The 57,671-nt window shown below is 44.3% G+C and carries 57 protein-coding genes and 2 tRNA genes (1 of these 59 only partly in view); 28 read left to right on the forward strand and 31 right to left on the reverse strand.

Features of this window, described 5'->3' with window-relative positions:
- Nucleotides 1–101: 101 nt before the first annotated feature.
- A complete protein-coding gene (locus MSG34_RS00255; RefSeq protein ID WP_017062624.1) occupies nt 102–566 on the forward strand; it encodes a hypothetical protein in 465 nt (154 codons plus the stop codon).
- Between the two features lie 49 nt (nt 567–615).
- Here MSG34_RS00255 and MSG34_RS00260 read toward each other — a convergent pair whose 3' ends face one another.
- From MSG34_RS00260 to MSG34_RS00285, 6 genes are all read right to left on the reverse strand, one after another.
- A complete protein-coding gene (locus MSG34_RS00260; protein ID WP_248335938.1) occupies nt 616–1,989 on the reverse strand; it encodes a HAMP domain-containing sensor histidine kinase in 1,374 nt (457 codons plus the stop codon).
- Nucleotides 1,990–2,055: 66 nt separating this feature from the next.
- Entirely contained in the window at nt 2,056–2,787 is a 732-nt protein-coding gene (locus tag MSG34_RS00265) for a response regulator transcription factor (protein WP_086775883.1), read from the reverse strand.
- A gap of 81 nt (nt 2,788–2,868) precedes the next feature.
- On the reverse strand, nt 2,869–3,549 hold the full coding sequence (locus tag MSG34_RS00270; RefSeq protein WP_248335939.1) for a spondin domain-containing protein: 681 nt from the start codon (nt 3,547–3,549) through the stop codon (nt 2,869–2,871).
- Nucleotides 3,550–3,558: 9 nt separating this feature from the next.
- Nucleotides 3,559–4,242 (reverse strand): spondin domain-containing protein, encoded by a 684-nt coding sequence (locus MSG34_RS00275; protein ID WP_248335940.1) that lies wholly within the window; start codon nt 4,240–4,242, stop codon nt 3,559–3,561.
- Nucleotides 4,235–4,375: a hypothetical protein gene (locus MSG34_RS00280; RefSeq protein WP_248335941.1), complete on the reverse strand. Its 141-nt coding sequence runs from the start codon at nt 4,373–4,375 to the stop codon at nt 4,235–4,237. The genes MSG34_RS00275 and MSG34_RS00280 overlap by 8 nt, the downstream gene beginning before the upstream one ends.
- Nucleotides 4,376–4,640: 265 nt before the next feature.
- Nucleotides 4,641–4,982 (reverse strand): YggL family protein, encoded by a 342-nt coding sequence (locus MSG34_RS00285; protein WP_048606344.1) that lies wholly within the window; start codon nt 4,980–4,982, stop codon nt 4,641–4,643.
- A gap of 254 nt (nt 4,983–5,236) precedes the next feature.
- Between MSG34_RS00285 and MSG34_RS00290 the strand changes: the two genes are divergently transcribed.
- The gene (locus MSG34_RS00290; protein WP_248335942.1) at nt 5,237–7,264 is read left to right on the forward strand and encodes a PhoX family phosphatase; all 2,028 of its coding nucleotides are present in this window, start codon (nt 5,237–5,239) and stop codon (nt 7,262–7,264) included.
- Nucleotides 7,265–7,519: 255 nt separating this feature from the next.
- Here MSG34_RS00290 and MSG34_RS00295 read toward each other — a convergent pair whose 3' ends face one another.
- From MSG34_RS00295 to MSG34_RS00305, 3 genes are all read right to left on the reverse strand, one after another.
- Entirely contained in the window at nt 7,520–8,140 is a 621-nt protein-coding gene (locus tag MSG34_RS00295) for a LysE family translocator (protein WP_017064486.1), read from the reverse strand.
- Between the two features lie 164 nt (nt 8,141–8,304).
- Entirely contained in the window at nt 8,305–9,591 is a 1,287-nt protein-coding gene (locus tag MSG34_RS00300; protein ID WP_019821956.1) for a DEAD/DEAH box helicase, read from the reverse strand.
- Between the two features lie 182 nt (nt 9,592–9,773).
- Nucleotides 9,774–10,757, reverse strand: a complete 984-nt coding sequence (locus MSG34_RS00305; protein ID WP_248335943.1) for a GTP-binding protein — start codon at nt 10,755–10,757, stop codon at nt 9,774–9,776.
- Nucleotides 10,758–11,309: 552 nt separating this feature from the next.
- Between MSG34_RS00305 and clcA the strand changes: the two genes are divergently transcribed.
- The gene (gene clcA, locus MSG34_RS00310; protein ID WP_017064484.1) at nt 11,310–12,716 is read left to right on the forward strand and encodes a H(+)/Cl(-) exchange transporter ClcA; all 1,407 of its coding nucleotides are present in this window, start codon (nt 11,310–11,312) and stop codon (nt 12,714–12,716) included.
- A gap of 239 nt (nt 12,717–12,955) precedes the next feature.
- Entirely contained in the window at nt 12,956–13,903 is a 948-nt protein-coding gene (locus MSG34_RS00315; protein WP_248335944.1) for a TDT family transporter, read from the forward strand.
- A gap of 155 nt (nt 13,904–14,058) precedes the next feature.
- Here the strand turns inward: MSG34_RS00315 and hmpA are convergent, their stop codons facing one another.
- Nucleotides 14,059–15,255 carry an NO-inducible flavohemoprotein gene (gene hmpA, locus MSG34_RS00320; RefSeq protein WP_050634252.1) on the reverse strand — a complete coding sequence of 399 codons (1,197 nt, stop codon included), beginning with the start codon at nt 15,253–15,255 and terminating at the stop codon, nt 14,059–14,061.
- A 368-nt stretch (nt 15,256–15,623) separates the two neighbouring features.
- On the opposite strand from hmpA, the gene norR reads away from it, so the two are divergent.
- The gene (gene norR / locus MSG34_RS00325) at nt 15,624–17,216 is read left to right on the forward strand and encodes a nitric oxide reductase transcriptional regulator NorR (RefSeq protein WP_017072223.1); all 1,593 of its coding nucleotides are present in this window, start codon (nt 15,624–15,626) and stop codon (nt 17,214–17,216) included.
- An 89-nt stretch (nt 17,217–17,305) separates the two neighbouring features.
- Entirely contained in the window at nt 17,306–17,665 is a 360-nt protein-coding gene (locus tag MSG34_RS00330) for a glutaredoxin (RefSeq protein WP_017062638.1), read from the forward strand.
- Between the two features lie 108 nt (nt 17,666–17,773).
- Here the strand turns inward: MSG34_RS00330 and MSG34_RS00335 are convergent, their stop codons facing one another.
- The gene (locus MSG34_RS00335) at nt 17,774–18,409 is read right to left on the reverse strand and encodes an OmpA family protein (protein ID WP_017631828.1); all 636 of its coding nucleotides are present in this window, start codon (nt 18,407–18,409) and stop codon (nt 17,774–17,776) included.
- A gap of 269 nt (nt 18,410–18,678) precedes the next feature.
- Here MSG34_RS00335 and MSG34_RS00340 point away from each other — a divergent pair, with 269 nt between their 5' ends.
- The 6 genes from MSG34_RS00340 to MSG34_RS00365 all read left to right on the forward strand — a co-directional run bounded on the left by MSG34_RS00340 (nt 18,679) and on the right by MSG34_RS00365 (nt 24,283).
- Nucleotides 18,679–19,305 (forward strand): thioredoxin domain-containing protein, encoded by a 627-nt coding sequence (locus tag MSG34_RS00340; RefSeq protein ID WP_004731367.1) that lies wholly within the window; start codon nt 18,679–18,681, stop codon nt 19,303–19,305.
- Nucleotides 19,306–19,381: 76 nt separating this feature from the next.
- Nucleotides 19,382–19,855, forward strand: coding sequence for an FKBP-type peptidyl-prolyl cis-trans isomerase (locus MSG34_RS00345; protein ID WP_050634254.1), 474 nt, complete (start codon nt 19,382–19,384; stop codon nt 19,853–19,855).
- 180 nt (nt 19,856–20,035) lie between these two features.
- A complete protein-coding gene (locus MSG34_RS00350) occupies nt 20,036–20,626 on the forward strand; it encodes a TetR/AcrR family transcriptional regulator (RefSeq protein WP_050654287.1) in 591 nt (196 codons plus the stop codon).
- Nucleotides 20,627–20,768: 142 nt separating this feature from the next.
- Nucleotides 20,769–21,800 (forward strand): NADP-dependent oxidoreductase, encoded by a 1,032-nt coding sequence (locus MSG34_RS00355; protein WP_248335945.1) that lies wholly within the window; start codon nt 20,769–20,771, stop codon nt 21,798–21,800.
- A 35-nt stretch (nt 21,801–21,835) separates the two neighbouring features.
- A complete protein-coding gene (locus MSG34_RS00360; protein ID WP_248335946.1) occupies nt 21,836–22,456 on the forward strand; it encodes a glutathione S-transferase in 621 nt (206 codons plus the stop codon).
- A 150-nt stretch (nt 22,457–22,606) separates the two neighbouring features.
- Nucleotides 22,607–24,283, forward strand: coding sequence for an RluA family pseudouridine synthase (locus MSG34_RS00365; protein ID WP_248335947.1), 1,677 nt, complete (start codon nt 22,607–22,609; stop codon nt 24,281–24,283).
- A gap of 79 nt (nt 24,284–24,362) precedes the next feature.
- Here MSG34_RS00365 and MSG34_RS00370 read toward each other — a convergent pair whose 3' ends face one another.
- Nucleotides 24,363–24,743, reverse strand: a complete 381-nt coding sequence (locus MSG34_RS00370) for a DoxX family protein (protein ID WP_248336495.1) — start codon at nt 24,741–24,743, stop codon at nt 24,363–24,365.
- Nucleotides 24,744–24,860: 117 nt separating this feature from the next.
- Between MSG34_RS00370 and MSG34_RS00375 the strand changes: the two genes are divergently transcribed.
- Nucleotides 24,861–25,757, forward strand: coding sequence for a LysR family transcriptional regulator (locus tag MSG34_RS00375; protein ID WP_050634260.1), 897 nt, complete (start codon nt 24,861–24,863; stop codon nt 25,755–25,757).
- 51 nt (nt 25,758–25,808) lie between these two features.
- Here the strand turns inward: MSG34_RS00375 and MSG34_RS00380 are convergent, their stop codons facing one another.
- From MSG34_RS00380 to MSG34_RS00390, 3 genes are all read right to left on the reverse strand, one after another.
- Complete coding sequence (locus tag MSG34_RS00380) at nt 25,809–26,102, reverse strand: YkgJ family cysteine cluster protein (RefSeq protein ID WP_081090056.1); 294 nt, start codon at nt 26,100–26,102, stop codon at nt 25,809–25,811.
- A gap of 175 nt (nt 26,103–26,277) precedes the next feature.
- Nucleotides 26,278–27,462 carry a D-alanyl-D-alanine carboxypeptidase family protein gene (locus MSG34_RS00385; protein ID WP_248335948.1) on the reverse strand — a complete coding sequence of 395 codons (1,185 nt, stop codon included), beginning with the start codon at nt 27,460–27,462 and terminating at the stop codon, nt 26,278–26,280.
- 178 nt (nt 27,463–27,640) lie between these two features.
- Nucleotides 27,641–28,228 carry a DUF4136 domain-containing protein gene (locus MSG34_RS00390; RefSeq protein ID WP_248335949.1) on the reverse strand — a complete coding sequence of 196 codons (588 nt, stop codon included), beginning with the start codon at nt 28,226–28,228 and terminating at the stop codon, nt 27,641–27,643.
- A gap of 268 nt (nt 28,229–28,496) precedes the next feature.
- Here MSG34_RS00390 and MSG34_RS00395 point away from each other — a divergent pair, with 268 nt between their 5' ends.
- On the forward strand, nt 28,497–28,751 hold the full coding sequence (locus tag MSG34_RS00395; protein ID WP_017068159.1) for a YgjV family protein: 255 nt from the start codon (nt 28,497–28,499) through the stop codon (nt 28,749–28,751).
- A 134-nt stretch (nt 28,752–28,885) separates the two neighbouring features.
- Here MSG34_RS00395 and MSG34_RS00400 read toward each other — a convergent pair whose 3' ends face one another.
- Together MSG34_RS00400 and MSG34_RS00405 are read right to left on the reverse strand one after the other, a co-directional pair.
- Nucleotides 28,886–30,349, reverse strand: a complete 1,464-nt coding sequence (locus MSG34_RS00400) for a sensor domain-containing diguanylate cyclase (RefSeq protein ID WP_248335950.1) — start codon at nt 30,347–30,349, stop codon at nt 28,886–28,888.
- Between the two features lie 295 nt (nt 30,350–30,644).
- Complete coding sequence (locus MSG34_RS00405) at nt 30,645–33,812, reverse strand: glycosyl hydrolase family 18 protein (protein WP_248335951.1); 3,168 nt, start codon at nt 33,810–33,812, stop codon at nt 30,645–30,647.
- Nucleotides 33,813–34,263: 451 nt separating this feature from the next.
- Between MSG34_RS00405 and MSG34_RS00410 the strand changes: the two genes are divergently transcribed.
- Nucleotides 34,264–35,850, forward strand: coding sequence for a BCCT family transporter (locus MSG34_RS00410; RefSeq protein ID WP_248335952.1), 1,587 nt, complete (start codon nt 34,264–34,266; stop codon nt 35,848–35,850).
- A 128-nt stretch (nt 35,851–35,978) separates the two neighbouring features.
- Here MSG34_RS00410 and MSG34_RS00415 read toward each other — a convergent pair whose 3' ends face one another.
- Nucleotides 35,979–36,341 carry a RidA family protein gene (locus MSG34_RS00415; protein WP_248335953.1) on the reverse strand — a complete coding sequence of 121 codons (363 nt, stop codon included), beginning with the start codon at nt 36,339–36,341 and terminating at the stop codon, nt 35,979–35,981.
- Between the two features lie 281 nt (nt 36,342–36,622).
- Here MSG34_RS00415 and MSG34_RS00420 point away from each other — a divergent pair, with 281 nt between their 5' ends.
- On the forward strand, nt 36,623–37,069 hold the full coding sequence (locus tag MSG34_RS00420; protein ID WP_248335954.1) for a DUF417 family protein: 447 nt from the start codon (nt 36,623–36,625) through the stop codon (nt 37,067–37,069).
- A 116-nt stretch (nt 37,070–37,185) separates the two neighbouring features.
- Here the strand turns inward: MSG34_RS00420 and MSG34_RS00425 are convergent, their stop codons facing one another.
- The 5 genes from MSG34_RS00425 to MSG34_RS00445 form a co-directional block, all read right to left on the reverse strand.
- Nucleotides 37,186–37,704 (reverse strand): GNAT family N-acetyltransferase, encoded by a 519-nt coding sequence (locus MSG34_RS00425; protein ID WP_248335955.1) that lies wholly within the window; start codon nt 37,702–37,704, stop codon nt 37,186–37,188.
- Between the two features lie 71 nt (nt 37,705–37,775).
- Nucleotides 37,776–38,240, reverse strand: coding sequence for an acyltransferase (locus MSG34_RS00430; protein WP_248335956.1), 465 nt, complete (start codon nt 38,238–38,240; stop codon nt 37,776–37,778).
- A gap of 119 nt (nt 38,241–38,359) precedes the next feature.
- Nucleotides 38,360–38,509 carry a hypothetical protein gene (locus MSG34_RS00435; RefSeq protein WP_248335957.1) on the reverse strand — a complete coding sequence of 50 codons (150 nt, stop codon included), beginning with the start codon at nt 38,507–38,509 and terminating at the stop codon, nt 38,360–38,362.
- A 94-nt stretch (nt 38,510–38,603) separates the two neighbouring features.
- Nucleotides 38,604–38,960, reverse strand: coding sequence for a hypothetical protein (locus MSG34_RS00440; RefSeq protein ID WP_048615368.1), 357 nt, complete (start codon nt 38,958–38,960; stop codon nt 38,604–38,606).
- 213 nt (nt 38,961–39,173) lie between these two features.
- On the reverse strand, nt 39,174–40,421 hold the full coding sequence (locus MSG34_RS00445; protein WP_248335958.1) for a RidA family protein: 1,248 nt from the start codon (nt 40,419–40,421) through the stop codon (nt 39,174–39,176).
- 780 nt (nt 40,422–41,201) lie between these two features.
- Between MSG34_RS00445 and MSG34_RS00450 the strand changes: the two genes are divergently transcribed.
- Together MSG34_RS00450 and MSG34_RS00455 are read left to right on the forward strand one after the other, a co-directional pair.
- On the forward strand, nt 41,202–41,636 hold the full coding sequence (locus tag MSG34_RS00450; protein WP_248335959.1) for a hypothetical protein: 435 nt from the start codon (nt 41,202–41,204) through the stop codon (nt 41,634–41,636).
- Nucleotides 41,637–41,648: 12 nt separating this feature from the next.
- Nucleotides 41,649–42,173 carry a hypothetical protein gene (locus tag MSG34_RS00455; protein WP_248335960.1) on the forward strand — a complete coding sequence of 175 codons (525 nt, stop codon included), beginning with the start codon at nt 41,649–41,651 and terminating at the stop codon, nt 42,171–42,173.
- A gap of 81 nt (nt 42,174–42,254) precedes the next feature.
- Here MSG34_RS00455 and MSG34_RS00460 read toward each other — a convergent pair whose 3' ends face one another.
- Nucleotides 42,255–43,139 (reverse strand): AraC family transcriptional regulator, encoded by an 885-nt coding sequence (locus MSG34_RS00460; RefSeq protein ID WP_017067592.1) that lies wholly within the window; start codon nt 43,137–43,139, stop codon nt 42,255–42,257.
- 193 nt (nt 43,140–43,332) lie between these two features.
- Here MSG34_RS00460 and MSG34_RS00465 point away from each other — a divergent pair, with 193 nt between their 5' ends.
- From MSG34_RS00465 to MSG34_RS00490, 6 genes are all read left to right on the forward strand, one after another.
- Nucleotides 43,333–44,481, forward strand: coding sequence for an iron-containing alcohol dehydrogenase (locus tag MSG34_RS00465; RefSeq protein WP_248335961.1), 1,149 nt, complete (start codon nt 43,333–43,335; stop codon nt 44,479–44,481).
- A 225-nt stretch (nt 44,482–44,706) separates the two neighbouring features.
- Nucleotides 44,707–45,453, forward strand: coding sequence for an amino acid ABC transporter ATP-binding protein (locus tag MSG34_RS00470; RefSeq protein ID WP_048606287.1), 747 nt, complete (start codon nt 44,707–44,709; stop codon nt 45,451–45,453).
- Complete coding sequence (locus MSG34_RS00475) at nt 45,453–46,250, forward strand: amino acid ABC transporter permease (RefSeq protein ID WP_248335962.1); 798 nt, start codon at nt 45,453–45,455, stop codon at nt 46,248–46,250. Before MSG34_RS00470 ends, MSG34_RS00475 begins: the two co-directional genes overlap by 1 nt.
- A gap of 12 nt (nt 46,251–46,262) precedes the next feature.
- Nucleotides 46,263–47,072 carry a transporter substrate-binding domain-containing protein gene (locus MSG34_RS00480; protein ID WP_248335963.1) on the forward strand — a complete coding sequence of 270 codons (810 nt, stop codon included), beginning with the start codon at nt 46,263–46,265 and terminating at the stop codon, nt 47,070–47,072.
- Nucleotides 47,073–47,200: 128 nt separating this feature from the next.
- Entirely contained in the window at nt 47,201–48,127 is a 927-nt protein-coding gene (locus MSG34_RS00485) for an amino acid ABC transporter permease (protein ID WP_050620648.1), read from the forward strand.
- Nucleotides 48,128–48,319: 192 nt separating this feature from the next.
- A complete protein-coding gene (locus MSG34_RS00490) occupies nt 48,320–49,264 on the forward strand; it encodes an ADP-ribosylglycohydrolase family protein (RefSeq protein ID WP_248335964.1) in 945 nt (314 codons plus the stop codon).
- Between the two features lie 66 nt (nt 49,265–49,330).
- Here the strand turns inward: MSG34_RS00490 and MSG34_RS00495 are convergent, their stop codons facing one another.
- The gene (locus tag MSG34_RS00495) at nt 49,331–50,215 is read right to left on the reverse strand and encodes a LysR family transcriptional regulator (RefSeq protein ID WP_248335965.1); all 885 of its coding nucleotides are present in this window, start codon (nt 50,213–50,215) and stop codon (nt 49,331–49,333) included.
- Between the two features lie 102 nt (nt 50,216–50,317).
- On the opposite strand from MSG34_RS00495, the gene MSG34_RS00500 reads away from it, so the two are divergent.
- Entirely contained in the window at nt 50,318–50,929 is a 612-nt protein-coding gene (locus MSG34_RS00500) for a LysE family translocator (RefSeq protein WP_248335966.1), read from the forward strand.
- A 68-nt stretch (nt 50,930–50,997) separates the two neighbouring features.
- On the opposite strand, the gene MSG34_RS00505 is transcribed toward MSG34_RS00500, so the two are convergent.
- From MSG34_RS00505 to MSG34_RS00530, 6 genes are all read right to left on the reverse strand, one after another.
- Nucleotides 50,998–52,185, reverse strand: coding sequence for a DUF1501 domain-containing protein (locus MSG34_RS00505; protein WP_248335967.1), 1,188 nt, complete (start codon nt 52,183–52,185; stop codon nt 50,998–51,000).
- Between the two features lie 8 nt (nt 52,186–52,193).
- Complete coding sequence (locus tag MSG34_RS00510) at nt 52,194–53,555, reverse strand: DUF1800 domain-containing protein (RefSeq protein WP_248335968.1); 1,362 nt, start codon at nt 53,553–53,555, stop codon at nt 52,194–52,196.
- A gap of 140 nt (nt 53,556–53,695) precedes the next feature.
- On the reverse strand, nt 53,696–54,127 hold the full coding sequence (locus MSG34_RS00515; protein WP_248335969.1) for a GNAT family N-acetyltransferase: 432 nt from the start codon (nt 54,125–54,127) through the stop codon (nt 53,696–53,698).
- 92 nt (nt 54,128–54,219) lie between these two features.
- Nucleotides 54,220–54,714, reverse strand: coding sequence for a GNAT family N-acetyltransferase (locus MSG34_RS00520; protein ID WP_248335970.1), 495 nt, complete (start codon nt 54,712–54,714; stop codon nt 54,220–54,222).
- Between the two features lie 72 nt (nt 54,715–54,786).
- Nucleotides 54,787–55,125: a zinc ribbon domain-containing protein YjdM gene (locus MSG34_RS00525; RefSeq protein ID WP_004731484.1), complete on the reverse strand. Its 339-nt coding sequence runs from the start codon at nt 55,123–55,125 to the stop codon at nt 54,787–54,789.
- 180 nt (nt 55,126–55,305) lie between these two features.
- Nucleotides 55,306–56,469 carry a threonine/serine exporter family protein gene (locus MSG34_RS00530; RefSeq protein ID WP_004731486.1) on the reverse strand — a complete coding sequence of 388 codons (1,164 nt, stop codon included), beginning with the start codon at nt 56,467–56,469 and terminating at the stop codon, nt 55,306–55,308.
- Nucleotides 56,470–56,994: 525 nt separating this feature from the next.
- Between MSG34_RS00530 and MSG34_RS00535 the strand changes: the two genes are divergently transcribed.
- The 3 genes from MSG34_RS00535 to MSG34_RS00545 all read left to right on the forward strand — a co-directional run.
- A tRNA-Gly gene (locus tag MSG34_RS00535) sits at nt 56,995–57,069 on the forward strand.
- Nucleotides 57,070–57,107: 38 nt separating this feature from the next.
- Nucleotides 57,108–57,182 (forward strand) — tRNA-Gly (locus tag MSG34_RS00540).
- 324 nt (nt 57,183–57,506) lie between these two features.
- Nucleotides 57,507–57,671: the 5' portion of a hypothetical protein gene (locus MSG34_RS00545; RefSeq protein ID WP_081230397.1), read on the forward strand. The gene runs 93 nt beyond the window's last position; the window shows 165 of its 258 coding nt (coding positions 1–165); it begins with the start codon at nt 57,507–57,509; the stop codon falls past the right edge of the window.

Below are 57,671 nucleotides of genomic sequence, written 5' to 3' on the forward strand. Positions count from 1 at the left end.
CACAGATAAGTCTACAAACGTAGGCTTATCCAAAATCTGCTTTTTCTAAACTCGCTTCTCCATTAAACTGTCCGACCTTTTTGCAGATCCAAGAGAACACCATGCAACGCGACTACACCTTAAATTGCTTAATCACCATGCCTCGCCATGAACTAGAAGAATTTAGTTTAAGAATGATTCATCGCCTTGTTCCTGAAGATGCAATGACGGAATTATTTACGTTCGAGCAAGAAGAAGTCACCAGCGAAGAACGCATGCAATCAGCAAAATTTGACGCAATGCTTCGAATGACCGCTATCGCACTTGGTGAAGTGAACCTAGCCTTCTCTGAGTCAGATAACTCGCAACAGAACATCGAGCGAATGACTCGCCTACTGCTTTGGCACTTCTACTCAATTTCTTTCAACCTTGAAGAAGCAATCGCAATCGAAGTGCACTGTGAGAAAGTAGAAAAGATCTTAAAGAACGCACCTAAAGATGCGTTTGGCTGGGTTAAAGAATTAACTGAGCTACTTCACTTTTACGCGAAAGTGAACGAAGGTAACGAAGACAGTAAAGACGCTTAACGTTACTTCTACGTAATTACGCATCAAGCTAAACCGAAGGCAGATAGAGCTATACCGAAGGCAAGTAAAAGCTTTGCTGAAAGGAGTTGTCTGCCTTTGTTGTTTCTAGCACGCTGTGATGTAACATCAGTATCGACTGCGCGATTTTGGTGCCAATACCTAACGAACCATTCGGCGCTTCTTGTTCAACCTCATTATGAATCACCACCTTCACCCGTTTTGAATCCGCCTCAAAATCAACATCTAACGACACCGCGGTACCACTTGGACTATGCCTCAATGCATTATCTAACAAGTTCAAAATCAATCTCTCAAGCAAATCACTGTCACCCACAGCCTTGATTCCATTAGGCATATGAACGTTCAACTCAACGTTTTTATAGTGATATTGGCTTTGTATCGTTTCTAAGCATTCGCTCATCAGCTCATTGAAATCGATTGAAGCGTATTGATATGTAGGTACCGGGTTATCATTCTTGGCGCTATCGAGCAGAGAATGGAGTTGTTCAGACAACTTGTTGCCATTACGGAAAGCAACGTCAATTAGCGGGTCTGATTGCGGATTTTGAATCTTCCACGTTTCTAGATAACCCAACACACTCGACAATGGCGTTTTCAAATCATGACTTAGCTGTAATAAGCTTTGTCTGCGGTGTGATGACTGATATTCAAGTTGCAAAAATTGCTGTTGAATGTGCTTCGCCATCAACTGATACGAGCGTGCAATCGGCACCAATTCTGGTACTTGATGAATGAAGTTCGGATCCAATCGAAAATCTTGCTCTGCTTGTTGTTGCAGCTTGTTGGTTACTGCTTCTATTGGGTTTAACAGGCTACGTTTGACCAACAGATAAGCCCCAACGGCAAAACCCAAGATAGAGATCAGCATGAGCCCTGCTAGCGCAATGTATGGCGTGTCGACCTGCGAATTGGCAATCACGGTGTGGCGATTACTGCCAATCAAAACATACAGATAGCCAACGGTCGAACCTAGCTCTTCAATCGCTGCTACGGAAAACACCTTACGAGCCCCGGGATTGATCGGATCTTCCCCCAGAATGGGATAAGGCTCGTCGTTTAAAAACTGTTGAATGGGTGCTAAGTCTATCTGGTTGGCTAACACAGTACCTTCTGGCGCAGCATGAGTCGTAATCTTGCCCTGACTGTCGAGGAAATAGATATCAAAATCTGGCCCTATCAACATCAAGGTGTGGAAAATGGATTTGAGCGCTTTAGGGTTGTAGTCGGTACCAATCATCAGAGGATTATCATCGCGCATATGAACCGCGAGCTCTTTGTGTAAGCTCTGCTTAGTTCTTTGTTCTATGGTCTCTTTTTGCCAATGATAGGTGTAAGCAATCACCACACTCACGAGCAGAAACCACAAACTGGTGAACAACACTAAACGCGATTTGAAACTCATGTTATCTCCTCGGTGGCGCTAGAGTCTTACTGGCCTTTAAGTAAGCTTGGGACGCTACACATAGGCTTAAGCTTTTGACTCAAACTTATAGCCAACACCCCAAACGGTTTTAATGAAATCATCATCACTATTCGGCATCGCAAGCTTGGTTCTTAGACGGTTGACTGTGCTACACACGGTATGGTGATAGCCAGAGTGATGAGTATTCCAAACATGATCGAGCAGCTCGTCTTTGCTATACACACGTCCCGGACGGGTTGCTAAGAAATGAAGTAAGGTAAACTCGGTAGCAGTCAGCGGTACGTCTTGGTTATTGAGTGACACCTGATGGCGTTCAGGTTGAATAGTGAGCCCACCAAAATTCATAATCGATTCTGCTGCCACAACCTCTTGAGTCGCTGATTCGACATGGCTTAAACGGCGAAGCACGTTCCTCACTCTTGCTTGAAACTCGAGAACGCTGAAAGGTTTCGTTATGTAGTCATCAACACCGGCTTCTAAGCCTGACACCTTATCTAACTCGGCGTCTCTTGCGGTTAGCATGAGTACTGGCGTCCAATCCTCTTGCTGACGCAACATTCGACAGAAATCGAGTCCGTCACCGTCTGGTAAGCCACGATCCAGTACGATCAAATCGAAATGACCCTCTTTATAGAGCGCCTGAGCCTTTTCAATCACATTAGCTCTGATTACGTTATGCCCTTGGAACTTAAGATGCATCTGCACCAGTTCAGCCAAGTCATCATCGTCTTCAACCAACAATATGTTTGCCATCAAATTTACCGCAGCACTATTCATGATCCCTGCTCTATTCTGAGTCTGCCCACCTTTCAATTGACCGGAACAGAGCAGGAATTCTTTCATCGTGCTTTCAACCTGTTACTCAGTTCGAGTAATGGTGATTCTTGCACCGGGGTTAAGGAAACGATGATTGGCACTTAAAGTAGAAGTCGTAAGGCCGTCATCTTGGCTAATTACGCCAGAGTGGAAACTCACCACATCGGTGTCGTCTCGTGTGGTATTAAAACCTTCACCACCGCCTGCTGGTCCCGGAACGGTTGCAGCAAGCTCATCGTTCAGTTCAGTTCCCGAATCCCAAACATTCATGTTCATGGTAAAGGTATCACCCACCGCTAATGACTTGAGCGATAATCCGGATTCGCCGACAAACGCATCATTAGTGTTCACCAACATGGAAGCAACTGAGATATACCCTTCTTGATTTGGGTCGACACGAATAGACACCGTGTCTTGCTCTCCTGAAAGAATCAGCCCATTGCCTGAGATGCCTTGATAAACATTGGCGTCACTGTCACTAAGCGCAAGCAATTGTGCATTACTGCCCCCTTCCGCTAAGTATTCAAGATCGACAGAGGCACTTTGACCAACTTCAAACAGGTCAAAATTCGTATTGTGAGTCAACACCGCGAGTGGTGACATTGGTTGATTAGGGGTGAGGTTAGTAACACTCACATCATAGCGATAGTAATCGTCGTCATCGTCCGGACAACCCGCCAAAACGGCTACTGATGCAGCGATAAATAGAATTCTAGCTTTCATACATCCCCCTTACTTCACAACAATGGTGATAGTTGCAACAGGGTTTAACCAACGATGGCTACTGCTATCGAGGTCACTGATGCCGCCCGCCGCATCACTATCACCAATGTTACCCGGATGAATATGAACCTTAGCGTTTGATACTGCCGTTTCTACACCTGTACCACCAGCGCCAAAGGTAATGAATGGAGGGTTCGGCATGCTGCCCGCCAGCTCATCATTGGCTTCTGTGCCTGCGTCATAACCATTTAGAGTCGCTTTGTAAGTGCCCGCTTGAGTTGGGATTTTCCAGCTATCTAGACCAACAAAACCGTCGTTTGTCGGCAGCAACATGGCACCCAATGATAGGTACTCTAAATCACCAGTACTGATATCAAACGTAGTTGCGACGCCCGGATTGAGGATTCCGGCGGCTGGATTCTCAACCACCACGCCTCCCGCGTTAGCAATGACACCAGATAAACCTGAAATATCGCCACCTTCGGCCATGGATTCTAGTTCCGCAGAAGCCGTTTCACCCGTTCTAAACATCAACAAGCTTGAGTCATGAGCCGCCGCTAAGATAGGCGTAAAGTAGATCCCTTTCGTTGCATTAGTGACAGTGATTTCAAGCTCAGCAGCCTGAACTTGAGCCGCTCCGAAGGCCAGCATAGCCGAGCTGATCACTAAGCTGATTTGAGTACGTTTATTCATTTTGATTCCATCCTTTATCGAGTCCTATCGTTACCGACAACACGAATAACAGCGATATACCGTTACCTTTGCCAGAACGAACTGTGGTGTTGTTGACTCTAAGAATGGCGATCAAATCTATCAGCAGCTTCATTGAATTCTCATAAAACTCTCACAAGTTTATCCAAACTTATTACTGCCAATAAAAGTAGCGATAAGGTACTCATATCTAGAAGAAAGTTATTGATTAATCATTTACGTGGAATGGATAGAAAAGAAGGTAAAGAATAGAAATGGAGCGAATTAAACGCAAAAAGGCCGAATCGATTTAACGATTCGGCCTTTATTCTGGCGTACTGTTGTTACTCTTTCCTAAGCCGTATTTGGCCTTTCAATCGAGCTAACAACACAACATCAAATTAGAACGCGTAGTTTGCGTCAATCAGTTCGCTAACTTCCACTTTGCTTACTTCAGCACGAGCTTCAAGCCATTGTGCGACTTGCAGTTGCTCTGCTTCTGTTACTGAACGGTAGCGCTCAATTGAGCATAAGAAACCTTCAAACAGCTCAAGGCCGCCGCCACCAAAGCACAGACCGATGCTGTCGATGAAATCAATGAACTCGTCAATGAACACATCGTATTGGTCAAAATCAGCAATCGAAGTCTTGCAGCTTACTTCAAAACCCAGAATCGCGAATTCACCTAGGTATAGCTTTTTGCGTAGGCGGCGATTTTTGTTTTCGATTTTATCTAATTTCATAACTGTCTCTCTTTTCGTTTGATAAAGCATTTATACACAGTTCTACCCTAATCCCCAAGAGTTTTGTCTTGCACGAGAGTGTTAATGGCAAAATTCGTGCTACAGAAACAAAACCTTAATCAAATCTATAAAAATCTGTCACTTAACTGCTTCACGATTAGTCACACATTGACCCAACTTATTAACCCATTAGTTAATAAGTGGGTTAGTCATGAATAACGAATAATAAAATCAGCCAATAGGAAGCAGTCGAGATGAGCAAGGAAACATTTGATAGCACTCGTTTTAACAAGAGCAAAAACAAACCCTTCGAAGAAGTTTTAGATGCGAACCTTTCAAGAAGAAATGTTCTCAAAGGCGGTTTAGGCATCAGTGCAATGACTGCATTTGGCGCTTTTGGTTTAGCAGGCCACAGCACAGCGCACGCGGCGACAGCATCATCTGGCGCACCACAAAAAAGCACTGCTACACTTGCATTCGAATCGGTTAAAGGCTCATTGACAGACAGTGTCGTTGTACCAAAAGGCTATACAGCACAAGTATTGGTTCCTTGGGGTACTCCACTTAATAAGCAAGGCAAGGCTTGGTTAAAAGACGGCACCAACAATGCAGAAGATCAAGCAAACTCACTGGGCATGCACCACGACGGCATGCACTTCTTCCCAATTAATGGCAACAGCAACGACGGCTTATTGGTGATCAACCACGAATACATCGACCAAAAAGCTCTGCACGCTAATGGTCCTACATACGATGAAGGCAACCGCACTAGCCTTGATGAAGTACGTAAAGAGATCAACGCGCACGGCGTCAGTGTGGTTCGTGTGAAACTGGAAGGCAATCAATGGGTGATGGTCGATAACGATCCTCTAAACCGCCGCTACACGGGCGCGACCGTAATGGATCTGTCTGGTCCTGTTGCTCACAGTGAATTTACCAAAACCAAATTCTCACAAGATGGCAGCCAAGCTCGTGGCACGTTGAACAACTGTGGTAATGGCTACACGCCATGGGGTACTTACCTAACGTGTGAAGAAAACTGGCCGGGTTATTTCGTTAATAAAGGCGAGACAACGTCAGCGCAAGAACGTATTGGTATCGCTACAGACAAAACACGTTACGGTTGGGACACGCTTTCAGGTAACAAACAAGAACGCTTAGACGAATTTGCTCGCTTTGACGTAACACCAACAGGTGAGTCAGCAATGGACGATTACCGTAACGAAGCACACGGTCACGGCTACATCGTTGAAATCGACCCATACACAGCAAACTCTCGCGCTAAAAAACGTTCTGCACTGGGTTGTTTCCGTCACGAAGGCTGTACGTTTGGTAAGTTGACCGAAGGCGAGCCAATCGTATTCTACTCTGGTCACGATTCTCGCTTTGAATACCTTTACAAATTCGTTTCTGAAGAGAAATGGGACCCACGTGACGCAGATCCAAGCAATCGTCTAAGTGCGGGTGACAAGTACATGGACAAAGGCACACTGTATGTGGCTAAGTTCAACGATGATGGTTCAGGTACTTGGCTACCACTGACTCTGCGCAGCAAGACTACAAACGGCGGCAAGCTAGGTGATTCATTTGATTCTCAAGCAGCGCTTATCATCAATACCGCAGGCGCTGCCGACCTTGTTGGTGCAACGCCAATGGATCGCCCTGAATGGTGCTCTGTTGACCCAATGACAGGCACGGCTTACCTAACGCTGACTAATAACAACAAGCGTAAAGAAGCGAACTCTGCGAACCCTCGTGTAGACAACAAGTTCGGTCACGTTATCCGTTGGGATGAAGGCAAAACAGCAGGCGAGTTCGATTGGGATATCTTCGTATTTGGCTCACCAGCAGTGGAAGACAAGTCTATTAACCGCTCTGGCCTAACAGACATGAACCAATTCGCGAGCCCTGATGGCTTAGCGTTTGATGCTCGTGGCATCTTGTGGATTCAGACAGATAACGGCGCAGACGAAGTCACTGGCTACACCAATGACCAAATGCTGGCAGTGGTTCCATCTCAGTTAACGGATGACAACGGCAACAGTGCGGTAATTGATGCAAACAACCAAGCACAGCTTAAACGCTTCTTTGTGGGTCCAAACGGTTGTGAAGTGACTGGCTTTACCATCAGCCCAGATTTCAAGTCACTGTTTGTGAACATTCAACACCCAGCAAACTGGCCATCGTCTGAAGATGCAACGGCTCAGACTCAGGGTAATGTTCGCCCAAGAGCATCTACGGTTGTGATTCGTCGTGAAGACGGCGGTGAAATCGCGGTTTAATACGCAGATCTAGCTAAGATCAGCAATCTTACTGTTATCTAGTTTCTGTTCGCTAGCTAAGTAAAATCAAAAAGAGCGATAGGGCCAAATGCCCTATCGCCCTTTTTATATTCTATGCATTCTTCGGTTTAAGTAAGAATCCGAATTTTCAAAACTCACCGTAATCCTAAGTAGTCATCATCCCACGTACGCGTCATCCTCGAGAAGGAGGAACGACTGAGTCGGGGATCTCTGCTCGTTGTAGACTAACCAGAATTAACTCACAAACAACCAAACACCAACGCCCATCATCAACGTACCTGCAATACGGTTCATCAACTTAACGTTATCGGCTTTGCCCAACATATGCTTTAAGCTCTTTCCGCCTGTCGCGTATAAAGTCATGCAAACAAACTCAGAAACTAGAATGATCGACACGAGAATGAATAACTGCGGTGCTAAGTCTTTATTGCTGTTAATAAAGGGAGGTAGCAGAGAAATCATAAATGCCCAGCCTTTCGGATTAGCAATAGCTGTGACAAAACCTTGAACCACCAAGTCCCAATCATTGCTGACTTTGGTTGTTTGATTGTCAGTACTGATCGCCAGCTTGCCTCTCGAACGCCACATCTGAACACCTAAATAAAAAAGGTAACCTGCGCCAACAAATTTAAAGCCCGTAAATAGCCATGGGTAGTTCAACATGATCGAAGCGATACCCAATACCGCAGCAATAGAAACCACAGCGACACCAGCCAGTTCACCGATCATCATCCATAATGTCCGCTTGTATCCAACACTCATCCCCAGTGTCAGAGCCAAGGTCATACACATACCGGGCGTGATTGACACGAAGAAAAACGTGGGAATAAAAGCCCAAAGTAGTGCGCTATCCATATTATTACCTTATCGACTTATTTTTATTTAATAGTTCTTGTTTCTTGATCGGGCTTGAAATGAAGCGAGGTTGAAACGAAGCAGTGATGACAATAAACAATATTGCGATCAATACAAACAAAAAGAGCCACATAACAGTGGCTCTTTTCAATCACCAACCGTAATTACTTACGACGGTTTTTAATTCGCTTCATCATAGTCAAACGACGTTCAGCGCTTGCTTGATCTTGTGGCTCTTCGTTCGCGTTGTTCTTACGACCCTGACGGTTTTTGTAAGCCGATTTAGTGTTCAGCTTCTCGATGTAAGCATCACGTTTCTTCGGTTCATAACCCGGTTGTTCAACACGACGAATACGTTGTTGAATCAGTTTTTCAACTTGAACAACAGTCAGCTCTTCTTCGCGGTTAACGAAAGAGATTGCGTGACCTTGTTTACCAGCACGACCTGTACGGCCAATACGGTGAACGTAATCTTCCGCTAGGAAAGGCATGTCGTAGTTAATTACGTGTGGCAAGTCTTCGATATCAAGACCACGAGCCGCAACGTCGGTTGCCACCATCACACGTGCTCTGCCTTCTTTGAAGTCATCCAAAGCACGACGACGAGCGCTTTGCGCTTTATCACCGTGACAAAGTACCGCTTTAATACCGTCAAGCTTAAGCTCTTTAACCACATCGTTCGCAGTTTCTTTGTAATTCACGAACACAAGAACCTGACGCCAGTTTTTACGGCCAATAAGCTCAGAAAGCAGTTCAGTTTTACGTTCTTGATCCACTGGGTAAACCACGTGACCAACAGTAGCAGCCGTTGAGTTTTCACGCTCAACACTAATACGTTTTGGTTTACGTAGAATATCAACCGACAGTTGGTTTAACTGAGTAGAAGTCGTTGCAGAGAACATCATGATTTGCGGTGATGTTTCTACATCCAACATGATCTTACGAACGGCATTGATAAAGCCCATATCAAGGATACGGTCAGCTTCATCAAATACTAGGAATTCTAGGTTAGCAATAGACACGTTACCCGCTTCTAAGTGCTCTTCTAAACGGCCAGGTGTTGCAACCAAAATATCCACACCCAGTTCTAGTTGACGAACTTGTGAAGACATCTTGTTACCACCGTAAACCGCAGAAACGCTTAGATCCGTGTATTTAACGTAGTCTTTAATGTTTTGAGCGATCTGCGCAGCAAGCTCACGAGTTGGAGCAAGAATAAGGCCACGAGCCGTTCCTCTAGACGCCTTTTTACCGCTGTTCAAAAGGTGTTGGATAACAGGCAATGAAAATGCCGCTGTTTTACCCGTACCGGTTTGAGCAGTAGCAAAAATATCATGGCCTTTACGAGCCATTGGAATCGCTTTTTGTTGAATTGGAGTGAGTTTTTCATAACCACACTCAGTCAACGCTTTGACTAATTCAGGAGCAAAACCTTGAGAGGAAAATGACATTGTTACGGGTTCCTTAAGCAGACAGCCTACATTCTTATTTCAGCCGAGCACTATAAAGTAATTAGAGTGATTTATCTCACATTTATCGTGATATAACGCAAACTTTCTCATTTAATCTGGTGTTTACCCCACCTTAAACGAAGTAAACACCGAAATCCTTGGTTCAAACAGCAAAAACTGGGCTATTTGATGCCACACAGCTTGAGTAGAATCTGCTCGAGATCGCCCCATGGCATGAGCTGCGAGTCGATCACTTCCAATCGAGATTCAAAACCATCAAGCGTAATTTCGTTCACAGACACGACTTGATTCGCCACATTGAATGCGTAGCAACCTTGATCGGTGTTCACGACGGCTTTTACACGTTCAGCCGTTAGATCCGACAACATAGAGAATAGCGCATCGAAGTCGAACTTATGCTCTGCGCCAAATAGCCAACCACAACTAAAGTAGCCCTGCCCTTTATTCTCTTTACGGATGAAAGCTTCACCAGGAGGAAGTTGGAATTGAGGCTCTTGTTCAGCGTGATCATGATGATGTGCTTCAATATGAGAGGAAGCACTGCCGTATACTCTTTCAATGTCCAACACTTCCAATGGCACTTCACCATCGTGAATTAACTTGTGGAAGACTTTTGCTGGCGATTGATCCGTCACCCAATCATTGAACACATCGATGTCTTCAGAATGAACAAGATCAACCTTAGTACCAAGAATCACATCTGCACTGTTTAATTGATCATTAAAATTCTGATTCAAGGTGTACTTTTCATTAGAAAGATTTCGTGGGTCAACCAAACCAAGCGTCGCTTTTAAATCGACATATGGTGTGTACTGATCGGAAGTCAGTGTCGCAATCACTTGTTTAGGGTGACCAAGCCCTGTCGGCTCAATCAATAAACGGTCTGGTTTTTGGCGAAGTAAGGCATTAATACCTACCGACATAGGCACGCCCGCAGTACAACACATGCAGCCACCCGGCACTTCTTTAATCAAAGCACCTTGATCTGTCATCAATGCACCGTCAATACCGATTTCCCCGAACTCATTAACCAGAACAGCCCAGTTTTCATTCTCAGGTTTATTTTTTAGCAGGTTCAAGATGGCTGTCGTTTTACCAACACCCAAGAAGCCCGTAATGATGTTTGTAGGAACTTTTTTAGTCATATCAGTTCTCCTTTTTAAGGGAGTATATACTCAATCACCAAAAAGTTGACCCCAATCGATTGTTTACACTGAGATTCGTTAATAGAGGTTGGCGCGAAAATAATCAGAAGAGATAAAGCGGTAGAAGCGGAATGTGGAAATGGGATGCTCCAGACGAACTAAAGGCGTACTTACTCAGTACGCCTCACCCTCGTTACTCAATCGTGAGTTCGCGAATCAGGAAGCCTTAAATATCGACCTGAACATTTAACGAGGAACTAAAACTTTGTTTCTGAATCCATCCAAATTGTGTGTAAAACCTCACTTCTCCTTGCGGTTCGTTATGTTGCTTTACGATTTAACTATGGTTCATTTTTGGGGATATTCAAGCCGTCGCCAGAGAATCGATCAAAACTGTGACGGTGATTCCACTATTGGCCATAGATTCCATTTATGTAACACGTACATTCCATAAATGAAATTCAACTTTTCATCTTTGTTGCTATAGGATATGCAGAGGAAGCGTATAATTTAATGCAACCCCGCCTTAACTCATTCAGGAAACTTATTTCTATGACCAGAAGAGAGAAAATTAAGCAGTCCTTACTAGCAAAAATGCCAAGGGATGCTATTAATCAATTTCTCTCAAGAGATAAGACCCCAGCTTCCGTTCTCTTTCTTTCTTGTATTGTGGGTGTACTTGCAGGTGTAGTGGGTACCTATTTCGAAGTTGCGGTTCATTTCATAACAGAAACTCGTACCGATTGGCTGAAAGATGAAATCGGTAGCCATTTACCACTGTGGCTTGCTGCTTTCCTTATTAGTGCGGCATTCGCCTTTATTGGCTATTTCCTCGTTCACCGATTTGCTCCAGAAGCTGCAGGCTCAGGTATCCCTGAAATCGAAGGCGCAATGGACGGCATGCGTCCTGTTCGATGGTGGAGAGTATTACCCGTAAAATTCTTTGGCGGCATGGGCGCACTCGGTTCAGGTATGGTGTTAGGCCGTGAAGGACCAACTGTTCAAATGGGTGGCAGTATCGGTCGTATGGTCACAGATATCTTTCGAGTCAAAGATGATGACACTCGCCACTCACTGTTGGCTTCAGGTGCCGCTGGTGGCTTAGCCGCCGCATTCAATGCACCGCTAGCTGGCATCATGTTTGTGGTTGAGGAGATGAGACCACAGTTTCGCTACTCACTCATATCAATCAAAGCCGTCATCATCTCAGCAGTTTCAGCCAACATTGTATTTCGTTCTATCAATGGCCAATCTGCCGTTATCACAATGCCCCAATACCAGCCGCCTGAACTCGACGCACTTTGGTTATTCTTATTGTTAGGTGTGTTATTCGGCTTGTTTGGTGTGATTTTCAATAAGCTGATTACGCTTTCCCAAGACCTGTTTGTGGCGATCCACAAGAATGACCGTAAACGCTACTTGATGACAGGCACCCTACTTGGCGGTTGCTTTGGCTTGTTGCTGCTCTATATACCTGAACTAACTGGTGGTGGTATTGGTATCATCCCGAACATCACGAATGGCAGCTACAGCGCAAATGTGTTGTTGTTGATTTTCTTAGGCCGAGTCCTCACTACCCTGCTTTGTTTCGGCTCTGGTGCGCCAGGCGGTATCTTTGCACCAATGCTTGCGCTGGGAACACTCTTTGGTTATGCGTTCGGGCTTATCGCAGCGGCATTCTTTCCTGAACTGAATATTGAACCGGGTATGTTTGCCATTGCTGGCATGGGAGCCTTATTTGCTGCCACTGTTCGAGCGCCTATCACTGGCATACTGTTGGTTATTGAAATGACCAATAACTACTACCTGATCCTGCCGTTAATCATCACCTGCTTAGGTGCGGTAATCATTGCTCAAATGTTGGGTGGGCAGCCAATTTACAGTCAACTGCTTAACCGTACGCTGAAAAACGAGAAACTAAGACAACAAGATCTCCCTCAACAAGAGGAAGTACGTTAATTACAAATGACTCATGAAACAAAAGCACACATTCAACGTGCTTAATCTCCCGATTCCGTATCAAAATCAAAAAAGCAAACGTTAAACTTGGTATCATCCACTCAAAATTAGTTGAGTGCCCTCAAAATCTATTGATGGAAGACCTACACACTCTAACTAAAGCAAATAATCTAAAAGTCTTTAATTAACTAAGTCGGAGTAAGTCGTTGAACTGGAGAAGATTAACCCAAGTAAAAAATGTGCCGCCATCTCAGGCGTCTTTAGCACTTGGCGTTATTGGGTTAGGACAAGCTTGGGCGTTATATATCCCAGGTATTGGTGAGATAATTCGTCCCTACCTCGCTGCATTCGGCGCGCTATTATTGCTGCCTGTTTTACTGCGCTATTTAACGAGCTTTAATACCTTCCTTAATGACATTCGCCACCCGTTAAGTGGAAGCTTGATGGCACCGATGAGCATGGCTTTACTGATTCTGTGCGACTATTTAGCCGAGATATCGCCAGCTATCGCCTACCCAGTTTGGTTCTGCGCGCTATTGCTGCACTTTACCATGATGGTGTTGTTCTTTAGTTTTCAGATCATCAACTTCAAAATGTCGAACATTGTACCGAGTTGGTTTCTGTATCCGGTCGGTTTGATCAGCAGTTCCTTAGCTGGCACACAGTTCGGGCACACCGTATTTTCAGAAACACTTGCGGTCACTTGTATTGGTATCTATTTCCTTATGTTGCCAGTGGTGTTGTACCGCTTGGTGTTCGAAGGCAATCTTCCTCGCCGAGCAAGACCAACACTCGCTATCATGGCAGCTCCGGTTAACTTATCTTTAGCCGCTTACTTGGTTAACTTCGACAACCCAGACCCGATTCTAACAGGTGCATTGGCGGGCATTGCCATCACCATGACACTATTGATTTACTTGTGTTACATCCGCCTAATGCGTTTGAAGTTCCAACCTTCAATTGCTGCAGTCACCTTCCCATCCGTGATCAGCGCTATTGCCATGCATCGTCTAACCACATTTTTCGGCACGGAATACCCACAATGGTACTGGCTGCACAAGTTCGGATTCTTTGAGCTAACCATCGCGACCATTCTAGTGATTTGGGTTGCAGGTGGTTACGTAAAAATGTATTGGCCTGAGTTTTTTGATTCCGATTACATGTCTAAGAAGGTTAAACGTTCTTAGATAAAAGCTAAAAGATCCTAGCTTCAACCATCATACTCTGCAGTAGGTGATGATGTTAGACAGAGCAAACCAAAAAAGGCCTCACAATGTGAGGCCTTTTGAATAGGCAAGGTATTAATAGTTCAGGCGAGTGTTACTAGAAATGCCGAGAGCTATTAGAAGTTAGCGTGAGGGCCGAATACTTCGTAGTGAACGCGTGAACGGTCAACTTTCAATGCATCTAGCTGCTCTACGATGTTCTTCATGAAACCAACAGGACCACAGATGTAGAAATCGCTCTCTTCAAAGCCTTTAGTATCAGAGATAGACGCTAGATCCATTTGGCCTTGATGCGTGTTTTCACATGCAGATTCATCTTTGTTCATGTACCACGTTTTCGCTTCCCAACCTTTGTCGGCAACAATATCTTTAACACGAGTCGTGAAAGAGTGTTGGCCTACGTTCTCACAAGCGTGAAGGTAAAGTACTGGCTCGTTTTTATCTTCCATGTTTAGGAACTCAAGCATAGACTGCATTGGCGTTACACCAACACCTGCAGAGATAAGCGTTACTGGCTTGCTGCGCTCTTGATACATGAAGTCACCCGCTGGTGCGTATAGGCTAACTTCATCACCCACAGCAACCGTATCGTGTAGGTGGTTAGATACAACGCCTTGTGTCTCTTGGCCTTGTCCTTCACGTTTAACAGAGATGCGGTATTGCTTGCCGTTTGGCTTATCAGACAGTGAGTATTGACGAATCTCGCTGTATTGAGAGCCTTCAGGTTTCACTTCGATACCGATGTATTGACCTGGTGTGTAATCCAGAACTTCACCGCCGTCTTTTGGCTGAAGGATAAAGCTAGTTACTAGCGCTGACTCTTCGATCTTGTCTGCAATCACAAACGCACGTGCCGCTTCCCAACCACCAACAGCTTGCTTACGCTGTAGGTAAAGTTCAGCTTCACGATCGATGAATACTTGCGCCAAGAATAGGTAAGCGGCTGTCCATGCTTCTTCCACTTCTGGAGTAAAGGCGTCAGCAGCTAGTTCACGTAATGTTTCAATCAGGTGCAAACCAACAATTTGGTAGTGCTCTGGTTGAATGTTAAAGCTTGTGTGTTTCTGAGCAATACGTTCAACGGCTGTTGTTAACGCTGCTAGATTTTCAATGTTCTTTGCATATGCCGCGATAGCTTCAAACAGTGCTACGCCTTGGCGACCTGTTCTTTGGTGAGTCATATTGAAGATATCTTTCAACTCAGGGTTATGCGTGAACATACGTTGATAAAAATGCTGAGTTAAAGCTGGGCCTGCGCTCTCAAGTAGAGGGATAGTAGACTTGATGATTTCGATATGTGCATTGTTAAGCATGAATTTACTCCGAACACTGAGCCTTATGACCTATATGTCATTTTGACTACTAAAAATTAAGAATGACTTATCGATTTTCTGAAACCTGAGTTATTTTTAGAAACTGAGTTATTTTGACTCGTTTTCATTTCAAAAAATCGCGAAACCTGATTAATGCCACCTGATTGATTGAGATCAATAATAGTCTGTTTAATCAGCGCTATAATTGGGCTTCGCTGTATCATTTGCACAATCAGTGCCAACTTTATCAATCCCCGTCATTACTGGTTTTCTTCTCAAAACTCATCTTATAAAAATGTCAAAAAGACCTTTTTTTTAAGTCAATAAGACTCTATTATGTTTATAAACACACACAGTTAGAGTTTTTTATGCAAGATATCTCCGCATCTACCCTCATGGAAATGACCATTGGCCTCGCAAGTGGTGTCAACGATCAAGATCGTTTCAATCGCCTGATCGATGCCATTCGCAAAACCATAACGTGTGATTGTGTCGCGCTTTTAAGTCTTCAAGGCGACACGCTAGTACCTATCGCAATGCAAGGGCTCAGCCGAGATACATTCGGTCGTCGCTTTATCATTTCAGAACACCCACGATTTGAAGAGATCTGCGCGTCTCGCTCTCCGGTTCGTTTCGATGCTGACAGCTCCCTACCCGATCCTTTCGATGGTTTGCTTATTGACCATGATGGCGATTTACCAATGCATGCTTGTATGGGCTTGCCTTTGCTATTTGGCGATAAGCTCTTAGGCATTCTGACTCTAGACAGCTTGAAACCTGATGTCTTCGCGAATATTCCGGCGCGTAACCTTGAAGTGCTGGCGGCTATTGCAGCCTCAACCATGCAGATGGCACTGACCTTCTCGCAACTTGAACATCAAGCAAAACAGTCAAAGCAATTACTCGAAGAGTTGAATGTCGAAGCGTGGGAACGTGACGGCGGCGAGTTGATTGGTAACAGTGACACCATGGTCGCGCTTAAGAACGACATCGCTGTTGTAGCGCCGTCTGAGTTTAATATCTTGATTCATGGTGACACCGGGGTTGGTAAAGAGCTTGTGGCTCGTACCCTGCACCACCAATCTCAACGCAAGCGTAACCCACTCGTCTACGTAAACTGTGCTGCAATTCCTGAAAACTTAGTAGAGAGTGAACTGTTTGGTCATGTTCGTGGCGCGTTCACTGGCGCAGACAAAAACCGCTTAGGTAAGTTTGCTTTAGCCGATGGTGGCACACTGTTCCTTGATGAGATTGGTGAGTTACCTTTAGCCGCACAAAGTAAACTCCTACGTGCTCTACAAAACAACGAAATCCAACCTGTTGGCCAAGACAACATTCAAACCATTGATGTTCGTGTATTGGCAGCGACAAACCGAGATCTAAAACAAGAAGTTGAAGACGGTCGATTCAGAGCCGATTTGTACCACCGATTGAGTGTGTACCCTATCGCGGTGCCTGCACTGAAAGATCGTGGTGACGACATCAGCCTATTAGCGGGTTTCTTCTTAGAACAAGCGCGTCGTAAGCTTGGTATCAACCAAGTTAAGTTCCGCTCTGACGTTCTTTCGTTCCTAAACCGTTATGGTTGGCCAGGTAACGTGCGTGAACTTGAGCATGTGATCAGTCGTTCCGCATTGAAAGCGTTAGCACGCAGCACCAATAAAAACCTAGTGACAATCACCAAAGAAGATTGTGGTCCACTCGACCAAGATCAGCCTATTGCCACGACACAGGTGAAAAACACACCATTATCGACACCAACGATCGACCTTTCTGCAGGGCTACGTGGTGCAACGGACGATTTTCAACGCAGTATCATTACTGAGGTGTTGGAAGATGCCAACTTTAACTGGGCACAAGCAGGACGAGTTCTGAAAACCGACCGAGCAAATCTGACTCGACTGTCTAAGCGTTTAGGGCTAAATGTGGCTAAGTCTCACACGATCGAACGGACAAAATAGATATTAGCGGTTTGTTGCGAGCATCTGACAAAACTTGTGTATATAATGCTGCAAATTGTAACGCTAATTTTAAATATGTAGAGAGAGTTATGAAGTTTATCCGTTGGTTCTTAGGTCGTGTCATCTTGTTATTGAATTTTGTTTTCAGCCCACGTGGTGTGAAGCGTTCTCAAGAAGAACAAAGCAAAGTAAATGAGCAAGCAAAAACGCACACGTTATACCAATTCGAAGCGTGCCCATTTTGTGTGAAAGTGCGCCGCGCGATGAAACGTCAGTCGGTTCAATTTGAACTTCGTGATGCAAAAAACAACGAGCAACACCGTGCTGAGCTTGAAGCTGGCGGCGGTCGTGTGAAAGTGCCTTGTCTACGTATTGAAAAAGACGGCAAAACTGAGTGGATGTACGAATCTTCAGATATCGTAACTTACTTAGAAAAGCAGTTTGCATAAGCAATAAAGCGACAAAATCTAGATACAAAAAATCTCTCTAATGTGAGGGATTTTTTATGTCTGTTATTTGGCGTTAATCGCGTCAAATTGGGAGCGAAAGTTCAACCACTACTTCGCTACAATCAGCATCAATTCCACACGGCGGTTACACGCCTTGCCTTGCGCAGAAGCGTTGGTGCAAGCTGGTACGTATTCGCCAAATCCACGAGTATAAATGGAGCGACTAGAAACATAGTTACTCTCTAATCGAGCCTTCACTTCTTTTGCTCGCTGCTCTGAAAGCGGATCATTGATTCGATCTGTGCCCGTATTATCGGTGTGCCCTTCAATCACCACATCAATATCTTGGCGTTGAGCAAGGTAGCTGCCTAGCGTATCTAGCCATTGATTATAAGCTGGCTCGGGGAATGCTGAACCTGTTTTAAAGTTCACGTGCTGCTCAAGCTTTACCATCACATGGTTACCCGGCAACACTTCAAAATCGATACGGTTTTGTCTTAAAAAGACTTCCAGTGGATCGTTAGTCGAAACGCCACGTCCGTAGTTGGTCGTGATGGTTCTTTGTTGATGAGTACTGCTCTGAATCGAGTACCCACGATTGCTTGCTACATGAGTCGTTTGAACCACACCCCATTCAGGATGCATCAAGTCGTAATCGGTTTGCGGTGCAGTTTCTAGCATGTCACCGCCAAGTAAGTCAGTTGGTGATGTGGCTTCACACCCCGCCAAAGCTATGCTTAACATTATCGCTAAATATCTCATTACTTCACCAACCACTCATGCAGATAAACCATTCACTAATGTCTATATCGGCACCGAGGGAAAAACTTTAGACGAAAACTTTATACCAAAAGCAAACAGAACAAAAAAGTGCGGTTGATCACAGTTAACCGTCAACTAGACTGTCTTGACTCGCTAGTTCGAACTGTTTGCATTTATTTACCTTATAATTGTTTTCCAATTCGTACTAAATAGTTAGAATCTCACGACTTCTCAACGCTAGAGCAAACATTATGTTTAAACCATTTACTAAATTCATCACAGCACTCGCTGCCGTACTTATTATCGCGGGTTGTAGTGAAACAGACGAGCCACAAAAAGGTGTTCAATACGAAGCGCTTCCAACTGCTCTAACAGAATTTAACTTGTCTCCGATCACTGAAATCTTCTCTCTTAACTGTGGTCACTGCCGTCAAATGGAAAGTGCCATTCCAGAGATTGAATCTCTAACAGACCAAACTATTGGCAAGATGCACGTGACGTTCAACGAAAGCGCTCAAATCAGCGCAATGATCTACTACACAGCAGTGATGCAGCTTGATGCGACGCCTGACCACGCGTTCATGGACGACCTATTTGGTGCCGTTCAAATGGGTGCAGATGCAACACCAGAGCAGCGTCAACAAGCACTAGAGACAGCGTTTACTTCTCGTGGTTTGGTTAGCCCATACCAACTGAACAAAGAACAGCAAGTCGCTCTTTTCGACTACGTTAAAAAAGCAGAAGAGATCTCAGTAAAAGGTCAGATCAACTCAGTACCAACCTTTATCATCAACGGTAAATACCAAGTACTAACAGCAGGTCACCAAGACGTTGCTGGCATTGCAAAAACGATCAACTACCTTTTGACTCAACCATAATCACGGCTTTAGTCAACTGATTAACACATTTTGTATTAACTACGAAATTCAGCATTCAATATAAATAGGTTTTACTATGTCTAAATTTGTCATCCCGGTCATTGTCTTTCTTTTGGCGGGTTTCATGATTTACCGTACTTGGACGAATCATAAGTCTGGTGCAGAGAACTTCGAACAAGGTCAACAGTTCCTTATCGAGAACGGCGCTAAAGAAGGTGTTGTAACGACTGAAAGCGGTCTTCAATACCTTGTTCTTGAGGAAGGCACAGGCACAGAGCACCCAACTAAGAACAGCAAAGTAACGGTTCACTACCACGGTACGCTGATCGACGGCACTGTTTTCGATAGCTCTGTTGAGCGCGGCGAGCCAATCTCATTTGCTCTTAAGCAAGTAATCAAAGGCTGGCAAGAAGGTTTGACTTACATGGTTGAAGGCCAAAAAGTTCGTCTATTTATTCCAAGCACTCTAGCTTACGGTAAAGGCGGTTCTGGCCCTATCCCACCATCATCGACTCTGATTTTTGATGTAGAACTCATCTCTATCAAATAATCGAAGTAACTGATTTAAGCCCCAACATACGCGCTATGTTGGGGCTTTTTTATATCTGAACATTTGAAGCCACTTTGGCTATTTGGCTACTTAACTACCTAGCTACTGTAACAACGACCAAATATACCCTCAAAACTCGACCACTAGACGACTGGTCTAATTTAACTTATAGTACCGCCCATGAACGAAAAAACGAATGACACACGCCTACATGTTTTAGATGTGGGCTATCAACTAATAGTAAACAACGGCTTTAACGGCGTTGGCCTATCGCAATTGCTTAAAGAAGCGGACGTGCCGAAAGGATCGTTTTACCACTACTTTAAATCTAAAGAGCAATTTGGCGAGGCGTTGATTCAGCACTATTTTGAAAACTACATCACTAAGATTGAAGCAATTTTAGTACACGGTGAAGGTAATCATTATCAGCGAATCTTGAGCTATTTCTCGCTATGGGCGAAGACCGAAAACGGTACCTGTAATGCTCATAAATGCTTGGTCGTTAAACTCAGCGCGGAAGTTTCTGATCTTTCTGATCCTATGCGCCAAGCGCTACTAAAGGGTGCTGAGAAAGTGACGAATACCATCGAGCAGTGCATTGTCGGCGGTATCGAAGATGGATCTATAAAGGTTGAAGACAGCCAAGAAGCCGCTCAGAACCTATACTCCATGTGGTTAGGCGCGAGCTTATTGAGCAAGCTGAGCCAAAGTTCACATAGCTTACAGTCGGCTTTGAGCCTTACCGAACGAATTTTAAAAGGTGAAAGCTAATAACGCGCAGCGCGCTTTATAGGCTGGACTTAAAAGAAATCACCCGCCCTCTTATCAACTTGATGACGGCGGGATTTTTAGACAACAAGACTAGACGACTGGTCTAATTCTAAATATATAAAACATAGATTAAGGATATCCAATGACTCAACAAGACAATCGCCGCATCGTATTGGCTTCTCGCCCAGTTGGCGCACCAACTCAAGACAACTTCCGTTTAGAGACAGTAGCTGCGCCAAGCATCAAAGACGGCGAGATGTTACTTCGCTCAGTTTACCTTTCTCTAGACCCATACATGCGTGGTCGTATGAGCGATGCTAAATCTTACGCAGACCCTGTTGCGATTGATGAAGTGATGGTAGGCGCAACCGTATGTCAGGTTGAAGAATCAAACCACACTGATTACGAAGTTGGCGAATGGGTACTGGCTTACACAGGTTGGCAAGATCTTGGTGTGTCTAACGGTGAAGGCCTAATCAAACTCGGCAAAGAACCAACGCACCCTTCTTACACGCTTGGCATCATGGGTATGCCTGGTTTTACCGCTTACATGGGCTTGCTTGATATCGGCCAACCTAAAGAAGGCGACACGCTAGTCGTTGCAGCAGCAACAGGTGCTGTAGGCGCAACCGTTGGACAAATCGGTAAACTAAAAGGCTGTCGTGTTATCGGCGTTGCAGGCGGTCAAGAGAAGTGCCAATACGCGAAAGAGGTTCTTGGCTTTGACGAATGTATCGACCACAAAGCTGACGACTTCGCAGAGCAACTGGCTAAAGCGTGTGACAACGGCATTGACGTTTACTTTGAAAACGTTGGCGGCAAGGTATTCGATGCAGTAATGCCTTTACTTAATACAGGTGCTCGTATTCCTGTGTGTGGCCTTATTTCTCAATACAATGCGACATCACTTCCTGAAGGCCCAGATCGTATGTCTAGCCTGATGGGTATGCTGCTTGTTAAAAGAATTAAGATGCAAGGTTTCATCATCTTTGATGACTACGCGCACCGTTACAACGAGTTTGCTGTTCAAATGACAGAATGGCTATCTCAAGGCAAGATGCACTATCGTGAACACCTGGTTGAAGGTCTAGAAAATTCGCCACAAGCATTCATGGGCCTATTGGAAGGTCAGAACTTCGGTAAGCTTGTTATCAAAACGAACGAAGCTAAATAAATTCAATAAACTGAACCCGTTAACTAGGTAGAATCATGATTACTTTGCATCACCTTAATAAGTCGCGCTCAAAGCGCATCATCTGGCTATTGGAAGAGCTTGGGGTAGATTATCAAATCAAACCCTACCAACGAGACAGTGTCACTTTTCTTGCACCACCAGAACTCAAATCCATTCACCCATTGGGTAAATCTCCTGTCATTGAAGACGATGGCGTCGTGATCACTGAATCTGGTGCTATCACGGAATACCTAATCGACAAATACGGTCAGGGTAAGTTCGCACCTACACGCGGCACCGCAGACTACGTGCAATATTCGCAATGGCTTCACTTCGCTGAGAGTTCAGGTATTTTGCCAATGCTACTTAAGATCTTTGTAATGAAAGACGGCTGTGAAACTAACTTCCTAGGCGGTTATGCAGACGATGAAAACCAAAAGATCTTAACTTACGTGAATAATGCACTTGAAGGTAAAACCTACTTGGTTGCAGACACACTAACAGGTGCAGATTTTATGATGTCGTTCATCGTAGAAATCGTGGGTAACTTTGGTGCAACTGCGCTTTACCCTAACATCGCTAAATACGGTGAACTTTTAAAGAGCCACCCTGCTTACCAAAAAGCTGAGCAAGTAGAGCTAGAACACTCGAACTGATCGAGTTTCACTCAAACACGTGCTTGCTAGGGTAAACACAAGAAACTAAATGAAGCCAAAGCCGATTTATCTTCTGCTTTGGCTTCTCATTTGTCTTCATTTCGACAACAATACCGAACTCTAACTGAACAGCCATAGAGTTTGATCTTAATGCCAGCAAACCTCGCTCAATACACACCTCTGCACCTAGCAAACACGAATGTAGATTTAGCGCTACCGACTCGCTTTACGTTTCCGTATTACTATACGCCGCACCCTGTGTGTGAATTCGCTATGCTGCAGCTTCAGCAATCACTTGTCGACTATGGTGTGAATGAAAACTCGCAAGGTAATCTCTATGCTGTGCTTCTTGTTCAGAATCCAACAACACAAGAGTTAGGCTACCTTTCTGCGTTTTCGGGCTTGCAGTTAGATCCGGCTGTGGTCTCTCAGTTAAACAACATTCACTTTGTTCCACCAGCGTTCGATTCAAAACAGTTTCAATCTCAGAACAGTGCGAACCTTGCTCGACAGTTGCAACTCGCGGACGACATTGAAAAGCTGCAACAGTCGCACAATCTAGACGCATTATTGGCCGAGCTTGAAGGGTTAAAAATCGAATCAGCACAAGCCATCGAAGCCTTTCAGTTAGCAATGGCCGCGAACAAAGCCCAACGTAGCGAACTCAGAGAGCAAGCCAATCAAGAAAAAGCATTAGGGAACCTAGAGTCAGCGGCAAACTTGCTCAAACAACTGGGTAATCAAAGTAGCCAAGAGAAACGTGACCTAAAAGCACTTCGTATTGAGTGGAAACAGAAGATCGCAGAGCGCCAATCACACGTTGATTTGATTGAAAGTGAACTGAAAAACCGTAAGCAAGATCACCAAGCAGTTTCACAGCAGTTGGAAACTCAACGTCTCTCTCACTATCGCTTTATCGATCAAGCCAAGCAATCTAAGAGTTTACTCGAGTTGCTCGATGGCAAAGATGCACTTGAAGGCTCTGGTGATTGCTGCCTACCTAAGCTACTTAACTTCGCCTTTGAACACCGGTTCAAGCCGCTAGCGTTGTCTGAATTTTGGTGGGGATTACCACCTACAGATATCATTCGACAACACGCAAACCTGTACCCTGTTTGTCAGAGCAAAAGCTTTGAGATCCTCGACCACCAGCTAAGTGATATTGAACTAGAAGATAACCCGCTTATCGTGAACCCTGCTGTAGGTAAGTCTTTTGATATTGTTTATGAAGACGACGAGATCGTGGTCGTCAATAAGCCTGAAGAGTTCTTGTCGGTTCCCGGTAAGTTCATCGAAGATTCTGTTTATACACGCATTAAAGCGCGTTACCCCGATGCGACCGGCCCTTTGATTATTCATAGATTGGATATGTCGACATCAGGTTTGTTGATCTTGGCGCTCACGGCAGAGTCAAACAAGCACATTCAGAAGCAGTTCATTGATAGAACCGTCGAGAAGCGCTACACCGCTTTGTTAGATGGTGAAATAACGGGTGAATCTGGCGATATCAGCCTTCCTTTGCGCGGCGACATCACGGACAGACCAAGACAACTGGTTTGCCACCAACACGGCCGAAATGCAGAGACCCATTGGCAAGCGGTGAGCACTCATAATGGCAAAACCAAGGTTCACCTATACCCTAAAACAGGGCGAACCCACCAGCTGCGAGTGCACTGTGCTTCTCCATTAGGGCTTGGTGTTCCGATTCGTGGTGACGACTTATACGGATACAAACGCGAACGCTTGCACCTACACGCGGGTTACCTAAAGTTGATTCACCCAACAACCGGTGAATGGATGGAATTTGAAGTGCCTTCTGAGTTTTAAATGATTTCTATTTTGTAGGGCTTCGTGCCCTACTCTTATTTTCTTTGCCTCTCACCTCTATCGCTACATACGAATAAACTTAGTACGCTGCAATGACCAAGAAGCCAGAGCCCAACAGAGTCACCATCGCGGGAATACCATCCTTCCACGTATCGAATCTCAAGTGAAAGTAAATCGCCCCTAGTGAAGTACTCGCTAATATCAAACCTCCCATCATTTGCGTATGTTCAGGAGCTAAACCAACCAAAGCACAGAGCAACAATACAGCTCCAGTAAACTCAACCATGCCAACTAGAAACATGACCACTCGGTTTAATCCATAGCTTTTAAAAAAACCAAGTTGGATTTCGAACACTTTACGCTGCCAAGCAAATGTCTTGATTGAGCTTACCAATAAAAAGAACACCACCAGTAATACACTCACCAATGAAATCATATTGCCACCTTTCTTAAGAATTATTAACGTCAGTGGGATTATTTAACCATTCATAAATCGAGCGATAAATGCTAATTTTATGATAGTTAAGATTCCAATTTGGAATGGTTGAGTTTAGATAGCAGACATAAGGCAAGTGGAATGGATAAAATTGAGTGTATTCGTATCTTCGTGGAAACTGCGCAGCTAAATAGTTTTACTGCTACTGCCAATAAACTCGACATGACACAAAGTGCCGTCAGTAAAAAGATTGCGTGGTTAGAAAGTGATTTAGGAATGACGCTGTTTCAACGAAACAGTCGCAAAATATCCCTAACCCATGCAGGCAAAGACTACCTCACTTATTGTGTCCGCTTCCTAGAAGAAATGTCCGCAATAGAAAGTCAGCTCAAACGAGAAACCGAGTCTGTAGAAGGTGAATTAAAAATATCCGCCCCAAGTGCCTTTTCAACCATGTTACTCAGTGAACCGCTTCAAGCATTCATTGAACAGCACCCGGGTATACGGATTAATCTCAGTGTTGACGACCGTATCGTTAATCTCAATGAACACAATATTGATGTCGCCATCCGCGCATCACAGCTGAAAGACTCAGGGCTAAAAGCGCGCTTGCTGTTTAATAACAAAGTTCACTACTTCGCCTCACCCGAATACCTAGAGAAACACGGAGCACCGCAACAGCCTCAAGAATTAATCAAACACCACTGCTTAACTTATTCACTGATGACGCCTGCGAATGAGTGGCGTTTTACCGACAAGAGCCACAAAGCCAGCAGTATTAAAGTAAATCAAATATTCACTTCAGACAGCCCAGAAATGCTGCTTAAGATGTCTCGTCAAGGTTTAGGTATTGTCGCTTTGCCGAATTGGATGGGTAAAGAGTTTGTAGAGAAAGGGGAATTAATACGGTTGTTGACAGATTGGAGTAATGACCAGTTACCAATGTACGCGGTGTATCATGCGAGCGACTATTTGCCCCAAAGAATCCGAGTGTTTATCGATTTTCTTGCGGAGTATTTGAGTTCAAGAAATAGTTAAAGCTCTAAGAACAGCTAGAGCTCAACTGAGATCGATAGCTAAGATAAAGTCCTAGCCCATTACATCCTTGCGCTGATCAACGCATTCATAAGAGCCCATTTCGAACTCACGACAGATCCATGGTCGGTTTTCATAGATAGTACACATCAGTGTTTCTCTATCTACCGCAGAACACCAGCCGTCATCTAAGCGCTTCATGGTTTCTCCGCCCCATTCATCGTAAGCGATGTGCTCTTCAGGTACGCCCGTATCTGTGATGATCATAACCTCTAAACGACAACAGCATGCCTGACAATTGGCACAGGTTACTTCGGGTTCGGTTACGTTCTTTATCTCTATCGTCATAAGTGACTACACTGCTAAATTTTGCGTATAGTAATCGAAACCGCCCGCCACGGCTAATAAAGATAGTGCGGCGCGGCGTTTTCATTGATGTAGAAATAACAAAGGGCGCTGTGATTCACTCACAACACCCATAATATTTCGACTTTTCAGCGCGGCTTATCGCCACAAGCTCTATTTAGAATAGGCTCGCGAAGAACAGCTTAACGTAGTCCATTAAACGTTTGAACAACCCGCCCTGTTCAACCGCCTCAAGCGCGATCAAAGGCTGAGTTTGAACATCTTCGCCATCAACGGTGTAATGAACCACACCTAGAGTTTGACCTTCTGCAATTGGCGCTTTCAGCTCAGAGCTAAGCTCGATAGATGCAGTCAGCTTTTTACTGTCCGACTTAGGCAACGTAATGAACGTGTCTTCTGCCACACCTAGTTTCAATGTGTCTTGCTCACCAAACCATACCTTCTCTTCAGCCACTTGATCGCCGCCTTTGTGCGGGTTTAGTGTATCGAAGAAACGGAAACCATAGCTCAACAGCTGTTTGCTGTCTGATTCACGGCTCTTAACGCTTGATGCGCCCATCACAACCGCGATAAGTCTCATCTCACCTTGTGTCGCTGAACTTGCCAAACTGTAGCCAGCACCAGAGGTGTAGCCCGTTTTCATGCCATCAACGGTTAAGCTTCTATCACGCAACAAGCCATTACGGTTGTGCTGTGTGATGCCGTTATAACTAAAAGAGCGCTCGCTGTATAAGCCATACACATCCGGTAAATCACGAATAATGGCACGACCGAGTAGCGCTATATCATAAGGAGTCGAATAGAGATCGTCAGCGTCTAAACCATGTGCATTGGCAAAATGGGTGTTTTCTAGCTTCAGAGAGGTCGCCCAAGAGTTCATCAGGTCGACGAATGCATCTTGCGAGCCCGCAACGTGTTCCGCAATCGCAACACTCGCATCGTTACCTGATTGAATAATCAAACCACGATAAAGGTCCATCATTGCTACATCAGTGTTTACTTCGATGAACATTTTTGAGGAGTCTGGGAAGTTCTTCGCCCACGCATTTTCACTGATTCGTACCTGATCATCAGCAGAAATGTTGCCTCGCTTCATCTCTTGACCTGCCACATAGCTGGTCATCAGTTTGGTCAAGCTCGCTGGGTTTAACTTAGTGTGTGCGTTTTTTTCTACCAGCACATCACCAGAATTAAAATCAATTAACACATACCCTTTTGCGCCTAGGCTAGGTGGGCTCGGTACTATAGAAGGTGCTGCGATAGCTGCATTACTTACCATCGCTGCGTTACTTACAATGAATATACTTAATAGAGGGAGAGAGTATTTGGAAAACAGTTTCATTGAATCAAACCTAAGTTAACGTTTTGAGCAGTATAGACAAATGCTAGCAAAAGAAGCGCGAACTTTACGTTGCTTTACGTATTTGTACCATTCGTTACAAATAAAAAAGTATAATCTGCGATCTGACCATATTTTCAACAACTAATATTGACTCAACAAATACATCTAACGCCTAATTCTATCGCTCAGGCATACGTCTAAATAACATTTCAACAAAGCCAGTAATACGCTGTTTGCTCTCGCTTGGCTCTAAATCGGGTTGGATGCCAGACTGTGCTAATGCTTGCCATTGTACGACCTCAGAGTTAGGTACGAAAAACGCAATGTACAACGATCCTTTCTCCGCAACTTTACCTTCACCATCGTAAAATGGCACACCAGTAGATAGCTTAATCGCATCGAAGATTGATTCATCGTTCAGTTCCGATTCTTCCGCTAATCCAAAGCCTACAACAACATCGCCGACACCATCCTGTTTTAACTGGTAACCTTTACTTGAGAGCTGTTCTTGAATCGAATCACGCACTAAATCGGTCACCACGGTTTCATCGTATTTTTGAGAAAGGTAAACCTTTTCTGATTCAGGGTACCAAGAGTACGTCATCACGCCGTGTTTCATAAAATCAAAGTCACCGCTAGTGACCACACCATAATTGTGCGAGGGTGGTATTTCTTGCGTGGTGCATGCGGTCAGCCCAATAGCCATCAAAGCCAATAGTGCTGCTTTTGTTATGCTTTTTGTTGCACAAATGGATCGCTTTATCATTCGAGACTTCCTTACCTATATAAGAATAACTATCAATTTAACCTCCAACATAAATAGTAATTATGTTAATAGAAAGGTCATTAAACGTTTGCGTAATCGCTAACCTTCACTTCTGTCCGTTTTGGGGGTTTAATCACAAAAACAGAGTTGGTATAGTTCATCCCGTTAAACAAAACCAGACCATTCGAGGCACGGAGCTTCCTCAATCATCTCATGAAGAGAAGAATTGGTACCGACAAAGTATCGGCAAATTTAAGAGGGTCAAACAATGGAATTCAATATGGTTGAAATTTTAGGTTACGCTGCGTCTATTATGGTCGCAATTTCATTAACAATGAAAGATATCGTTCGTCTGCGTGTCCTTAACTTTATTGGCTGTGCACTCTTCACAGCATACGGCATCATGATTGACGCATGGCCAGTTGCAGCCACCAACGGCTTTATCGCTTGTGTAAACATCTACTTCCTTGCAAAAATGCAAAAGGAAAAAAAAACGGAAGCGATGAAAGCAGCGAAAGCTTAAATTAGCGATTAGCCTTTCAAATAATTCTGAAAAAGCCCAAATAGAGTGATCTGTTTGGGCTTTTTTGTCTCTGTCGGTCTCAAAGCACGATTTGTGTGCATCAAATGTTTACGCGCATCGAGGGTTTCAACCGCTCACATGTAAGCAACGCGATATTCGTTCTCTCGATACGCTTGAGTGTTGTTACGCCCGCTCTCTTTTGCTTGATAAAGCGCTTTGTCGGCTTTATCGATAGCGGTTTCAATGTCAGTCAGTGCCTGAGTATGACAACACCCAATGCTGATTGTCACTGGCGACACCAAGCCTTGAAGTTGCTCAACATATAGCCGTAACGCCTCTGATAATTCGAATAACTCATGTTCATCACAATCAAACGTCACCAAAATAAACTCTTCGCCGCCATAGCGTGCAATCAAACGACGACGGTTAACAAATCTCTTAAGTGACTTTGCGACCGCACAGATAACTTGATCGCCTTGAGCGTGACCGTATTGATCGTTGACCCGTTTGAAATGGTCAATATCAAGCAAGATGACGCCGATATTCGTTATCGGATAAGGTGAATTCTGAGTAATTTTCAGTTTTAGCCGCTCGATAAAACTCCTTCGGCTAGGAAGCCCAGTAAGGTAATCGAGGCTTGCCACATCCAAGATTTTAAGATGACGATGCCGCAGATAAAGCACCAACACGACAATAATACTCAGCAAACTTACAACCAAAGCCACCAAACTAATAAACAACAGGCTATGATTTCGGTTAAGCTCGTGCTCTAAGATACCTGCAGAAATGACCCAATTAAGATAAGGGTAAAACTTGTAGAAGATGTTTTTGTTGGTCGTGCCACTATCACTGGAAATCGAGTAGATGAAGTGACCTTCTGGTTTGGTGGCGATTCGATCAATAAGCAGTTCAGACGAGTAACCTATTAAGGATTTCAATGACTTATGCTCATAATCCGGATGAAGCACTAAGTTACCTTGCAGATCGACAATGTACACATATCCGCTATCACCAAACGCGTACTTTCTAAGTTTGTCTTTTAAACCTTCAAGATCGACCAAATACATCAGTTCTTCTTTATAGGTCGTCGCAACCAAAGTGTTGCCACTCGGGAGCCTCATCGAATAGGCGACTTTGGCTCTACGGCTTATTTCATGAGGATTAGCGTGAAAGTACTCGATCATGCCAGAGTCAATAGTGAGCTGTTTTTGGATATGAGTAAGATGTCCGCGCTTCTTACCTTGCAAGAATGGATGATAAAGGTGGACGCCTTGTGGTGACATCAAATAGATATAACCCGATTGTCCAATGTGCAATTCACGGGCAATTTGGCTTACCTGTTCAACTTCTTGTTCTGGCGTGGTATGCCATACATGAGACGCAACGGTATCCGTAATTCCTTTAAGATATGTCTTTATCGCCTCATTAACTGTGGTGTCGACAATATCGTAACTCGCGTTCACAATCGTACGAAAAAACAGTTGGTTAGATTCCAACAATGACCTTTCAGTTCGATTAAATTGAAAGGCAGAAAGAATCATCGACACGACGGCGAGCGCAATTGAAAAATTAAGAATGTATTTACGTCTGACTTTCAAGATTACCCCGTAGATTTATAATTTCAGGTAACGCTGTGACTTCTCTTATATACAGACTGTTTTATATCATGTTTTTGTTTTTTACTGAACGAGTGTCGATATTTTTAAGGGTTTCTATACGCAATCTGTGATTTATAACAAAAACGCCGAACTGGATTCAGTTCGGCGTTTTGATTTTACGTTTAAATTGATGACTTTATTTATACTAAAGCCCTGATAAATAGACTTAAAAGCATTCGCATTTATTACCTATTACTACGCTCTATTGTCTATAAATAGATTGCTTAGCATTAAATTAGGAACAAACCTGAGTCCAACTACCATCGCTACCCGGCTCAGAACTTGTCCACCAGTTTGCTTGGTAAACACTACCGTTGTGAACCACTTGGTCTCCTGTGTTTGCATGGCTTGGGTTACCCGCCCAATCTTTCTGAGGTAAGTCTGGGTAAACCGCTAAACCAGCTGTATCACATGTACCAGGGTTGGTGCCGCCATCGCCAGGGTTACCGCCACCTGAACTGATATCACCTAATGGTAGATCTGGCTGCTCGAAGCTAAACGCGTAATCAACGCCACCGACATTCACCGCGTAGTTAGCAGGGCCTGAGATTGGTAAGTAATACACCATATCTAGCTCATACACACCGCCAGCAGGAAGCTCTTCCCATGTCGGCAAAGTAAACGCTACTCGGTGCATGGTTCCATCTAATCCACCGATGTTATCCGCACGAGTATGACCTGAAGCAATCACCGTCAAACCACCACCCGATTGATCTTTTGCATTATCAGGCGCAGACACAGGAATATCGAATTGGAACTCGGTACCGCCCGGAAGTGCTTGCCCTGTGTTGTTTGTAAACGTGATCTTAGGGTTAATTGGGTAGTTTTGGTCACCAACTTTGAAGCCACCAACCGATACCGAAATATCTAATGCTTCTGTTGGAATAGCACCCGTCGCTACCTTGTTTCCATATGGAGTCGCAGACTTAAACTTATCGTAGATAGCTTTCGTCATGGTGTTACCCATGTGGAACTCACCGTTACCGCTATTACACGCTTGTTCAGTTGTATCGATAGACGTTCGATTGCCATTCGCATCGAGTACATAACAGTTGTAATCCCCTGCTAGTTCCCAGAACATGATGCCGCCGATCTCTTTGTCGATAACGTAGTCCGCTTTCACGTCGATAGACTGTTTATCTTCCGTCGAAAGGAATACACCCTTCTCTGCGTTCCACAACCAAGGCGCAACCGCCACGCTGTCATAGTTTCTCGTGTAAGTGCCCGTTAGAACATCTGAAGGATCATTCACTGGATCAAGCTTGTAAGCGTCAGCATAAGAACCCCAAATACCTTTCTCTAGGTTCTTCGCGTGCCACATTGGGTTAGAACCCGCGCCCATTTCGTTACCTTTTGGATCGGTATCATGCCACATGTTATCGATACCAATAGCGCCATGGCCACAGTTGTTTTTCTCGCCTTCCCCAGTGCCCGCTGAACATTCAGATTGGTTTGGCAGTGCTGCTCGGCCCCAAAGACCATTCTCACCACCCGTTACGCCTTGCCAACCACGAGTGTAGTAAGGCACACCAATGTTAATACGGCCTGCTGGCATAGAACCACGGAAGTAATGGTAAGCCCAATCCGTGTTCAGATAACCAATACCACCGTAAGCCGCCGTGTCGTATACGTTCCACTGCGCTAGCTCTGAATCTTTACCTGTATCAAACAAGGCTGCGTTATGACCAACGTGATCGTTCCACGCACCGTGAAGGTCGTAAGACATGATGTTCACGTAATCGAGATACTTGGTCACATCGAATGTTTCCATACCGCGTAACAGGTAACCAGAAGAAGGCGCCGCGATCGTTAACATGTAGTGATTGCCATCTTGCGCAGAGGCAGCATCGAGCTTCTCACGTAGCACTTTCATCAACACTTGATATGAAGCCCATAGGTATTGACGACGTGGTTCCATGAAGTCTTTGTCGTAAGGATTACCGGCACCCGCCATTGAGGTTGGGTATTCGTAATCGATATCCAGACCATCGAACTGGTATTTACGAAGCATTTCAACAGCGGAAGTGGCGAATGTTTCGATACCTTGATGATTGATAGATCCGTCGGCATTGGTTGTCATTGTGTAGAAACCACCATCAGCCACTCGGCTGCCGTCAGTGGCAAAGTGACCACCGGTTTCTGCCCAACCACCGATTGAGATTAGCGTTTTCACGCCGTGTTTTTTCTTCGCTGTCGCTAATGCACCAAAGTGACCTTTAAAGCCCAATGCAGGGTCAACTTCCACGCCCGGCCACTCTTTGCCAACCGCAGCGTTTTCAGGATCATTCACATCACCGACGTTTACTTTGCCATCTGAGCCGATGCTCACAAAAGCGTAGTTAATGTGTGTAAGTTGTTCCCAAGGGATGTCATTTACTAAGTAAGCAGCTTGTGGGTCATCCCCTGCACGCCAACTTGTGAAGTAACCAATGACACGACGTGGGTGATCCGCGCCCATTTTCTCACGGCCTTCATCATCGTAAATCGTACAGTAAGGAACATCGACACCTTGAGTTTGATACAAGCCATCAGGGCGACATGTGCTCACTGTTGGAGCGCCGTTCACAGTCAACGATACCAACGCAGAATCTACAGTCGCACCTTGGTCGTCTGTTGCTTTCGCGTAAACCGCTAAAGAACCCGCTTGAGTCGTTGTGTAATCTAACGTGTAAGGGCTCGTTGCTGCTGTACCCACAAGAGCACCCGCTACGTAGAAATCAACCTTATCAACCGTGCCATCGCTATCTGCTGCCGTTGCTGTCAGTGTGACTACACCACCAACATCAACAGATGTCACTGAAAGTGCAACTGAAACTGTCGGTGCTTCATTCCCTGGTTGTGCTGAATCAACAGAGACAGAAACCGCACTTGCAACACTTGCTGCGCCTTCATTATCCGTTGCAACAACAGAAACCTGATGATTACCCGACGTTGCAGCCCAAGTCGCTTCGAAAGGTGCCGCTGTGACTACCGCAACTGATGTGCCATCAACAAAGAACTCAACCGAAGCCACACTGCCATCAGAATCTAGCGCTGTTGCACTCAACACAACATTGTCGCCTTCAGTGATCACGTCAGAAGCAGTGGGTGCCGTTAATGAAGCCGTTGGTACTTCATTCGGCGTACCGCCACCTCCGTCGCCGCTACATACATCGACTTTCTTCCATTGTGCGTAGTCGCCTTCAAATTGGCTTGGGTTGTTATTTTGATTCCAGTAATTTGCCGTATAAGCACTGCCGTCATGTGAAACCTGATCACCACCTGTGTATACAGTGGCAGAGTCCCACGTTTCTAATGTTGAGCAATCCACAGCCGCATAGCTGTTGAACGCCATTAAGCATGACGCGGTGAGCGTACTGAGTGTAAAAACCTTCTTGGCCACTCTTCCTTGATTTAGGTGCATGTTAGCTATCCCTTAAGTTGTTGTTTCAAGATGTTTAATTTAAATGGGACTTTCCTCGCCACTTAAATCTCTTCGCAAAACAACTGTAGGTAACAGCGCCAATTTAACACCTAAAATATTCAGTATTTATAAAATGACTCGCATTAATTTGTTTATAGCATGCAATGAGTCGACACTTATTTTGCACCAACAACTAATATTAATTTATTTCGGAAAGCTAAAAAATAACGTCTCAAAAATCAGAAGTGGGATTTGGATTTGAGAAAAAAATTCGTATCAAAACTAGCCAAAAAGTAGTGATTTAAAGGCGATTTGGGATTCTTTTGGGAATTCGCCCACTTTTTGATAACAAATGTGTTAGTATCGGCGGCTTTTTTGACGAACCTCACATTTCTATGCAAGTGTGGGAGAAATACATAGGCTTGAAAGAGCCAAATATAGCGAAGAAATAATGTCCAACTTGACGCAAGTCGCCAACGAAAACATCAACGCAGAATCTACTTCTATCGATTTCAATAAAGCTCAATCTTTGGGTGAAAAACTGGAACTCGGAAACCCAGTCTTTTGGCTTAGTGGCAGTTTTTTAACCCTCTTTGTCATCCTAGCCTTCACCAACACCTCCGTGTTGTCCGAACTTGTAAACATCGGCTTTAGTTATTCAACTAAGTGGTTCGGTGCTTTCTGGCAAGTCCTACTACTTCTCAACTTCATTATCGGTTTAGTGCTTGCACTAGGTCGCACCGGCCACGTTCGCTTAGGAACGCTTGCCCTACCTGAAATGACCACCTTTAAATGGATGTCTATCGTCCTATGTACGCTGCTAGCCGGCGGTGGTGTGTTCTGGGCAGCCGCAGAGCCTATCGCTCACTTTGTTTCAGCTCCGCCACTGTATGGCAACGCAGATCCTCAAGCGATGGCGTTCAATGCTCTATCACAATCTTTCATGCACTGGGGTTTCCTTGCATGGGCAATCTTAGGTGGTTTGTCTTCCATCGTGTTAATGCACTTGCATTACGACAAAGGCCTTCCTCTTAAGCCTCGCACTCTGCTTTACCCAGTACTTGGCGACAAAGCGATTAACAGCTGGGTTGGTAACGTTGTCGACGCATGCAGCATCGTGGCTGTAGCCGCAGGTACTATCGGCCCTATCGGCTTCCTTGGCCTACAAATCAGCTACGCGCTAAGCGAACTGTTTGGCATTTCAGACAGCTTTGCAACTCAGAGTGTTGTTATTATCTTTGCTATCGCAATGTACACACTGTCTGCATTGAGTGGCGTGAACAAAGGTATCCAACTGGTAAGCCGTTACAACATCATCTTATCAGTGTGCCTAATCGGCTACATTCTGCTAGTAGGCCCAACGAGCTTCATCGTTGATGGCTACCTGCAAGGTATGGGCGAAATGGTTGATAACTTCATCCCAATGGCGCTATACCGCCAAGATACAGCATGGCTAGGCGGCTGGACGGTATTCTTCTGGGGTTGGTTCTTAGGTTATGGCCCAATGATGGCTATCTTCATTGCTCGCATCTCACGTGGCCGTACTATTCGCCAAATGATCGTTTCTATCAGCATCGTTGCACCGCTTGTAACGTGTTTCTGGTTCAGCATCGTTGGTGGTAGTGGTCTAGCGTTTGAATTAGAGAACCCAGGTGTGATTTCTAACGCGTTCGAAGGCTTTAACCTTCCAGCTGTTCTTCTAGCAATTACAGCACAACTGCCGTTTCCTACTTTGATTGCGATTTTGTTCTTGATCCTGACGACCACGTTCATCGTGACAACAGGTGACTCAATGACTTACACAATCAGTGTGGTAATGACAGGAACAACAGAGCCGAACGCAGCCGTACGTACCTTCTGGGGTATCATCATGGGTGCGGTAGCAATTGCACTTATCTCAATGGGCTCTGGCGGCATTTCTGCCCTACAGTCGTTCATTGTAATCACTGCGGTTCCTGTTTCGTTCATCTTACTGCCGTGTCTATGGCACGCTCCGAAGATCGCGAAGCAGATGGCAAGAGATCAAGGTCTCGCTTAATACCTAATCCGATTTAGTTTCAGATAACCTAGAACACTAAAAAGCCACTCAAGTGATTCACCTGAGTGGCTTTGTTTTATCTGTTCGTTACATGTATCGACGAAGCTTAGTTCTACCGATAGTTCGGCTTATTGAAACTTTCCACCCGCAGCAACCATGAATGACATTTCAACCAGTAGTTCAGGATTAGCAAGTTCTGCTTTCACGCATGCACGGCTTGGGGCGCAACCTTCAGGGAACCACGCTTCCCACACTTCATTCAGTGCATCAAAGTTAGCGAAATCCGTTAGGTAAATAGTCACTGACAATACGCGAGATTTATCACTGTCTACCAAACTCATCATTTCTTCAGCTTGTTCGAAGATTTGCTGAACCTGACTCTTAATTCCTGCCGTTGTATCCGTCTCTGGTACTTCAACAAAGCTCGCAATACCGTTAAAAACAGTCACATCAGACCAACGCTTGGTCGGGTTAATTCTATGAATTTTCACTGGTTATACTCTTCTTATAATTAGGGTGAACATCAGCGTAATCTAATCCAAATCGTGAATATTGAAAACAAAAATTGCAAAGCTCGCGTTACCTTTTGAACAGCACTATCGCCTACCCATTGCTTTGGTTCTCAACATCACCAGCCTTCAAGTTCCTATCGAGACAATAAGTCGTTACCTATTAAGTTTTTAGATAAATATATTAAGTATTATTCACGGCGCGAAATTTAATCTGAGCTCTTGCGGTCATATTCAGGGATTTTATTAAATGGAGTATTTTTATGCATGTTCAAACCTATGATTTAAAACAGAGTAATGTGGGATATAACCTTGGAGTGGTTGGAGTAGCATTAGTGCTCGCTTGGATTGGTATTTATAAGTTTACGCCAACCGAAGCGATGCTTATCGAGCCTTTAATCGCAAACCACCCTGCAATGAGCTGGCTTTACAATCTGTTTTCAGTACAAGCTGTGTCTAACATGGTGGGTGGCGCGGAGATCATTGTCGCGATTGGATTGATCGTTGGATTTAAGAAGCCGACAGTAGCCTTCTATTCAGGCATTGCAGCAGCGGCTATCTTTGTTGTGACACTCAGCTTCCTGATTACAACGCCAAACGCTTGGAAAGTATCGGATGGCATCTTAGTCACTAACTTCTTCCTAGTGAAAGATATCCTGTTTTTAGCGATCGCAATTAGCGTAATCGAACGTAACAAACCTCAAAAGTAACTGTAAATCTAGAAATGGCCAAAACCTAGAAGTACCCTTAAACCTTGAAATAAAAAGGCTCGAAGCTGGCTAGAAGGACGCTGCCAGCTTCTAATGTATAAGGCACTGATAGTCACCTAGTCAGCTAAAACCTTACGATAATAATTTGCATCTTTATGTTCTCCTTTGAACACCGCGTAACTCTCAACGCGCTCAACTAACTCAAAGTCTGTATTGGATAAGATTTTATTTGAGCCAACATTACCTACTAACGCATAGGCATCAACATATTTAAGATTGGTCTGCTGCGTCAAATAGTCTAGAAGCTGCTTTACTGCGTTAGACGCAATGCCTTTTGAAGCAAAGGAATGACCAACTCGATAGCCTAGCTCTCCACTTTCAGAGCTTTGGTCGATATCGCGAATGTTGATTCTTCCACAGACAATGCCATTGGCGTCTTTGATCAACATAGGGATCATCTCGCCGTTCTTATATTCAGTGAGAAAGCTCGTAATTTGCTCGGCAACACCCTCATAGGAATAGAAACGGCCTTCCCTCGCTGGAACAAATTGCTCAAACCACTCTCTATTTTCGACCTCAAAATCCAAGAGCGCATTCGCGTCATGCGGTTGAAGTAAGTGTAAAAATACATCCATAACAAATACTCTAATGTTTCACTAAAAAGCCGCACCTTATGATTCATGAACCACGGCTTATTAATTCAGACTTACGGTAAATCTCTTAATTTCTTGGCTGGGTTACCTGCGTAGATACCTTTTTCGGTGATGTCTTTCGTTACCACACTGCCCGCGCCGATTACTGCACCTTCACAAATGCTCACAGACAGAACCGTAGCGTTAGAACCGATCGTGACGTTGTCAGCTATCAAGGTACGTCCCCAACTATCTGGGTTAGGATCTGGCCTGCCCTCTTTGAATAAATCGTTGGCAAACATGACTCCGTGACCAACAAAGCAGTCACTTCCAATGGTCACATACTCGCAGATAAAGGTGTGAGATTGAATCTTACTTCTCGCGCCTATCACAGTGTTCTTTTGAATCTCAACAAAGGGGCCAACGAACACATCATCTTTAAGCTCACAGCCATAAACGTTGCTTGGTTCGATGATAGTCACATTCTCGCCACACGTAATATCAGTAATCTGTGACTTTAATACTCTTGGACTTGCCATACTTCACTTCCTCTCGACATTAGCGTCACAATTCAACCTAAGCGATTGTGCCGTATGCATTAAAGTGCATCAAACAGATGTGTTGGAGAGTTGGTAATGGATCAAAGATTCTGCATAAATTAAAACAGTCCCACCAGCACAACTGACAACAACACCCCGCTAATAAAACTCGGGGCGTGGAATGGCCGAGCCCGAGATTTAATGTACTCTTTCTGAAGGTCTTCTTGGTAAGTTTTAACGGCGAGTTCTTTTACGTAATTATTTTGCATAATAAGCTCCTTCTTAATCAGTAAGAGAAGCTTAAGACTTGAAGTTAGGTTGAGGTAAAGCAAAAAATCAGATTAATTGAACACTTTATTTTTGTTACTCAAGGATTACCCTGAACACATCGTTATTCACGCCGCCAACATCTACTAACTCTCCCGGTTTCATTAGAAGCGAGGTGTTCAGCTGTCGTGTTGAACGTGGCTCTTTTGTTTCTCGAATCACTAACATATCGACAAAATAGCCTGAGTCTTGCTTTGATATTGAGCCCGAAAACGTAACGCTTTCAACCCTATCGGCAAGGACTGAATTGAATGTTTTATCTTCTAAAACACCCGCGGAGATGGATGTATCACCATAAAATAGCGTGATGGTTGTTGGGTCGGGTACCAACTCTTGATTGGACGAACACCCTATTAGGGTAAGGCATAGCAGTAAAATGGCTCGAAATTGCATAAACTGGTTTTCTTTATTACGTTAAGCGTCTGTTTTTCATATTAAAACACTTCAACCTTATAAATACCATGTTTACAGGATAAGCTTAGGTGTGTAGCTTCGATGGACTTGAGTAATGAGGTGAACGGATCAGATCTCGGCCTGTTGAGTTTGCTCCCTATTTAGAAGCTAAACCGAGATCTGATCGATATTATCGAGAAGGGTTCAATTGATTTATGCAACAACGTCTTGTGGAGGTGTCCCTTCACAGTTAGAAACGACAGCATCAATTTGTACTAAAGCATTCATTGGGATTTCTGAAACCCCTACTACCGTTCTTGCAGGCAGCTCAGCGCTAAAGAATGTGGTGTAGATTTCGTTTACCGTATCAATATCTGAAATATCCTTAAGTTGAATATTAATTTTCACCGTATCGTCCATGCTATGGTCAACGCTTTCTATTATCGCCTTAATATTATTTAAACATTGTTCAGCTTGTTCTTTTACACCACCAGCAACAATTTCATTTGTTTTCGGGTCTAAAGGTAATTGTCCTGAAATATGATTGTAGTGAGAGAAAGCCACAGTATGCGAATAAGGCATAAATGGCGCAGCATCGGTATTCTTAGCTTCAATAACCAGTAAGCAAGTGTCTTCTGGTAATTGCGGCGGTGTACCGTCGCCATGTGAAACGGATGTATCAATTTGAATTAAAGCACCCATTGGTAATTCAGCGGCATTAACAACGGTACGAGCAGGTACGTAGCTTGGGAAGAATTTAGCACATACTTCATTTACCACTTCCGCATCTGCGATATTTTTTAGGTAGATAGTCGTTTTAACCACATCATTCATGACATGACCGATGCTTTCTAGAATAGCTTTAATGTTTGATAGACATTGCGCTGTTTGCGCTTTGATACCACCATCAACTAACTCACCTGTGGCTACATCTATAGGCAACTGAGCTGAAAGATTGTTGTAGTGAGAAAAGGCTGCAGTCTGCGTGGACACAGCACTTTGAGGTGCATTATCCGTATTTCTTGAGACCTTGATTAGAGCGCAAGGAGCTTGTGGTTTAGTACCTTCACCGTTAGAAATGAGAGCATCCATTTGAACCAGCGCATCGCTGTTTGGCAATGCAGCGACACCCACGACAGTACGTGTTGGCAGGCTGTTGTGGAAGAAGCTTTTGTAAACTTCATCAATAGCATCGATATCAGAAATATTCTTAACGAAAACATGAATCTTCACGACATCATCCATAACATGGTCGATGCTTTCAACAATCGCTTTAATATTATTCAAACATTGTGTGGCTTGATTTTTAATATCACCGATGACTATTTCACCCGTTTTAGGGTCAATCGGAAGTTGAGCAGAAAAGTTATTATAATGAGAAAAAGCGACCGTTTGTGTAGATACAGAATTAATTGGTGCGTTTTCAGTGTTTCTTGAAATTTTAATGATATCGCTACTCATCGGTATTATCCTTTTAATAAAATAGGTATACGTATTTATATTTAACAATCGTATTTGGAAGAATGATTAAAGTAGCGCCATGTTAGTTTAATTGTTTTAGGAGAAACGTGATAACCGTCAGGCTATCACTTGACTATAAATCAGCACGTTACAGAATAATTAGTCACAACACGACTAATTATCCGCAATACGAGCGCTAACCGAATAATAAATTCTTTTTATTTTTGAATATATTCAACAATTATGAATACTCTCTCAGATAGAGTGAGGAATAATTTTGGTAATTTATAAAGAATTTGATAGGTCGTTCACACTAAAGTTCTTAAAAACCGCTTACTGACTGTATTGTTTTATTTTTATTCTTATATACGTGCATAAAGTCTTAACCTAAATAACTAATTATTTTAGAGCGCTTTTACTATATAAATACATTAATAATAAATTAGAAATTCAAATACCAACATACTGAAATTACCTACAATTCAATACATTTGCTCATCTTGATTAACAAGGGAGTGATGTTCTCATAAGTTGTCCCTTTTCTAAGCCTGCTCTCTCACAACAGCCTGAGCAAATAGCTCATAGCTGAAACATGTTATGCATCAGACAAATAACTCTTATGTTTCAAGGTCATTATCCAACATATGCACGCCAAGATAGTATGCACGAAACATGAAGATCACTTATCGCTTCATTACGTTTAAAGCTATTTGTCGACCTCGAAGAGAGTTCAATATCAATGATTAAACGAATTTGTTTAATCAACTTGAGGATTAGAAAGTGAACAAAAGAACGAAACTGTTAGGCCTGAGCCTAGTTATGACCTCCCTCTCTGCTCTTGCTGGTGGTGGCTACATCACAGACCCAACCACTCACATTTCATTCAATTACGACAACGTGACCCTTGAGGTTGCTCAGCAAGAACTTGCAACATGCCAAGGTGTTGCTGAGTCAACGCTGACAGCACCTACAGAAACCAAGAAAGGAAGCGGCGTAAAAGGCGCAGCGAAAGGGGCGGCGGCTGGCGCTGCTGTTGGCGCTATCTCTGGCGGATCTGGCTCTGATGCGGCCAAGACTGGCGCGGCGATTGGTGTGGTATCCGGTAGAGTTAGCGGCCGACGAGCAGGGGCTCAGTCTGAAGAAGATAACAAAGCCATGTATGCGACGGTGTTGAGAAACTGCATGATTGATAAGAAATATAACGCCCTGAACTAAGGAGATTCGGCAATGACAAAGCTCATTAAAGCAAGAGTGTTAGCCGCTCTATTAGCAGGGTTTTCCGCTCCCTCTATGGCTGATATTGCTTTCGGCTTGGGGTATCAGGAGGGTGATAAACTCTCATCTCAATACGTCGACCTGATGTTTCGTGGTGACCTATTTGAGATTGGCGGTGAGTACCAGCATAGAAAGCGCGATGACATGTTGGAAGACATTAACGAAGACGCGATCAGTGACGGCATGGCGTTTGTAAAGGTCGGCGCAGGTTACAGCTTCCCCCTTAAACGCATCACGGTTCGCCCTTATTACAATTTCGGCATAGGTGGCGCTCAGCTCAGCGACAAGGCTGATGACGCGGCCAATCCTGACGCAACCTATTTCAACGCCCTCGGTGTATCGACTAAATGGAAATTTGCAGAACTCAAAATGGAGTGGAGAAACTACCAAGTGGACAGCGGGGAAGTGAACGGCGATCCGCTAGAGTTCGACATTGATGAGGATACGTTTAACGTCTCTATTGGTATGGCATTCTAGCGACTGGTTTTATGGGGCTAAACAAACTCGTTAGAGCAATGAAGCCTTCTACTTTCTCCCGCCAGTCAACAATATAAAGAACTACACCGCTCTTGGAGTCGTATTGAAGTGGCGCTTAAATTCGCGACTGAATTGGGATGGGCTCGAATAGCCGACTCGACGTGCAGCATCGCTGATTCGCAGGCCTTCTAGTTGAATCAGCTCTTTAGCTTTATTAAGTCTAACCTTCTTCAAGTATTGAAGAGGTGATTCAAACGTCACATTACGGAATGCATTGTGGAAGGCAGACACGCTCATGTTGGCTTCGTCAGCAAGCGATTGAACGGTGATGGTTTGGTCGTACTCTTCATGCACTTTAGAAAGCGCTTTGGCGACACGTGCGTAATGGCCATCATGATGAGCTAAATCAAACAGCACGCGCCCTTCTGAGCCGGTTAATGCGCGGTAGACAATCTCTGTCACCATGGCATCACCCAATATATTGGCTTCAATGTCACAATGCAGCGTTTTCACCAATCGGGTAAAGCTCTCTAGCATTTGCTCTTCCATTGGCGTCGATTCTAAGCCACTCGAGTTCTGTTTGTGCTTGTTGCAGTAGCTCTCTAGAAAGCCCTGGTCTTCGAGCTTTTTGACTAAGCTATGCAAGCGTTGAGAATCAATGCTAATCGACAAGCCAAGCAATGGTTCACCATTAACAGGCAAGGCTTCGCACTCTAACGGCATTGGCACACCCACCACAAGATAATCACCTGCAGCGTAAGTCACTGGCCTTTCGCCAATGTAGATGTTCTTTTTACCCTGTCCCAGCATGATAATGCCAGACTGGTAAGTAAATGGCTGACGCTGATTCCCGCCACTGCTTCTATACAACCACACGCCGCTAATTTCAGTTTCTCTGATCCCTTCGAGATCATCCCAACCTTTGTGTTCTACATAAGACTGTAATAACTGAGCGAGTGTTTTCATAAGTGGCGACTTTCCATTCCAGGTGCTAAGAGTAAGTAAGCTAAAGCAGAGAAAGAATATCAAGTTTGTAGAAATAGGCAATTTATTTGGAGGAACAGCTCTTCATTGACCTAGATTACTGTACTAATATGCAAATATAGAAATTGAGCAATAAACCAAAATAACAAATTTCGCTTTACACAAGGAATCTCTGATGCAATTTACTTACGTTAACCCTACTGTTATCCACTTTGGCCAAGGCCAAATCAACGCTATCAGCCAAGCGGTTGATACTTCAAAGAAAGTACTGGTCATCTATGGTGGCGGTTCAATCAAGAGCAACGGTGTTTACGACCAAGTTGTAGAGTCTTTAAAAGATCACTCTTGGATTGAGTTCTCTGGCGTTGAAGCAAACCCAACCAAAGAGACGCTAGACAAAGCAGTCGCTCTTGTTAAAGAAGAAAACGTAGAGTTCATTATCGCTGTTGGCGGTGGTTCAGTAATCGACGGTTCTAAGTACGTTGCTGCAGCGGCTAAATACGACGGCGACGGTTGGGACATCCTAGCGGGCAAACACCAAGTAACTGAAGCGACGCCAATCGGTGCGGTACTGACACTTCCTGCAACAGGTTCTGAATCTAACATGGGTGCGGTAATCACTCGTAAAGAGACTCAAGAGAAGCTGGCATTCATGAACCCTGCGGTACAGCCTAAGTTTGCGGTTATGGACCCAGATGTAATGAAGTCTCTGCCTGAACGCCAACTTATCAATGGTTTAGTTGATGCGTGGGTACACGTGTGTGAGCAATACATCACTATGCCAACAGACGCGATGGTTCAAGACGGTTACGCGGAAACACTGCTTAAGAACCTACTTGTACTGGGTAAGCAATACGACGAGCGTGACAACGACGCATGGCGTGCAAACCTAATGTGGACAGCAAACCAAGCGCTTAACGGCCTGATTGGTACGGGTGTTCCTCAAGATTGGGCAACACACATGATTGGCCACGAATTCACAGCACTATGGCACGTAGACCACGCACGCTCACTTGCGATCGTTCAACCTTCACTACTTCGCAACCAAATTGAAGCGAAACGTGGCAAGCTAGAGCAAATGGGTCGTAACGTATTTGGCCTAGAAGCGGGTACTGATTTAGCAGAACGCACAATCGCTGCAATCGAAGCCTTCTACCACAGCCTAGACGTAGCAACCATGTTCGACGGCTACGAAACAAACAAAGCAACGGCGATTGACAATGTTGTCGCTCAACTTGAATCACACGGCTACCTACAACTTGGTGAGAACCAAGCAATCACACCTGAGAAAACACGTGAGATTCTAGAGTCTGCGATTCACTAAGAATCGGGAAAATAAAGAGAAAGCAAAGATAGTGGTCATACAACGATGAATTTTCACATCTGACTGAACCCATTACTTTTTTCTTTCGTACAACACAAGCAGCGTTCATTTTGGGCGCTGCTTTTTAATTTGCCCTACAAGATGCTATTAAATTCTCATAAGTCCCTAATTTTATGTGCAATAATATTTCTATATTGTTAAGGTAAACCTGTCTCTTTACTAGGTATGAACAACGATTTGAACAATCTCAAGGAAATGGTTAAGTTTAAGTCACTTAACAAGTGGTATGGTGATTTTCATGCCCTAAAGGATATCGATTTAAATATTGAACAAGGAGAGATAGTGGTGATTTGCGGGCCGTCTGGTTCGGGTAAATCAACCTTGATCCGTTGTATCAATCAGCTAGAACCTTTCGAAAGTGGCGAACTTTCCGTGCTAGAACAAGTACTCCCGAGTAAGTTCAACACACCAGGTCAAGTCGGAATGGTGTTTCAGCACTTTCATTTATTCCCCCATCTTACCGTGCTTGAGAACCTTACTCTTTCTCCAATTCGTACGCTGAAAAAAAGCAAACAAGAGGCCGAGAAGATAGCAATGCACTATCTCGAGCGTGTGCACATTGCAGAACAAGCCAACAAATATCCAGTGCAACTTTCTGGCGGTCAGCAACAACGTGTGGCTATCGCCCGTTCTCTGTGTATGAAGCCGGAATTACTCTTGTTCGACGAACCCACTTCAGCGCTTGATCCGGAGATGATCAACGAAGTGCTCGATGTGATGGTTGAACTGGCGAGCGAAGGCATCACGATGGTGTGTGTGACACATGAAATGGGCTTTGCAAAACAAGTGGCCGACCGCGTTATCTTCATGGATGAAGGACAAATTGTGGAATCGAATACCCCACAAGCGCTCTTTGAAAACCCTCAACATGAACGCACTCAAGCGTTCCTAAATCAGATCCTGACTTATTGATGTTGATTCGAATTATTAAACCCGCCCTTTCCGCTCTAGTACAAATTGTTGTACTTGTGACAGCTGTTGTTTGGATTCTCGATTCTGGCGCACAAACCATGGGATACAGCTGGCAATGGGAGCGCGTGCCGGACTATATTGCTTTCTATGAAGATGGCGAATGGTGGCCTGCTGAATTAGTTGAAGGGCTACTGGTTACCATCAATATCTCTCTGATTTCTTTGGTCGCGACACTGATCATCGGCTTAACGACAGCGCTATTGAGAAACTCAAATTCTGTGGTTGGACGCACCTTAGCCACCAGCTATGTTGAGTTAATTCGTAACACGCCGTTATTAGTACAAATTTATTTGCTCTATTTTGTGTTTGGCCCCGTATTAGGGCTCGACCGTTTTAGCACTGCCGTTTTAGCCTTGGCACTTTTCCAAGGTGCTTACACCGCCGAAATCTTCCGTGCTGGTTTAAATGGTATTGCGAGAGGACAATTTGAAGCAGCTCAATCTTTGGGTTTATCAAAGACCTATACTTACTGGGATGTGATTCTTCCTCAGGTGGTGCAACGCACCTTGCCGCCTTTGACTAATGAAGTGATCTCTCTTATCAAAAACTCTTCGATTGTGAGTGTCATGGCTATCTTTGACCTAACAACCGAAGCCAGAAACATCGTTTCTGAAACCGCGATGCCATTTGAGATTTGGTTCTCTGTGGCGATCATTTATCTTGCACTTACACTTTCACTTTCTGCCGTTGCAGCTTGGCTTGAGCATAAGCTCGGAGCTAACTGGCGAACACAATAAGGATTTATCAGCATGAAGCTATTTAAAACCGCAATTACAGCCCTACTTGCGCTTGCCGTCAGTTTGCCTGTACTTGCTTCTGAAACGCCTAACTTAGACAAAATCAATGAACGTGGCTCTCTACGCGTTGGTATGTCGACATTTGTTCCTTGGGCGATGCGTAACAAACAAGGCGATCTTGTAGGCTTCGAAATCGACGTGGCGAAACGCCTTGCCGAAGATTCGGGTTGGAAAGTCGAGTTCGTTCCTACGGCATGGGACGGCATCATCCCTTCTCTACTTTCGAACAAGTTTGATGTAATCATTGGCGGTATGTCTATCACTGAAGCTCGTGCTAAAAGCGTATTGTTCACTGAACCTTACTCGCACTCTGGCGTTCAACTGGCGGCGAATAAAGAGCTAGCAGAAGGTTTTACGCAAATCTCTGATTTTGATTCTCGCCGTGTGAAAATTGCCGCTCGTCGTGGTGCATTCACGGTTCAAGTAGCTCGTGAAACCTTCCCTAAAGCGAAAGTTCTACAGTTCGATGACGATGCTCAAGCATTCCAAGAAGTATTAAACGGCAACGCACACGCGGTGATCGCGTCTAGCCCGAAACCAGAACACGAAGCGATTAAAAACGCAGACACGCTATTTATTCCATTCGAAGAACGCCTATCAAAAGGTAATGAAGCATTTGCAGTTCGCCTAGGTGAAACTGACAAGACAGAATTCTTCAACGAGTGGATCAAAGCACGTACTGAAGACGGTTGGTTGAAAGAGCGTTACGAGTACTGGTTCTCTACTCTAGATTGGCAAGACCAGATTGCTCAAGGTCAGTAATCAAAACTATTGCTAGTGAATCGAGGCAGTGCAGTGTTTGCGCTGCCTTGTTAAACACAACGAGAAAGCTATAACCTCATAGCCACCTCTCACAACACATCAATTATTATCGTTTAAACAGGAATGACGTGAGTAGTACTAGCGCATTAACAACACCTAAGCCCAACGTTCATATGAAGCCTTGGTATCAACGCCTTAACCTTTTAGATGGCGTGTTACTCGCTGTCATTTGTGTGTTTGCAGGCTGGCTTTATTATCGTTCCGCTGTTGGTATTAACTACCAGTGGCGCTGGGAAGATGCGTTTACCTTGATTTTCATTCCGCCTTCTCAAGGCAATATTCCCTACTTTTTCCAAGGTTTGATCGCGACACTGCGCTTGAGTGTTTGGAGCATGGTGTTAGCTCTCTCTTTTGGTACATTACTTGGCGTTGCTAGGCACTCTAAAATTGCTTTCTTTCGTACGCCTGCACTGATTTTTATCCAGCTGGTTCGAAATATCCCACCACTGGTTTTTGTCTTCATATTCTATTTCTTCGTTTCTAACCAACTGATTCCATTACTTGGTTTAGAAAGTATCTTGCGTGAACACAACGGCGATATTAACGCTGTTCAAGCCTTTCTGTTTGGTCCTGCTAACCTTTGGGAAAACTTGGCGTCTGGCGTTATCTGTATTGGTTTGCTCTCTTCGGCTTACATCGCAGAAGTGATTCGAGCTGGCTTAGAAAGTATTCCAAAAGGCCAATGGGAAGCGGCTGACTCGCTCGGCTTGTCGGCGTTGTCTAAGTATCGATTTGTGGTTGGCCCGCAAGTATTAACGGCCATCACACCGCCATTGGCTGGCCAAGCCATCTCTTTGGTTAAAGACACGTCGATTGTGTCTCTGATTTCGATCCAAGAGATGACTTTCGTTGGTACTGAAATGGCAAACTCCTCGGGTTTGATCTTCGAGATTTGGCTGATTGTAGGCTTCGTATATTTTGCTTTATGCTTTGTGCTTTCACGTCTGTTCAAAGTGATTGAGCAACGTTCTAGTGCTTACCTTAACCATCAGTAACGTCATTCATCAAAAGTGCCGACTTGCCCGACCATTCATCACCCTTATCTATTTCACCTTATTGGTTTAAGTTATTGACCAGTCAGGATTTATTCCTTCATATTTCTTCTTAGAAACACAGCAAAATGCTCGGCTAATCACTATACTTAACGTATCGAACTACGTTGATTCATCTGAAGGACATCGCTCAACATGGACAATCATAAAGAAAGAGCTTTTTACGCCGTTGTCGGCGCATTGGTTGGAGACGCTGCTTCAATGGGGCTGCACTGGCTATATGACCAAGAGAGGATCTTACACGTAGCGGGTTTTGAGCCAGAATTTCGCTCTCCGAATCAGTTCGATTATCAAGACAAGGGTTACTTTGCGCACCAAGGAAAAAGCGCAGGTGAACAATCGCAATATGGTGCTCAGCTATTGGCGATGGTCGACAGCCTAGTCGACAACCAAAAATACGACGAAGCGAGCTACATCAAACACTTCCGCTTCTGGTTTGATTTTGGTGGTAGTTGGCGAGGCTACATTGATAAAGCGACTCGTATGAGCTTGTTGAACATCCATCAATTAGAATTGGCAAATGCCCCGATTACTGCCTGTGGCGCGGATGATACACAGCTCCCCGCAGTCTCAAAGATCATCCCATTAGTGGCGTGTACTTACACCTCTCACACCTTACCTGCAATGGTAGAGAGTGCGGTACGAGTGACCAACAATAACGACAAAGCCGTCGAATGGGCGCAGGCCATCACTCTACTGGTTCAAGCGGCAATTCAAGGCAACTCGCCACTGCAATCGGTAGAAATGGTGCGACAAACTTGTAGCAAGTTCATACACGATCAAATCGACGAAGCACTGGCTGGTCCAGAGCTTTCGATTACAGATGCCGCGAAGAAGTTTGGATTACATTGTGAATTGAGCGCTGCGTTCCCCTTGCTGATTCGCATCATTGCAGGTGCTCAGAGTTATCAACAAGGTATTCGAGACAATATCTTATGTGGCGGTGACAGCTGCGGGCGTGCGATTGTGATTGGCGCGGTATTAGCGGCGTGTTTCTACGAAGAAGATGGCGAAATTCCAACCGAATGGCTAAAACAAGTCGAACTCAATGGTGGCGTGCTGTCTTTGCCTATTGAGTGATTTCCACAATAACGAACTAGAGTCTGACATAAGACAAGCCAACTTCTAGGTCGGAGGCTATCGTTCCTATAAGGTTGGAACACACTGCGATAACTCATTCTTCAGCCAAACCACAAACGGACTTTCTGGCTCATTACAGTTGTCATCTTGTGTGAGCAATATGTACTGATGGCCGGAAGGCACAAAGCCGAACGGCGCGATTAAGTTGCCTCTATTCAAATCATCAACCACCAATGGATAGGAACCAAGAGCCGCTCCTAGTCCATCAACGGCCGCTTGAAAGCAGAAATAGAAGTGTGCAAAGGTCTGGTTTGATATAGCTTGCGACACCATTCGGCTATCAAATTGGCTATCTTTGGTAATAGATGCCCAGTGGTTCCAAGCGTTTAATCGCGTGCTGCTGTGCAATAATTTCACATCGGCTAGCTTGTCTTTGACCTGTTGCCAATAATCGGGCGAGAACACAGGGCCAACCCATTCTTCGACTAACGGAATCTGTTTGTAGTGCTCGGTTACGTTGAAGTCGTCTCGGCGAATTGCCATATCTAATCCCGTTGCGCCTAATGTCACAGGCCCACCTGCGGTAGACAAGCGAACATCAATTCCGGATTCGTTATAGAAATCACCGAGTCGAGGCATTAACCAACGCATGGTCAATGTGGGTTCGCATGAGACTTCCAACGCTCGATGATTCAACTGATTAAGCTTATGGACTCCAGTCTCCAAGGCTTGGAACGCTTGCCCTGTGTAACCTTTGAGTAATTCCCCTTCTTTGGTGAGACACACATTCCTACCCTGTTTGTAGAACAAAACTTGGGATAAGTGATTTTCCAATACCTTGATCTGCTTACTCACTGCGCCATGTGTGATATTAAGTTTATCCGCCGCATCACTGTAACTGCTCGAATGTGCTGCTACGTGGAAAATATGAAATGCTTTCAAATGTCTCATGTGTGATTTTTTCTCACAGATAGGTGGAATTCATTTCGATTATAGGCAGCAATAAAAAACCATACAATGCTAGCTCATCAAATATAAAGAGTTGGAGTCATTATGGAGTGGTTAAGCCTAGCAGTATTGGGATTATTGATTGTTATCAGCCCTGGAGCTGATTTCGTTTTAGTTTTGAAAAACAGTGTCAATCAAGGAAGACAAGCTGGGATTTGGACTGCAATCGGTGTGAGTTTAGCGATTTGTGTTCACATCAGTTATTCAATGCTGGGGATCAGTTACTTAATCTCACAGAATGAGCAGCTGTTTGATATGATCAGGTACGCAGGCGCAGCCTACCTTATTTATCTAGGGCTAAAAGGTATCTTGAGTGCGGACAACAAGCTTGCACCGATGGAAGATACAAAACAAAGCACCAATGTTTGGCGCTATTTAGCCCAAGGCTTTTTATGTAACGTACTCAACCCAAAAACCATGTTGTTCTTCTTGAGCATCTTCAGCCAAGTCATCTCACCTGATGCAGAAAACCAGCATGTCGCGCTCGGTTATGGGTTTTACATGATCGTTCTTCACGGCTTATGGTTTGGAATTGTCGCTATGCTGTTTACGTCAAATACATTGCAAAAGCATCTATTAAGAGCAAAGAAAAGGCTTAATCAAGCGTGTGGATTTGGCTTAGTGACGTTCGGAGCACTGTTGGCGATTAAATCGTAAACAAGCGAGTCAGAAATAGAAAGCGATTCAAACGACTGAATCGCATCTAACTGGGTCTTGGTAAACCTCTAAACAAGATTCATCGGTCTAATATCGGCACTATCAGGGAAGATAGTGTTGAGCTGTTTCACTTCTACCGATAAGTGTTGGTAGAGCACGCCCTTGATAACCGAACGCATATCAATCGTTGGATTAAGATCTCGGCCTTCATATAGTTGGCTTTGGCTCAAGCCCGGCCAATTGGCAATAACCTTACCACCCGCTCCTTTCAACGATGGCAGCGCACCACCCGCAACAAACATGACGTTGCCAGTGCCGTGGTCGGTGCCTTTGGTGCCGTTTTCTTTTGCTGTTCGACCAAATTCACTGGCCGCGATGATCACTGTCTTCTGCCAACGATCACCAAGTGAAGCCTTGAGAGCCGTTAACCCAACATCCAAAGTTTTAAGTTGATTACTCAACCGTCCATTTACGTTGCCTTGATTGGCGTGAGTGTCCCACCCTCCGAGTTCTAACGCTGCGATGTTTGGTCCGTTATCAGCCGATAATATGTCGCCTGTTTTACCCATCAGTGATTTAAACTGTTTACCGACACCTTGGTCTCCCACAAATTGATCTATCTTCATGACACTTTCAATGTTTGAAGACAACATTTGGTCACTTTGAAACAACTCTTCCAGCAATTCCGTTTGTTTATCGCGTGTTTTTAAGCGGTTTGGGTACCAACTTGCCACGGTCGATTCGCCCTGCATGATGAGTGGTAAGCCCGAATCAATCGCTATTCCATCGTATTTTTCTGAGCTCAACGTGAGTAAACGGTTAATCCACCCTACGGTGTTAAACGGGTCAGAAGTGCCGTTCTCTAATATCTTCTGTCCATCAAAATGTGACCGCTCGCGATAAGCGGTTGAACAAGCGTGCACAAAGCTGAGTTCGTTACTTTCATACCATTGATGGCACTGCTTTAGGGATGGATGAAGTCCAAAGAAATCATCCAACTTCAGTAACTGTTCTGGTTTTAATCCGATGTTGGGTCTCAAATTAGAGTAATCCGAATCGGCATGCGGCACTACAACATTTAAACCATCCATCGCGCCACGCAGTGATACCCAAATGAAGATATTGTCCGAACCTGTTTTGGCAAAGCTTGGAAATGGCACCATCGCACTGACGCCAACAGCCGCCGCAATACCCATGAACTGGCGGCGGTTAATACTATGTGGCGCTTTATTCTGAGAACAATCTGACTTTTTCATACCCACTCCTAACGATATTGAAACTGCGGACTTAGCCACAACAGGGAAAGTTGCATTGCAGCACTGTCGGCTTTGTTCAATACAATTTGGGTGTGTTCATCAATAGCATCGCCATATAAACCCGCGATCACTTTATCCACTACCGCTTTCGGCTTAAGTCCTGACGCTTTAGCCGATTTTATTGCAGCAGACGCAAGCCTATTCGCAACTTGCATACGTTGAGTCAACGTCGAAGGGCTATTGTAGTCTCTGTCTTGATCCGACCAGCCTGCAGGTGAACCCGGTTTAAAAGGAGGCTGCCCTAAATTGTTGAGTGCATTGAATGCCTGTTTCTCGTTTAAAGAAATATCGGCACTACGAAGGACGGCAAACAGCCACTCCTTCGGCGGTCTAAAACGATTGGGGTTAGGTTTACTCGCCTCAGCGCTGTTCAATAACAAGCGATAGATTGGCAGTAAATCTCCCTCGCCTTTCAGATATTCAGCAACCATTTGCTCTGAGAGTTCTTTAGGTGTGTCACCAATGAAATGCTGACAAAGCTTATCAACCAAGTGCGCAGCAGTGTCTTTGTGGGTCGCTAAGGTTTGTAAACACGACTCTCCTTGCGAGACGCCGGATTGAGAATAAGACTTTCCAAGCAGTGTGATACTTCCTGGCTCATGCAGGTTATTAGCAAATCGAAACCCAGCACCAGGAGATTTGAATTTAATGCCCCAGCCTGAAATGGCTTTTGCTAAAGCAATAACATCTTGCTGAGTGTAAGAACCATCAACGCCAAGAGTGTGGAGTTCTAAGATCTCACGAGCGAGGTTCTCATTGAGCCCCTTATTACGGCGCTTTCCGACTTTTGAATTGGGACCAATCGAGAGTTGATTATCGAGATACAGAAGCATCGCAGGATGTTTAGAAGAAGCCATCAGCATCTCGCCAAAGTTACCATTCCAATGCTGGCGAACCACATCGTTTTCAATGCTGGCGGCCAAGGGCATCAGTTTTCGATTATCGACCGAGATGGCGAAGTGATTGCTCCAAAACTGAATGATGCGCTCTTGAAAACCATAAGGCGTTTCAACACTTTGTAGGTGGCGAGCTTGAGCTTGTTGTCGATACTGCGTTCGAAGAAAAGACTGCGCTTCTTTCTTCATAGTTTGCATCTGTTGTTCGTCACCCTTGGCCTTCATTCGTTGTACACGATTCTGTCCTACTTTAATCAGAGTAGATTCGGTACTCGGTAAATCTTGTATGGCTTGGTGAACGAATGGCTTTTTATCCAACTGTTCTACAGGAGAATAATAGGTTGTTTGACCTAGTTTCGGCCCTAAACCAAACCTTTGTTCACCCACAATTTTTGAAGTCGGGTAATAATTCATTGCACACTCCCTTACGCTCGATCTTTTCTAAGTGTAATCGCTTAGTCATTAAGCATAGGGAGCTTTACAAGGTTTTACGTTAGATGGGTGTCAGGTGCCTATCAAGTTACCGACACGGTGTGATCATTTTGAATGAATGTCTATTTACGCCACATATAGACAAACTGGTCGTTTTGCGAGGTGATTTCAAAGCCAAACCTCAAGTACAACTCCCCAACTCGATTACCTTGCAGGTAACAAAGTTCGACGGGTTTATTGAGGCTGTCAGCCTTAGTTAAGCAATCTTCCAATACTTGGCTGCCAATGCCCTTTCCATGATACTCAGGCAGTAAGAAGAATCGGCAAAAATAGAAATGTTCGCCTTTGTCTTGCAACAATACACTGCCAATCGCTTTGCCTTGATATTCAATGATTTCGGGCCGTTCTTCTGCCCACTCTTCAGCGTGTATATCTCGTTGAACCTGCTCATCCCAGCCAAATACGGCCTTGATAGGTTCAAACTCAGCGGCCTTCTTAAGCTCAAACAGAAATTCATAATCTGATGACTGAGCAGATCTTGTTGAATACTTCAAAATGCCTCCAACAATAATTGGCTGTGGTTTCATTTTCGTTTAAGCCGGAATTCAGAGCCCCCGAGACAACCAAAAATGCCACGCTTAAATGTTCATTTTGGTTCTAGTTGGTAACGTAAGACTTCGTGCTTATCTTGCTCTGAGTAAAAGGTATTCAGGAATTGTCCACCGCACTTCTCAATCACTTTTTGCGAAGCAATATTGCCCCTCTCACAGGTAATGATAGCGCTTTCGGTCAATACGTGTCGTTGAACCCAAGACAACATATGACTTGCGATACCCCGACCTCTGGTTTGCGGCAGGGTCTCATACCCGATATGTCCAATGACATCGTGAATGTACGGACTGGTGCCATGACGAACTCTTATCACTCCAAGAATACGGCCAGACTCGAAACAAAAATAAGTAGAAGCAGGCGTCCACCCTTCTGGCAAACCCTCACCTTTTGAATAAGCAATTCGTCTTTCCAAATAGACATCACTGCCATCAGAAATGCCCGTGTAAATATCTAACCCATCTTCAGTACAGGCATTCACATAGTGATGAAAGGCAGTTGAATGTGAAAGAGCAGCTTTAACCATGTCCATATGATGTTGATTCTCCGTCGGCTTCTACGCTATTTAGTCCAGGAGCGACTCGCAATTTTGACCTATTATCGACTACTGCTTTTTAACGTACTTCGCCGTAACCAGCATTTCACCGCCACCATCCAGTTTGCAATCTAGCTGGTGATCTTTACCTTCGTTGATGCGTCGAATCACAGCTTTAGTACCAATTTTCAATACGCTAGAACTGCCTTTAATTTTTAGATCTTTAATGAAGGTAACTTTATCTCCACTTTCCAATACAACGCCATTCACGTCCTTAACACGCGCGGCTTCTCTTTCTAAACGCTCTTCTTCTGGGTTCCATTCGTAGGCACACTCAGGGCAGATTAGGTTGTTTTGGTCTGGGTAGACATATTCAGATTGGCATTGCGGGCAAGGAGGTAGAGACATACGTTAATACTTCATTTAAATAGAATTTGTTCCATTTTAATGGCTCTTGTCAGGCTTAGCGAGCATAAATCTAACAAGTTTTACGAAGAGTTAATTGTCTTTAAAAAAAGAGCCCTTCCTAAAACGAACAAACACAGCCGCTAAGCTGTGTTTGTTTAAAAACTTGAGAAGCGGAACGGTTTAACGTTCGACTTTTGGTGAGTAAATCGAGTAAGCGGTGATTTGCCCTGCCACGATTGCAGAGAACATGAATAACGCCGACAAACCGATACTCGGGATAGGCAGAATCGATTGTTCAAACACCGACTGGCTGGCACTCACCAATACTCGGCTACCCGGAACCAAGATGATGATCCCTTGCACGATATAAATAGAGCCCGTGAGCTCCATCTTTTTAGCAATCCAAGTTCCGTACAAAGTAATAAGAACCGTTGTCACCCAAGTACCGACAACCCAACCACTATCAAAACCTAGATAGAACGGTCCCCACATACCGAGAACGGCAACTGGCAAACCAAGTAAGATGTCTTTAGGACGTGCATTGAACATCACACCGATAGACACAGAAATCAGCACCAAGCCAGATATGTGCATCCACATCGGTACCGCATTGGTATAGTCGATGGAGACCGCTTGTCCCCATATCGCTTCACCAATATTGAGCCCCATGATAATCCCGACAAACAGCTTAATCAGCGTTAAGGCACTCTGCCCTAGCAAGCTGGTACCAGAGACTAAATCATTAAACGCCAAACATTCTAATGCGTTGGCTATGGATAACCCGGGGACAAACAAGACAATCGAGGCGATACACAACGCCCACACCGGAATCGGCAACCCTGTGCTCGCCAGAAACGCCACGAAGATACCCGTTAACAGTGCCGAGATGAATTCAACCGCGATAGCGCGACGTGAATGAAGAACTTGCTGACATACCCAAACCATCAAACCCAATAACGCGGAAAAGCCCACCGCTTCCAACGTACTGCCCACCAGCATCAAATAGGCCGGCGGAATACCCATATTGGCAAGTGCAGTCACAAATTTAGAGTAGCCGACAGGCTCTGGTACAGGCTCACTACTTGGCTGGTTAATACGAATGATCGTATTGGCCAACAAACTCAGGTTAATTGACGCAGGCTTTAGACGCTTAAGAATAACGGCGTTGTTATCGTCTGGAAATTGATAGTTAATCGCAGTTGGCGTAGCTTGGATCATCACATCAACACCATGCTTTTTTGCATAGAATTGAGTGTATTTCTCTAGCTTGTAAGGAGCACAGCCACTGCGGTGAAGAGTGTCACCAATTTCAACAATTTTGTTAATTCGGAACTGAGAAGGCATGGGTATTTTAGGGGAGACAAAATGTGCGGCAAATGTACCAAACGATAGACGGAATGACGAGACTTTTGCGTGAATTATCAACTGAACTCGTTACTTTTTTCTGCAAAGCCTTAGAAGTGCCTATAACTCTACTCATTTGGGATTAGTTTACTGAATGTTTTGACCGGCTGATAAGTTAAATTTATGCATTCAGATTGTTATTAGTGGACGCCAAAACACAAATAAAAATCAGTTTATGTTAACACTCCAAATTCCTTAATTTTCATGAGATTTATGACAGCCAAGTACCACTAAAACAAGTTTATAAATTAAGGCGGATTTATCGCAAAAAACAGCATGACATTTACTATTATTTCTCGCCCTCCTTTTTTAGAGATTTTAGTCACATTTTATTCACTCTGAAAACGCCGAACATGATGGAAAAACTAGCGGAGTGGTGGTTATGCGAGCACTTAGAATAAAAATGAAAGAAAAAGGTTTCGTTTTCAGTTAGATGTGGCATTATCAAACTCGTTAAGACGATGTGCGTGCATCGTATAATGGCTATTACCTCAGCCTTCCAAGCTGATGATGCGGGTTCGATTCCCGCTGCACGCTCCAAGTCTCTTAACGCCTCAGTCTTACTCATAAGACAGTGTGCGTGCATCGTATAATGGCTATTACCTCAGCCTTCCAAGCTGATGATGCGGGTTCGATTCCCGCTGCACGCTCCAACTTCTCCTTAAGATCCATGATGTACTTTGTTCCAGCGACACACTATTCAAAACCTTTCTCCGTTAGTTAAATCCATAGTCATTAAATCTATACTGATTAAACTTATTTTGTTTAAGTTTAGATTGACCAATCAACGCTAAGTGACCAACCAAAGCTATTAACTCCTTAAATCGCTTCGTATTTCTGACACCTATCCAAATCACACATGCAGTTCAGCTTTTAATGATTTTCAAAATTGTTCCAATTTAATAATCTTGGTCAATATCTGGAAAAACAGTTGTGGTAATGTGCGCGCATTAGCAACAACCCATAAATAATAAAAAATGTTTAAAAGCAATGAGTTAACAATTAATATCGATGCAATTAATGTCGCACTGTCAAAAGTAGAAAATGCGAACAAAATTCAGCTAGATACATTGAAAGGTTATGTGAACAGCGAGCCTGAACAGGCTGTACTGGCTTTTCGATCGCTGAATGAAGCAGAATCA

It is taken from the genome of Vibrio sp. 1CM2L (assembly GCF_023161695.1).
GTDB lineage: Bacteria > Pseudomonadota > Gammaproteobacteria > Enterobacterales > Vibrionaceae > Vibrio > Vibrio coralliirubri.

Coding starts and splice junctions, on each gene's coding strand:
- MSG34_RS00255 (WP_017062624.1), top strand. CDS start 102: ATGCAACGCGACTACACCTTAAATTGCTTAATCACCATGCCTCGCCAT.
- MSG34_RS00260 (WP_248335938.1), bottom strand. CDS start 1,989: ATGAGTTTCAAATCGCGTTTAGTGTTGTTCACCAGTTTGTGGTTTCTG.
- MSG34_RS00265 (WP_086775883.1), bottom strand. CDS start 2,787: ATGAATAGTGCTGCGGTAAATTTGATGGCAAACATATTGTTGGTTGAA.
- MSG34_RS00270 (WP_248335939.1), bottom strand. CDS start 3,549: ATGAAAGCTAGAATTCTATTTATCGCTGCATCAGTAGCCGTTTTGGCG.
- MSG34_RS00275 (WP_248335940.1), bottom strand. CDS start 4,242: ATGAATAAACGTACTCAAATCAGCTTAGTGATCAGCTCGGCTATGCTG.
- MSG34_RS00280 (WP_248335941.1), bottom strand. CDS start 4,375: ATGAAGCTGCTGATAGATTTGATCGCCATTCTTAGAGTCAACAACACC.
- MSG34_RS00285 (WP_048606344.1), bottom strand. CDS start 4,982: ATGAAATTAGATAAAATCGAAAACAAAAATCGCCGCCTACGCAAAAAG.
- MSG34_RS00290 (WP_248335942.1), top strand. CDS start 5,237: ATGAGCAAGGAAACATTTGATAGCACTCGTTTTAACAAGAGCAAAAAC.
- MSG34_RS00295 (WP_017064486.1), bottom strand. CDS start 8,140: ATGGATAGCGCACTACTTTGGGCTTTTATTCCCACGTTTTTCTTCGTG.
- MSG34_RS00300 (WP_019821956.1), bottom strand. CDS start 9,591: ATGTCATTTTCCTCTCAAGGTTTTGCTCCTGAATTAGTCAAAGCGTTG.
- MSG34_RS00305 (WP_248335943.1), bottom strand. CDS start 10,757: ATGACTAAAAAAGTTCCTACAAACATCATTACGGGCTTCTTGGGTGTT.
- clcA (WP_017064484.1), top strand. CDS start 11,310: ATGACCAGAAGAGAGAAAATTAAGCAGTCCTTACTAGCAAAAATGCCA.
- hmpA (WP_050634252.1), bottom strand. CDS start 15,255: ATGCTTAACAATGCACATATCGAAATCATCAAGTCTACTATCCCTCTA.
- norR (WP_017072223.1), top strand. CDS start 15,624: ATGCAAGATATCTCCGCATCTACCCTCATGGAAATGACCATTGGCCTC.
- MSG34_RS00330 (WP_017062638.1), top strand. CDS start 17,306: ATGAAGTTTATCCGTTGGTTCTTAGGTCGTGTCATCTTGTTATTGAAT.
- MSG34_RS00335 (WP_017631828.1), bottom strand. CDS start 18,409: ATGTTAAGCATAGCTTTGGCGGGGTGTGAAGCCACATCACCAACTGAC.
- MSG34_RS00340 (WP_004731367.1), top strand. CDS start 18,679: ATGTTTAAACCATTTACTAAATTCATCACAGCACTCGCTGCCGTACTT.
- MSG34_RS00345 (WP_050634254.1), top strand. CDS start 19,382: ATGTCTAAATTTGTCATCCCGGTCATTGTCTTTCTTTTGGCGGGTTTC.
- MSG34_RS00350 (WP_050654287.1), top strand. CDS start 20,036: ATGAACGAAAAAACGAATGACACACGCCTACATGTTTTAGATGTGGGC.
- MSG34_RS00355 (WP_248335945.1), top strand. CDS start 20,769: ATGACTCAACAAGACAATCGCCGCATCGTATTGGCTTCTCGCCCAGTT.
- MSG34_RS00360 (WP_248335946.1), top strand. CDS start 21,836: ATGATTACTTTGCATCACCTTAATAAGTCGCGCTCAAAGCGCATCATC.
- MSG34_RS00365 (WP_248335947.1), top strand. CDS start 22,607: ATGCCAGCAAACCTCGCTCAATACACACCTCTGCACCTAGCAAACACG.
- MSG34_RS00375 (WP_050634260.1), top strand. CDS start 24,861: ATGGATAAAATTGAGTGTATTCGTATCTTCGTGGAAACTGCGCAGCTA.
- MSG34_RS00380 (WP_081090056.1), bottom strand. CDS start 26,102: ATGACGATAGAGATAAAGAACGTAACCGAACCCGAAGTAACCTGTGCC.
- MSG34_RS00385 (WP_248335948.1), bottom strand. CDS start 27,462: ATGAAACTGTTTTCCAAATACTCTCTCCCTCTATTAAGTATATTCATT.
- MSG34_RS00390 (WP_248335949.1), bottom strand. CDS start 28,228: ATGATAAAGCGATCCATTTGTGCAACAAAAAGCATAACAAAAGCAGCA.
- MSG34_RS00395 (WP_017068159.1), top strand. CDS start 28,497: ATGGAATTCAATATGGTTGAAATTTTAGGTTACGCTGCGTCTATTATG.
- MSG34_RS00405 (WP_248335951.1), bottom strand. CDS start 33,812: ATGCACCTAAATCAAGGAAGAGTGGCCAAGAAGGTTTTTACACTCAGT.
- MSG34_RS00410 (WP_248335952.1), top strand. CDS start 34,264: ATGTCCAACTTGACGCAAGTCGCCAACGAAAACATCAACGCAGAATCT.
- MSG34_RS00420 (WP_248335954.1), top strand. CDS start 36,623: ATGCATGTTCAAACCTATGATTTAAAACAGAGTAATGTGGGATATAAC.
- MSG34_RS00425 (WP_248335955.1), bottom strand. CDS start 37,704: ATGGATGTATTTTTACACTTACTTCAACCGCATGACGCGAATGCGCTC.
- MSG34_RS00430 (WP_248335956.1), bottom strand. CDS start 38,240: ATGGCAAGTCCAAGAGTATTAAAGTCACAGATTACTGATATTACGTGT.
- MSG34_RS00435 (WP_248335957.1), bottom strand. CDS start 38,509: ATGCAAAATAATTACGTAAAAGAACTCGCCGTTAAAACTTACCAAGAA.
- MSG34_RS00440 (WP_048615368.1), bottom strand. CDS start 38,960: ATGCAATTTCGAGCCATTTTACTGCTATGCCTTACCCTAATAGGGTGT.
- MSG34_RS00445 (WP_248335958.1), bottom strand. CDS start 40,421: ATGAGTAGCGATATCATTAAAATTTCAAGAAACACTGAAAACGCACCA.
- MSG34_RS00455 (WP_248335960.1), top strand. CDS start 41,649: ATGACAAAGCTCATTAAAGCAAGAGTGTTAGCCGCTCTATTAGCAGGG.
- MSG34_RS00460 (WP_017067592.1), bottom strand. CDS start 43,139: ATGAAAACACTCGCTCAGTTATTACAGTCTTATGTAGAACACAAAGGT.
- MSG34_RS00465 (WP_248335961.1), top strand. CDS start 43,333: ATGCAATTTACTTACGTTAACCCTACTGTTATCCACTTTGGCCAAGGC.
- MSG34_RS00470 (WP_048606287.1), top strand. CDS start 44,707: ATGAACAACGATTTGAACAATCTCAAGGAAATGGTTAAGTTTAAGTCA.
- MSG34_RS00475 (WP_248335962.1), top strand. CDS start 45,453: ATGTTGATTCGAATTATTAAACCCGCCCTTTCCGCTCTAGTACAAATT.
- MSG34_RS00480 (WP_248335963.1), top strand. CDS start 46,263: ATGAAGCTATTTAAAACCGCAATTACAGCCCTACTTGCGCTTGCCGTC.
- MSG34_RS00490 (WP_248335964.1), top strand. CDS start 48,320: ATGGACAATCATAAAGAAAGAGCTTTTTACGCCGTTGTCGGCGCATTG.
- MSG34_RS00495 (WP_248335965.1), bottom strand. CDS start 50,215: ATGAGACATTTGAAAGCATTTCATATTTTCCACGTAGCAGCACATTCG.
- MSG34_RS00500 (WP_248335966.1), top strand. CDS start 50,318: ATGGAGTGGTTAAGCCTAGCAGTATTGGGATTATTGATTGTTATCAGC.
- MSG34_RS00505 (WP_248335967.1), bottom strand. CDS start 52,185: ATGAAAAAGTCAGATTGTTCTCAGAATAAAGCGCCACATAGTATTAAC.
- MSG34_RS00510 (WP_248335968.1), bottom strand. CDS start 53,555: ATGAATTATTACCCGACTTCAAAAATTGTGGGTGAACAAAGGTTTGGT.
- MSG34_RS00520 (WP_248335970.1), bottom strand. CDS start 54,714: ATGGACATGGTTAAAGCTGCTCTTTCACATTCAACTGCCTTTCATCAC.
- MSG34_RS00525 (WP_004731484.1), bottom strand. CDS start 55,125: ATGTCTCTACCTCCTTGCCCGCAATGCCAATCTGAATATGTCTACCCA.
- MSG34_RS00530 (WP_004731486.1), bottom strand. CDS start 56,469: ATGCCTTCTCAGTTCCGAATTAACAAAATTGTTGAAATTGGTGACACT.